General features: G+C 71.6%; 49 protein-coding genes (1 of these 49 running past the window's edge). 11 read left to right on the forward strand and 38 right to left on the reverse strand.

The genetic code is table 11. The features are described from left to right. Positions 1 to 492: 492 nt before the first annotated feature. On the reverse strand, positions 493 to 1,794 hold the full coding sequence (gene tyrS / locus EV187_RS00005) for a tyrosine--tRNA ligase (RefSeq protein WP_242609356.1): 1,302 nt from the start codon (positions 1,792 to 1,794) through the stop codon (positions 493 to 495). 149 nt (positions 1,795 to 1,943) lie between these two features. Between tyrS and EV187_RS00010 the strand changes: the two genes are divergently transcribed. Together EV187_RS00010 and EV187_RS00015 are read left to right on the forward strand one after the other, a co-directional pair. Continuing rightward, positions 1,944 to 2,570, forward strand: coding sequence for a DNA-binding protein (locus tag EV187_RS00010; RefSeq protein WP_130351006.1), 627 nt, complete (start codon positions 1,944 to 1,946; stop codon positions 2,568 to 2,570). A 73-nt stretch (positions 2,571 to 2,643) separates the two neighbouring features. Then, entirely contained in the window at positions 2,644 to 3,246 is a 603-nt protein-coding gene (locus tag EV187_RS00015) for a hypothetical protein (RefSeq protein ID WP_130351007.1), read from the forward strand. Positions 3,247 to 3,256: 10 nt separating this feature from the next. On the opposite strand, the gene EV187_RS00020 is transcribed toward EV187_RS00015, so the two are convergent. Genes EV187_RS00020 through argC form a run of 7 tightly spaced genes read right to left on the reverse strand, consistent with a single transcriptional unit; the run spans position 3,257 to position 10,670 of the window. Next, on the reverse strand, positions 3,257 to 3,877 hold the full coding sequence (locus EV187_RS00020; RefSeq protein WP_130351008.1) for a DNA-3-methyladenine glycosylase: 621 nt from the start codon (positions 3,875 to 3,877) through the stop codon (positions 3,257 to 3,259). A gap of 8 nt (positions 3,878 to 3,885) precedes the next feature. Then, positions 3,886 to 5,364 carry an argininosuccinate lyase gene (gene argH, locus EV187_RS00025; RefSeq protein WP_130351009.1) on the reverse strand — a complete coding sequence of 493 codons (1,479 nt, stop codon included), beginning with the start codon at positions 5,362 to 5,364 and terminating at the stop codon, positions 3,886 to 3,888. Next, positions 5,364 to 6,293: an ornithine carbamoyltransferase gene (gene argF, locus EV187_RS00030; protein WP_130351010.1), complete on the reverse strand. Its 930-nt coding sequence runs from the start codon at positions 6,291 to 6,293 to the stop codon at positions 5,364 to 5,366. Before argF ends, argH begins: the two co-directional genes overlap by 1 nt. A 35-nt stretch (positions 6,294 to 6,328) precedes the next feature. Continuing rightward, positions 6,329 to 7,540: an acetylornithine transaminase gene (locus tag EV187_RS00035; RefSeq protein WP_242609357.1), complete on the reverse strand. Its 1,212-nt coding sequence runs from the start codon at positions 7,538 to 7,540 to the stop codon at positions 6,329 to 6,331. Further along, positions 7,537 to 8,475, reverse strand: a complete 939-nt coding sequence (gene argB, locus EV187_RS00040) for an acetylglutamate kinase (RefSeq protein WP_130351011.1) — start codon at positions 8,473 to 8,475, stop codon at positions 7,537 to 7,539. The genes EV187_RS00035 and argB overlap by 4 nt, the downstream gene beginning before the upstream one ends. 3 nt (positions 8,476 to 8,478) lie before the next feature. Then, a complete protein-coding gene (gene argJ, locus EV187_RS00045; protein ID WP_130351012.1) occupies positions 8,479 to 9,630 on the reverse strand; it encodes a bifunctional glutamate N-acetyltransferase/amino-acid acetyltransferase ArgJ in 1,152 nt (383 codons plus the stop codon). Continuing rightward, positions 9,627 to 10,670, reverse strand: a complete 1,044-nt coding sequence (gene argC, locus EV187_RS00050; RefSeq protein WP_130351013.1) for an N-acetyl-gamma-glutamyl-phosphate reductase — start codon at positions 10,668 to 10,670, stop codon at positions 9,627 to 9,629. The genes argJ and argC overlap by 4 nt, the downstream gene beginning before the upstream one ends. Positions 10,671 to 10,988: 318 nt before the next feature. Here argC and EV187_RS00055 point away from each other — a divergent pair, with 318 nt between their 5' ends. Continuing rightward, on the forward strand, positions 10,989 to 11,975 hold the full coding sequence (locus EV187_RS00055) for an NAD-dependent epimerase/dehydratase family protein (RefSeq protein ID WP_130351014.1): 987 nt from the start codon (positions 10,989 to 10,991) through the stop codon (positions 11,973 to 11,975). A 69-nt stretch (positions 11,976 to 12,044) separates the two neighbouring features. On the opposite strand, the gene pheT is transcribed toward EV187_RS00055, so the two are convergent. The 10 genes from pheT to infC form a co-directional block, all read right to left on the reverse strand. Continuing rightward, a complete protein-coding gene (gene pheT, locus EV187_RS00060) occupies positions 12,045 to 14,570 on the reverse strand; it encodes a phenylalanine--tRNA ligase subunit beta (RefSeq protein WP_130351015.1) in 2,526 nt (841 codons plus the stop codon). A gap of 3 nt (positions 14,571 to 14,573) precedes the next feature. Further along, a complete protein-coding gene (pheS, locus tag EV187_RS00065; protein WP_130351016.1) occupies positions 14,574 to 15,614 on the reverse strand; it encodes a phenylalanine--tRNA ligase subunit alpha in 1,041 nt (346 codons plus the stop codon). Between the two features lie 44 nt (positions 15,615 to 15,658). After that, complete coding sequence (locus EV187_RS00070) at positions 15,659 to 16,606, reverse strand: amino acid ABC transporter permease (RefSeq protein ID WP_130351017.1); 948 nt, start codon at positions 16,604 to 16,606, stop codon at positions 15,659 to 15,661. Continuing rightward, positions 16,603 to 17,250 (reverse strand): amino acid ABC transporter permease, encoded by a 648-nt coding sequence (locus EV187_RS00075; protein WP_130351018.1) that lies wholly within the window; start codon positions 17,248 to 17,250, stop codon positions 16,603 to 16,605. Before EV187_RS00075 ends, EV187_RS00070 begins: the two co-directional genes overlap by 4 nt. A 76-nt stretch (positions 17,251 to 17,326) precedes the next feature. Further along, on the reverse strand, positions 17,327 to 18,193 hold the full coding sequence (locus EV187_RS00080) for a glutamate ABC transporter substrate-binding protein (RefSeq protein WP_130351019.1): 867 nt from the start codon (positions 18,191 to 18,193) through the stop codon (positions 17,327 to 17,329). Between the two features lie 53 nt (positions 18,194 to 18,246). Then, positions 18,247 to 19,035: an amino acid ABC transporter ATP-binding protein gene (locus tag EV187_RS00085; protein ID WP_130351020.1), complete on the reverse strand. Its 789-nt coding sequence runs from the start codon at positions 19,033 to 19,035 to the stop codon at positions 18,247 to 18,249. A gap of 68 nt (positions 19,036 to 19,103) precedes the next feature. Beyond that, positions 19,104 to 19,916 carry a TrmH family RNA methyltransferase gene (locus tag EV187_RS00090; protein ID WP_130351021.1) on the reverse strand — a complete coding sequence of 271 codons (813 nt, stop codon included), beginning with the start codon at positions 19,914 to 19,916 and terminating at the stop codon, positions 19,104 to 19,106. 77 nt (positions 19,917 to 19,993) lie between these two features. Further along, positions 19,994 to 20,380, reverse strand: a complete 387-nt coding sequence (rplT, locus tag EV187_RS00095) for a 50S ribosomal protein L20 (protein WP_130351022.1) — start codon at positions 20,378 to 20,380, stop codon at positions 19,994 to 19,996. Between the two features lie 31 nt (positions 20,381 to 20,411). Continuing rightward, positions 20,412 to 20,606 carry a 50S ribosomal protein L35 gene (gene rpmI / locus EV187_RS00100; protein WP_130351023.1) on the reverse strand — a complete coding sequence of 65 codons (195 nt, stop codon included), beginning with the start codon at positions 20,604 to 20,606 and terminating at the stop codon, positions 20,412 to 20,414. A 53-nt stretch (positions 20,607 to 20,659) separates the two neighbouring features. Beyond that, positions 20,660 to 21,280: a translation initiation factor IF-3 gene (gene infC / locus EV187_RS00105; RefSeq protein ID WP_130351024.1), complete on the reverse strand. Its 621-nt coding sequence runs from the start codon at positions 21,278 to 21,280 to the stop codon at positions 20,660 to 20,662. A 275-nt stretch (positions 21,281 to 21,555) separates the two neighbouring features. On the opposite strand from infC, the gene EV187_RS00110 reads away from it, so the two are divergent. After that, the gene (locus EV187_RS00110; protein ID WP_242609359.1) at positions 21,556 to 21,906 is read left to right on the forward strand and encodes a DUF1844 domain-containing protein; all 351 of its coding nucleotides are present in this window, start codon (positions 21,556 to 21,558) and stop codon (positions 21,904 to 21,906) included. A 15-nt stretch (positions 21,907 to 21,921) separates the two neighbouring features. On the opposite strand, the gene EV187_RS00115 is transcribed toward EV187_RS00110, so the two are convergent. The 4 genes from EV187_RS00115 to EV187_RS00130 all read right to left on the reverse strand — a co-directional run bounded on the left by EV187_RS00115 (position 21,922) and on the right by EV187_RS00130 (position 30,313). Next, entirely contained in the window at positions 21,922 to 22,698 is a 777-nt protein-coding gene (locus EV187_RS00115; RefSeq protein WP_130351026.1) for a DNA-formamidopyrimidine glycosylase family protein, read from the reverse strand. Then, entirely contained in the window at positions 22,685 to 27,241 is a 4,557-nt protein-coding gene (locus EV187_RS00120) for an ATP-dependent helicase (protein ID WP_130351027.1), read from the reverse strand. The genes EV187_RS00115 and EV187_RS00120 overlap by 14 nt, the downstream gene beginning before the upstream one ends. Positions 27,242 to 27,287: 46 nt before the next feature. Beyond that, entirely contained in the window at positions 27,288 to 28,703 is a 1,416-nt protein-coding gene (locus EV187_RS00125; protein ID WP_130351028.1) for a pyridoxal phosphate-dependent decarboxylase family protein, read from the reverse strand. 83 nt (positions 28,704 to 28,786) lie between these two features. Beyond that, positions 28,787 to 30,313 carry an alpha/beta hydrolase gene (locus EV187_RS00130; protein ID WP_130351029.1) on the reverse strand — a complete coding sequence of 509 codons (1,527 nt, stop codon included), beginning with the start codon at positions 30,311 to 30,313 and terminating at the stop codon, positions 28,787 to 28,789. Between the two features lie 266 nt (positions 30,314 to 30,579). On the opposite strand from EV187_RS00130, the gene EV187_RS00135 reads away from it, so the two are divergent. From EV187_RS00135 to EV187_RS00155, 5 genes are all read left to right on the forward strand, one after another. Beyond that, positions 30,580 to 32,409: an Hsp70 family protein gene (locus EV187_RS00135; RefSeq protein ID WP_130351030.1), complete on the forward strand. Its 1,830-nt coding sequence runs from the start codon at positions 30,580 to 30,582 to the stop codon at positions 32,407 to 32,409. Then, complete coding sequence (locus EV187_RS00140) at positions 32,406 to 34,952, forward strand: helix-turn-helix transcriptional regulator (RefSeq protein WP_130351031.1); 2,547 nt, start codon at positions 32,406 to 32,408, stop codon at positions 34,950 to 34,952. The genes EV187_RS00135 and EV187_RS00140 overlap by 4 nt, the downstream gene beginning before the upstream one ends. 202 nt (positions 34,953 to 35,154) lie before the next feature. Beyond that, on the forward strand, positions 35,155 to 36,330 hold the full coding sequence (locus EV187_RS00145; RefSeq protein WP_130351032.1) for an IniB N-terminal domain-containing protein: 1,176 nt from the start codon (positions 35,155 to 35,157) through the stop codon (positions 36,328 to 36,330). A gap of 105 nt (positions 36,331 to 36,435) precedes the next feature. After that, positions 36,436 to 38,349, forward strand: a complete 1,914-nt coding sequence (locus EV187_RS00150) for a dynamin family protein (protein ID WP_130351033.1) — start codon at positions 36,436 to 36,438, stop codon at positions 38,347 to 38,349. Further along, positions 38,346 to 39,932: a dynamin family protein gene (locus tag EV187_RS00155; RefSeq protein ID WP_130351034.1), complete on the forward strand. Its 1,587-nt coding sequence runs from the start codon at positions 38,346 to 38,348 to the stop codon at positions 39,930 to 39,932. The genes EV187_RS00150 and EV187_RS00155 overlap by 4 nt, the downstream gene beginning before the upstream one ends. Here EV187_RS00155 and EV187_RS00160 read toward each other — a convergent pair. From EV187_RS00160 to EV187_RS00190, 7 genes are all read right to left on the reverse strand, one after another. Further along, positions 39,816 to 40,466: a hypothetical protein gene (locus EV187_RS00160; RefSeq protein WP_130351035.1), complete on the reverse strand. Its 651-nt coding sequence runs from the start codon at positions 40,464 to 40,466 to the stop codon at positions 39,816 to 39,818. The two genes, EV187_RS00155 and EV187_RS00160, sit on opposite strands and share 117 nt — an antisense overlap. 88 nt (positions 40,467 to 40,554) lie before the next feature. After that, positions 40,555 to 41,388: an SseB family protein gene (locus EV187_RS00165; RefSeq protein ID WP_130351036.1), complete on the reverse strand. Its 834-nt coding sequence runs from the start codon at positions 41,386 to 41,388 to the stop codon at positions 40,555 to 40,557. After that, positions 41,372 to 42,118: a bifunctional 1-(5-phosphoribosyl)-5-((5-phosphoribosylamino)methylideneamino)imidazole-4-carboxamide isomerase/phosphoribosylanthranilate isomerase PriA gene (priA, locus tag EV187_RS00170; protein WP_130351037.1), complete on the reverse strand. Its 747-nt coding sequence runs from the start codon at positions 42,116 to 42,118 to the stop codon at positions 41,372 to 41,374. The genes EV187_RS00165 and priA overlap by 17 nt, the downstream gene beginning before the upstream one ends. 98 nt (positions 42,119 to 42,216) lie before the next feature. Further along, positions 42,217 to 42,855 (reverse strand): imidazole glycerol phosphate synthase subunit HisH, encoded by a 639-nt coding sequence (gene hisH / locus EV187_RS00175; RefSeq protein ID WP_130351038.1) that lies wholly within the window; start codon positions 42,853 to 42,855, stop codon positions 42,217 to 42,219. Next, a complete protein-coding gene (gene hisB / locus EV187_RS00180) occupies positions 42,852 to 43,466 on the reverse strand; it encodes an imidazoleglycerol-phosphate dehydratase HisB (protein ID WP_130351039.1) in 615 nt (204 codons plus the stop codon). Before hisB ends, hisH begins: the two co-directional genes overlap by 4 nt. A gap of 9 nt (positions 43,467 to 43,475) precedes the next feature. Then, entirely contained in the window at positions 43,476 to 44,621 is a 1,146-nt protein-coding gene (locus EV187_RS00185; protein WP_130351040.1) for a histidinol-phosphate transaminase, read from the reverse strand. Positions 44,622 to 44,667: 46 nt separating this feature from the next. Continuing rightward, positions 44,668 to 45,051, reverse strand: coding sequence for a LysM peptidoglycan-binding domain-containing protein (locus EV187_RS00190; protein WP_130351041.1), 384 nt, complete (start codon positions 45,049 to 45,051; stop codon positions 44,668 to 44,670). 264 nt (positions 45,052 to 45,315) lie between these two features. Between EV187_RS00190 and lexA the strand changes: the two genes are divergently transcribed. Beyond that, positions 45,316 to 45,993: a transcriptional repressor LexA gene (gene lexA, locus EV187_RS00195; RefSeq protein ID WP_242609456.1), complete on the forward strand. Its 678-nt coding sequence runs from the start codon at positions 45,316 to 45,318 to the stop codon at positions 45,991 to 45,993. 28 nt (positions 45,994 to 46,021) lie between these two features. On the opposite strand, the gene EV187_RS00200 is transcribed toward lexA, so the two are convergent. The 4 genes from EV187_RS00200 to hflX form a co-directional block, all read right to left on the reverse strand. Continuing rightward, the gene (locus EV187_RS00200) at positions 46,022 to 46,771 is read right to left on the reverse strand and encodes an alpha/beta fold hydrolase (RefSeq protein ID WP_165391054.1); all 750 of its coding nucleotides are present in this window, start codon (positions 46,769 to 46,771) and stop codon (positions 46,022 to 46,024) included. A 121-nt stretch (positions 46,772 to 46,892) separates the two neighbouring features. Next, a complete protein-coding gene (metE, locus tag EV187_RS00205; RefSeq protein WP_130351043.1) occupies positions 46,893 to 49,238 on the reverse strand; it encodes a 5-methyltetrahydropteroyltriglutamate--homocysteine S-methyltransferase in 2,346 nt (781 codons plus the stop codon). Next, on the reverse strand, positions 49,235 to 50,221 hold the full coding sequence (locus tag EV187_RS00210; RefSeq protein ID WP_130351044.1) for a methylenetetrahydrofolate reductase: 987 nt from the start codon (positions 50,219 to 50,221) through the stop codon (positions 49,235 to 49,237). Before EV187_RS00210 ends, metE begins: the two co-directional genes overlap by 4 nt. A 255-nt stretch (positions 50,222 to 50,476) precedes the next feature. Beyond that, positions 50,477 to 52,006, reverse strand: coding sequence for a GTPase HflX (hflX, locus tag EV187_RS00215; protein ID WP_130351045.1), 1,530 nt, complete (start codon positions 52,004 to 52,006; stop codon positions 50,477 to 50,479). A gap of 42 nt (positions 52,007 to 52,048) precedes the next feature. On the opposite strand from hflX, the gene EV187_RS00220 reads away from it, so the two are divergent. Next, positions 52,049 to 52,672, forward strand: coding sequence for a class I SAM-dependent methyltransferase (locus EV187_RS00220; protein ID WP_130351046.1), 624 nt, complete (start codon positions 52,049 to 52,051; stop codon positions 52,670 to 52,672). Positions 52,673 to 52,681: 9 nt separating this feature from the next. Here EV187_RS00220 and dapF read toward each other — a convergent pair whose 3' ends face one another. The 5 genes in view from dapF to recA are tightly spaced (at most 34 nt apart) and all read right to left on the reverse strand, a layout consistent with a single transcriptional unit that may run on beyond the window. Then, positions 52,682 to 53,563, reverse strand: coding sequence for a diaminopimelate epimerase (gene dapF / locus EV187_RS00225; RefSeq protein WP_130351047.1), 882 nt, complete (start codon positions 53,561 to 53,563; stop codon positions 52,682 to 52,684). 4 nt (positions 53,564 to 53,567) lie between these two features. Then, complete coding sequence (gene miaA / locus EV187_RS00230) at positions 53,568 to 54,488, reverse strand: tRNA (adenosine(37)-N6)-dimethylallyltransferase MiaA (protein WP_242609360.1); 921 nt, start codon at positions 54,486 to 54,488, stop codon at positions 53,568 to 53,570. Position 54,489: 1 nt separating this feature from the next. Then, positions 54,490 to 56,082, reverse strand: a complete 1,593-nt coding sequence (miaB, locus tag EV187_RS00235) for a tRNA (N6-isopentenyl adenosine(37)-C2)-methylthiotransferase MiaB (protein WP_130351049.1) — start codon at positions 56,080 to 56,082, stop codon at positions 54,490 to 54,492. A 12-nt stretch (positions 56,083 to 56,094) separates the two neighbouring features. After that, a complete protein-coding gene (locus EV187_RS00240; protein ID WP_130351050.1) occupies positions 56,095 to 56,832 on the reverse strand; it encodes a regulatory protein RecX in 738 nt (245 codons plus the stop codon). Positions 56,833 to 56,866: 34 nt separating this feature from the next. Next, positions 56,867 to 57,671, reverse strand: the 3' portion of a protein-coding gene (recA, locus tag EV187_RS00245; RefSeq protein WP_130351051.1) for a recombinase RecA. It continues 263 nt past the right edge of the window; 805 of the gene's 1,068 nt are visible here — the last part of the coding sequence; its start codon lies beyond the right edge, outside the window; the stop codon is at positions 56,867 to 56,869.

Genomic DNA, 57,671 nt, shown 5'->3' on the forward strand with positions numbered 1-57,671 from the left:
CCCACCCCAAAAGGGCAGGCCAAGAGTTGAATCTCTGACCGAGAACAATCATTACTGACTGTCCATCAATCCAAAGGAATCCCACCCCCACCAAAAGGCAGAGGACAGGGTTCAAAAATTGGCATTGAACATAGTGCACGCTGTTGAGTTCTCAAGGAACGGACGCACCCGGTTCGGCACCCATCGGGCACCTCATCCGAGGCTGTTTCGTTCGTTACCATCCGGTCATCCCGAGGGACGCATCCGAATGCTTCATGCTCACGAACAGGTTCTGTTCGAGGCTTGGAATCGTTCCGCTTGAGGCCGATGAGCGCTTCTGCTCTTTCGCACCTTTGGGGCAACGAGTGATTACATTACGTGGAATGCGGGAGTCGTGCAACTCAGGACTGCATCCCGGGCGTGTCGCGCTCGCATGCCCGGGATTCCGGGGATGCGGAAGGCCCCCGGCCGACACGTGAGGTCGATCGGGGGCCCGTTGCGCGAGTCGTGCGACTACTCGACGAAGACGCCGGCGAGGGTCTTCTTGCCGCGGCGAAGGACGGCCATGCCGCCGCGCGGGACGCGTCCCTCGAGCGTGGCGGTCTCGTCGTCGACCCGCACGTTGTCGAGCGAGACACCGCCCTGGGCGATGGCGCGCCGGCCCTCGCTCTGGCTGGCGACGAGGCCGGTGTCCGCGAGCAGCTGTGCGATCGGGGCATCCGGCGACGTCGTCGTGTTCGGCAGCTCGCGGAGCGCCGCCTCGAGCGTGTCGGGATCGAGCGTTGCGAGATCGCCCTGCCCGAACAGCGCCTGCGAGGCCGCGATGACCGCCGCCGTGGCATCCGCACCGTGCACGAGGGTCGTGACCTCGTGCGCGAGCACCCGCTGCGCCTCGCGCCGGAAGGGCTCGCGTTCGACGAGCTCCGCGAGCTCGTCGATGCGCGCCCGACTCAGGAAGGTGAAGACCTTGAGGCGGCCGATCACGTCGGCGTCATCCGTGTTGAGCCAGAACTGGTAGAAGCGGTAGGGGCTGCACATCGCGGCGTCGAGCCAGATGGCGTTGCCCTCGCTCTTGCCGAACTTCGTGCCATCGGAGTTCGTGATGAGCGGGGTGCCGATGGCGTGGACTCCCCGGCCCTCGACCTTGTGGATGAGGTCGGTGCCGCTGATGAGGTTGCCCCACTGATCGCTGCCGCCGGTCTGGAGCACGCAGCCGTACTGGCGGTGCAGCTCGAGGTAGTCGAACCCCTGCAGGATCTGGTAGCTGAACTCGGTGTAGCTGATGCCCGCATCGGAGTTGAGCCGCGAGGCCACCGCGTCCTTCTTGAGCATGGTGCCGACACGGTAGTGCTTGCCGATGTCGCGCAGGAAGTCGATGGCGCTGAGGCCCGCGGTCCAGTCGAGGTTGTTGACCATCCGCACGGCGTTGTCGCCCTCGCTCGAGAGGAATCGGCTCACCTGTCCGCGGAGGTACCCGACCCACTCGGCGACCGTCTCCTTCGTGTTCAGCGTGCGCTCGGCGGTCGGGCGCGGATCGCCGATGAGCCCGGTCGAACCGCCCACGAGGCCGAGCGGCTTGTGTCCCGCCAGCTGGAGTCGCCGCATCGTGAGGATCTGCACGAGGTTGCCCAAGTGCAGGCTGGGCGCCGTCGGGTCGAATCCGCAGTAGAACGTGATGGGCTCGCCCGCGAGGAGCTCCTTCAGCGCGGCCCGGTCGGTCGACACGTGCACGAGGCCGCGCCAGACGAGCTCCTCCCAGACATCCTCGAATGAGGGGTCATTCTGCTGGGTTGCGAGGATCACGGGGTCTGACACGCCAGCAAGGCTACCAGCGCGACCCCTCGTGATGGCTTCAGGTCGCAGCATTGATTTCGGCTGCACAAGTCTGTATCATTGATCGAAGAGAGTTCATGCCACACGCTTGAACGACGACGGTCAAGGTTGGATCATCGAACGGGGGACGGATGTTCGTCATCACCGCAGACCAGGTGGCGAGCCGGCGCGAGGGCGACCGGGCAGGCGCCCTCATCGAGGAGCTCGCCGAACGCTATGCCGACGAGCTCGTGCTCCCGGCCGACCAAACGGCGGGCGACGAGATCCAGCTCGTCACCCGGTCGGCGCCGACGGCGCTCGCGATCGTCCTCGACGCCACGCGGTTCGGGCGCTGGAGCGTCGGCGTCGGCGTCGGCGACATCCGGATGCCCCTCCCCGATGCGGCGCGGAAGGCCACCGGCTCCGCGTTCATCGCGGCACGCGAGGCGGTCGGCGCCGCGAAGCGGGCCGACGGACGGTTCGCGCTCCGTGCCGCGGGCTCGGCCGAGCTCGCCTCCCGCGCAGCCGACGTCGAGGCGCTCGTGCGCCTGGTGGTGCTCCTGCGCGAGCGCCGAACCGATCATGGCTGGGAGGTCGTGGAGCTCATGCGCGCCGGGCACCAGCAGAAGGAGGCCGCCGCGGTGCTCGACGTCAGCGCCGCCGCCGTCAGCGCGCGCCTCAAGGCCGCGATGTGGCGCGCGGAGGAGGACGCTCGGCCGGCCCTCGAGCGCCTGCTCGCCGAGCTCGAAGCCGAATCCGAACGCACCGCGCCGGAGTGACCGCGCCCCGTGCCGGTGTCTCGTTACACTGCTCGAAGCCACGACCACCCGGACGCGGCACGGAAGGAGCCTCGTGAACCTCGTCGCCGTCGCCGATGCCGTCGCCTGGACGGCCCTCCTGCTCTCGCTCACGGCGGCGACCGCGCTCTCGGTGATCGCCTTCCTCAAGCCGCGCACGTCGTTCCTCTGGTACGCGGCGGTGACACTCGGGATCGCCCTCATGGCCGCGGCCTCGATCTCGGCGCCAGCCGAGTTCGGGTTCGCTCCGCTCGTCACCGTGCTCGGCTTCACGGTCGCCGTCTTCGGCGGCAGCCCCGCCGCGGCGACCGCGCTGAACGTCGCCATGGGCCCCAGCGTGTCACCCGGCCTGCACGGCGGCATCCTCGTGACCGAGCGGCCCACCGCCGAGGAGCAACGCCAGGGCGTCGTCACCGGGGCGCGCCGCGAGGTGCTCCGCGGCGGGCTGACGATCGGCGTGCTCGAGCGCGTCGCCACCGCCGGCACGATCATCGCCGGGTTCCCCGAAGGCCTCGCCATCGTCGTCGCGGTCAAGGGCGTCGGTCGCTTCACCGAGCTCGAGGCGCCCGAGGCGAGGGAGCGGTTCATCATCGGCACGTTCGCGAGCCTGATCTGGGCGTGCGCCGCCGCGCTGGTCGTGCACCTCGCGCTGCGCTGACGCACCGACGCTAGGCGTGCGAGCGCGCGTGGCGGCGGTACGGCGAGACGCCGGGCTCGCCCGGGACCCAGAACCGCCACGGGAAGGCCGCTCCCCCGCCGGCACCGCTGACGCCGGTGCGCGGTCCGCGCTCGAACGCGAGCGGCACGGCCGGCACCTCGAGCGAGAACGGCGGCGCGAGCAGGTCGGCGCCGCTCGCGGCGAGCGGCACCCCCAGCGCGACGGCCAGCCTGGCCGGCCCCCGGGCGAGGTCGCGATCGGATGCCCCGGCCCGCCGGAGCCGGGCGAGCTCGAGCCCCTCGACCACCGTGCCGCCGCGGAGCAGCACCGCCGACGAGGCGCCCGGATGCCCGGCCACCACGTTGAGGCACGTGTGCATGCCGTACGTGAAGTACGCGTAGAGGTGCGCGGCCTCGCCGAACATGACCGCGTTCCGCCGGGTCATGCCCCGGAACGCGTGCGAACCCGGATCCTCGCCGACCCCGCGGTACGCCTCCACCTCCGACAGCCGGATCGCCACGCGTCCCTCGTCCGTGTCGTGCGACAGCACGGCGCCGAGCAGCAGCGGCGCGAGCTCGACGGAGTCTCGCGCGAAGTACTCGCGGGCGACGGCGACGAGCTGCTCCGACATCCGCCGACTCAGCGACCCGCCACCGGAAGCCCTGCGACGAGGTGCCGCACGCGGTCGGTGAGCCGTGCGAACTGCTCGTCGACCCGCACCGGCGCGGTTCCGCCGATGCCGTCGCGGCTCGCCACCGAGCCCGCGACCGAGAGGACCTCGCGCACCTCGGGGGTGAGGTGCGGCGAGATCGCCGCCAGGGCGGCGTCGTCGACCGCGTCGAGCTCGAGCGAGTGCTCCTCGGCGTAGCGCACCAGGGCGCCGGTGATCTCGTGGGCGTCGCGGAACGGCACGTGGCGCTTGACGAGCCACTCCGCGACATCCGTGGCCAGCGAGAAGCCGGCCGGCGCCAGTTCGGCCATCCGCTCCGTGTGGAAGGTGAGGGTCGCGATCATGCCGGTGAACGCCGGCAGCAGCACCTCGAGCGTCTCGACCGAGTCGAAGACCGGCTCCTTGTCCTCCTGCAGGTCGCGGTTGTACGCGAGCGGCAGCGCCTTGAGGGTCGCGAGCAGGCCCGCGAGGTTGCCGATGAGCCGGCCCGACTTGCCCCGCGCGAGCTCGGCGATGTCGGGGTTCTTCTTCTGCGGCATGATCGACGACCCGGTCGAGTAGCCGTCGTCGAGCGTGACGAAGCCGAACTCGCGCGTGTTCCAGAGGATGACCTCCTCGGCGATGCGCGAGAGATCGATGCCGATCATCGCCGCGACGAACGCGAACTCGGCGACGACGTCGCGGCTCGCGGTGCCGTCGATCGAGTTCTCGGCCGGCGAGGCGAGCCCGAGGTCGCGGGCGACGGATGCCGCGTCGAGGCCGAGCGTCGACCCGGCGAGCGCTCCCCCGCCGTAGGGCGAGACATCCGCGCGCTTCGTCCAGTCGACGAGTCGCTCGAGGTCGCGGGACAGCGCCCAGCCGTGCGCGAGCAGGTGGTGCGCGAGGAGCACGGGCTGCGCGTGCTGCAGGTGCGTGCGCCCCGGCATGATCGCGGTGCGATGCGCGTCGGCCTGCGCACCGAGCGCGTCGATGAGGTGCACGAGCTGCTGCCCGATGGTCGCGGCGTGGTCCTTGAGGTAGAGGCGCACGAGGGTGGCGATCTGGTCGTTGCGGCTGCGCCCGGCGCGGAGCTTGCCTCCGAGCTCGGGGCCGACGATGCCGATGAGCGCCGCCTCGAGCGCGCCGTGCACGTCCTCGTCGCTTTCGCCGGCGACGACCTCGCCCGACGCGACGCGTGCCTCGAGCGTCTCGAGGCCCGCGAGCATGTCGGCGAGCTCGTCGTCGCCGAGGTATCCGGCCGCAGCGAGGGCGCGGGCGTGCGCCCTCGACCCGGCGAGGTCGTACGACGCGAGCTGCCAGTCGAAGTGCGTCGACTTCGACAGCCGCGCGAGCTCGGGCGACGGCCCCGAGGCGAAGCGCGCGCCCCAGAGCGCACCCTCGTTCGTACCGTGCTCGCCGCTCGCCGCCCCGCTCGCCTGGCCGTTCACGCCGTCCCGCTCCTGCGCCATCATGCGTCCTTCCGCTCGAGGAGCCAGACGAGCAGCGCCTTCTGGGCGTGCAGCCGGTTCTCCGCCTCGTCCCAGATGATCGACTGCTCGCCGTCGATCACGTCGGCGGTGACCTCGTACCCGCGGTCGGCGGGCAGGCAGTGCATGAACACGGCGTCGGATGCCGCGAGCGACATGAGCTCGCGATCGACCCGGTACGCGCCGAAGGTGGCGACGCGGTGCGCCTTCTCGTCCTCCTTGCCCATGGAGACCCAGGTGTCGGTGACCACGACGTCGGCCCCGGCGGCGGCCTCCGCGGCATCCGTGTACAGCGTCACCGAACCGCCGGTGGCGGCCGCGATGCGGTCGGCGTCGGCGATCACGGATGCCGCGGGCGCGAACTCGTCGGGCGATGCGACCCGCACGTGCATGCCCGCGGTCACGCCCGCGAGCACGTACGACTGCGCCATGTTCGAGGCGCCGTCGCCCAGGAAGGTGACCGTGAGGCCGGCGGGGTCGCCCTTGTGCTCACGGATGGTGAGCAGGTCGGCGAGGAGCTGGCACGGGTGGAAGTCGTCGGAGAGCGCGTTCACGACCGGCACGGTGGTGCCCGCCGCCATCTCCTCGAGCCCCGCCTGGCCGTACGTGCGCCAGACGATGGCCGACACCATGCGCTCGAGCACGCGCGCCGTGTCGGACGGCGTCTCCTTGCCGCCGAGCTGGCTGTTCGCCGTCGAGATGATGAGCGGCGAGCCGCCGAGGTCGGCGATGCCGACGGCGAACGACACTCTCGTGCGGGTCGACGACTTGTCGAATATCACGGCGACCGTCTGCGGGCCGGCGAGCGGCTTCACCGCCCAGCGATCCTGCTTGAGGCGCACGGCGAGGTCGAGGATCTCGGCCTGCTCGGCCGGGGTGATGTCGTCGTCGCGGAGGAAGTGGCGGGTCATGCGGGTCCGTTCGGTGTGGATCGGGTCGTTCGGGGTCAGTGGTGCGTGGCGGCCACGGCGTCGAGCGCGCGGCCGAAGCGATCGGCGAACTCGTCGATCTCGGCGTCGCCGATGATCAGCGGCGGGGCCATGCGGATCGTGGAGTCGTTGGCCGCGTTGACGATGAGTCCGGCGCGCATCGACGCTGCGGCGACGGCGGTGGCGACGGGCTCGGTGAGCGCGATGCCGATGAGGAGTCCCCGGCCGCGGGTGCCGGCGACGAGCCGATTCCCGAGGCCCTCGACGCGATCGCGGATCTGGCATCCGCGCAGGGCCGCGTTCTCGACGAGCCCGGCGCGCTCGATCTCGCCGAGGACGGCGTTCGAGACCGCGGTCGCGAGCGGGTTGCCGCCGAAGGTGGATCCGTGCTGGCCCTTCGAGTAGAGCGAGGAGGCGCGGCCGAACGTGACGAGGCCACCGATCGGGAAACCCCCGCCGATGCCCTTCGCGACGGTGATCGCGTCGGGGGTGATGCCGTCGTGCTGGAACGCGAACCATTCGCCCGTGCGCCCGGCGCCGGTCTGGATCTCGTCGACGATGAGCAGGGCGCCATGCCGGTGCGTGAGCTCGCGAGCGGCCGCGAGGAAGCCGTCTGGGAGCTCCACGACCCCCGCCTCGCCCTGGATCGGCTCGACGAAGAGGGCCGCGACGGCGTCGTCGAGGGAACGCTCGAGCGCCTCGATCGTTGCGGGGATGTGCTCCACGCCGCCGGGGAGCGGCTCGAAGGCCTCGCGCATGTGCGGCTTGCCCGTGAGCGCGAGCGATCCCATCGTGCGCCCGTGGAATCCGTCGACGAGCGCGAGCACGCGGGTTCGCGCACCGCCCGAGTTGTTGAGCCTCGCGAGCTTGAACGCGGCCTCGTTCGCCTCGGCGCCGGAGTTGCCGAACCAGGCGCGTCCGTGCTCCGCGGCCCCGGCGAGCCGGATGATCCGTTCGGCGAGCTCGAGCGCCGGCTCGGTCGTGAAGTAGTTGGACACGTGCGCGAGGCGCGCGGCCTGCGTCGTGACGGCCTCGACGAACACCGGGTGCGCGTGGCCGAGCGAGTTCACGGCGATGCCGGCGAGGAAGTCGAGGTACTCGTGGCCGGCGTCGTCCCACACACGGGCGCCTCGGCCGTGATCGAGCTTCGCGAGCGGCATCCCGATGGAACGCATGATGCGCCGGTCGAAGCGCCCCTGCCATTCGTTCAGGTCGTCCATGTCGCTCATGCGGGCACGACCTCCGTTCCGATGCCGGACTGCGTGAACACCTCGAGCAGGATCGAGTGGGGGATCCGGCCGTCGATGATCGCCGCCTTCGCGACGCCGCCCTCGACGGCCTCGAGGCACGCGGTCATCTTGGGGATCATGCCCGACTCGAGGTGGGGCAGCAGCGCGATGAGCTCCCGTACGTCGATCACGGAGACCAGCGAGTCGCGGTTCGGCCAGTCCCGGTAGAGGCCCGCGACATCCGTGAGGATCACGAGCTTGGCCGCGCCGAGCGCCACGGCGAGCGAGGCCGCGGCCGAGTCGGCGTTCACGTTCAGGGATTGCCCGGGCGACGTGCCGTCGGGGGCGATGGACGACACCACGGGGATGCGGCCGGCGTCGAGCTGCGCGTGCACCGCGGCCGGGTCGACCGAGACGACGTCGCCGACGAGGCCGAGGTCGACCTCCTCGCCGTCGACGAGGGCACCACGGCGACGCCCCGTGAACAGCCCGGCATCCTCGCCCGAGAGGCCGGCGGCGAGCGGGCCGTGCTCGTTGATGAGCGACACGAGCTCCCGGTTCACCTGGCCCGAGAGCACCATGCGCACGACGTCCATCGTCTCGGGGGTGGTGACGCGGTAACCGCCGCGGAACTCGCTCTCGATGCCCAGGCGGGCGAGCATCGACGAGATCTGCGGACCACCGCCGTGCACCACGACCGGCCTGATGCCCGCGTAGCGGAGGTACACCATGTCCTCGGCGAACGCGCGCTGCAGCTCAGGGCTCACCATCGCGTTGCCGCCGAACTTGACGACGATCGTCTCGCCGTGGAACCGCTTCAGCCACGGCAGCGAGTCGATGAGCACCTGCGCCTTGGCCTGCGCGGCGGCCGCGTCGACCGCGGCGGCATCCGGGTCGTTTCCGGTCTGGTTCTCGAGCTGGTTCGCGTCGGTCATCCGTCAGCTCGCGTAGGCGCTGTTCTCGTGCACGTAGTCGTGCGTGAGGTCGTTGGTGAGGATGGTGGCGGATGCGTCGCCGGCGTGCAGCTCGATGAGCACGTGCGTGGCCCGCGGCGTGAGGTCGACCTGCTCGCGGGGCGCGTCGGGGCGTCCGGCGTGGCAGACGCGCACGCCGTTCATCGAGACGTCGACGAGGTACGGATCGAACGGCGCGTTCGTCGTGCCGATGGCCGCCAGCACTCGGCCCCAGTTGGGGTCGTTGCCGAAGATGGCCGCCTTGAACAGGTTGTTGCGGGCGACGGAACGGCCGACCTCGACCGCGTCGTCCTCGGTCACCGCGCCGCGCACCTCGATCGCGATGTCGTGACTCGCCCCCTCGGCGTCCTCCTGCAACTGCACGGCGAGCGACGCGCAGGCCTCGGTCACGGCGGCGGCGAAGTCGGCCGGCGCCGGCGCGACGCCCGAGGCGCCCGAGGCCATCAGGGTGACCTGGTCGTTGGTCGACATGCAGCCGTCGGAGTCGAGGCGATCGAAGGTGATCCGGGTCGCGGCGCGAAGGGCCTCGTCGAGCACGTCGGATGCCACGTGGGCATCGGTCGTGAGCACCACGAGCATCGTGGCAAGGCCGGGCGCGAGCATTCCCGCGCCCTTCGCCATGCCGCCGATACGCCAGCGGTCGCGCTCGACCACGACGGTCTTGGGACGCGTGTCGGTGGTCATGATCGCCCGTGCGGCGTCGCCGCCGCCGTCGGCGGAGAGGCGGTTGACGGCCGAGAGCACGCCCTCCTCCACGACCTCGCCGTCGAGCTGCTCGCCGATGAGGCCCGTCGAGCAGACCAACACGTCGCTTGCGGCGACGCCGAGCGCGCCGGCCGCCGCCTCGGCGGTGCGATGCGTGACCTGGAACCCCTCCGGCCCGGTGAAGCAGTTCGCGCCGCCGGAGTTCAGCACGATGGCGGCGACCCGCCCGTCGGCGGCGACCTGCTCCGACCAGAGGATCGGGTTCGCCTTCGCGCGGTTCGAGGTGAAGACCGCCGCCGCCGCGTTCGAGGGACCGCGGTTCACGATCACGGCGAGATCCATGGCGCCGGAGCGCTTGATGCCCGCGGCGATGCCGGCGGCGTCGAAGCCGGCGGGAGCGGTGACGGTCACGGTGCGACTCCGTTCACGGGCAGGCCGGTCGACTCGGCGAGGCCGAGCGCGATGTTCGCGGACTGGACGGCGGCACCGGCGGTGCCCTTCACGAGGTTGTCGACGGCGGTCACCACGACCACCCGGCCCGCCGCCTCGTCGACCGCGACCCCCATGAGCGCGGTGTTCGCGCCCAGCACGTCGGCGGTGCGCGGGAACTGGCCGGCGGGCAGCACCTGCACGAACCGCTCCCCCGCGTACGCGTCGTCCCAGGCGGCGCGGACGGTGGCGGCATCCGTGCCGGGCACGATCCGGGCCGTGGAGGTGGCGAGGATCCCGCGCGACATCGGCACGATGACCGGCGTGAACGAGATCGTCGGACGGGCGGCGCCCGCCCACCGCAGCGCCTGCGTGATCTCGGGGATGTGCCGGTGCACGCCGCCGACCGAGTACGGGTTCGCCGACCCGAGGATCTCGCCGGCCAGCAGGTGCGCCTTGAGGCTCTTGCCGGCGCCCGACGGACCGACCGCGAGCACCGAGACGAGGTCGCGGTCCTCGATGACGCCGGCGCGGATGCCGGGGGCGAGCGACAGCGCCACGGTCGACGCGTTGCAGCCGGGGGCGGCGATGCGGCGCGAACCGGTGAGCCGATCGCGCTGGGTTCCCGACAGTCGCGGCAGCTCGGGAACGCCGTAGCTCCATGCGCCGTGGTGCTCCCCGCCGTAGAACGCTGCCCACTCGTCAGGCCGTTCGAGGCGGTGGTCGGCCCCGCAGTCGATCACCAGGGTCTCGGGATCGAGCTGGGCGGCGATGGCTCCGGATGCCCCGTGCGGCAGCGCGAGGAAGACGACGTCGTGTCCGGCGAGCGTCTCGGCCGTGGTCTCCTGCAGCGTGAGGTGCGTGAAGGTGCGCAGGTGCGGCTGCACGGCGACGAGCGGCTGGCCGGCGTTGGAGTGCGCCGTCACGGTCCGCACCTCGAAGTCGGGATGGTCGGCGAGGAGGCGCAGGATCTCCCCTCCGGCATAGCCGGACGCGCCGGAAACGGCGACGGAGTACGTCATGGATCCACCTTAGGGTCTGAGCGGTCGGGGCGAGTTTCCGGCGACGCCCACGGCAGACCGTCTAGGCCGCAGCAGGGGTCGCCGGGATTCGGCGCGCGCCACGACGTCGGGTGCCGAGCTCGACGACACGCGAGAGGCGTGCGGAGCTGGGGAACCGGGCGGCGGACATGCACCGACCCTATCGACCGACCTCGACCGGATGCAATTCGTGTGACGAACGCTCGCACCGGCCCGCTGCGTGCCGGACGGAGGGCGGGCGTAGGCTCGGCGTGCGGCACCGGGCGCTCGTCCCGGGTGCGTCCACCCGAGGAGGAGACCATGGCCCTGCGCGTGCTGTTCATCGGCGGCAACGGCATCATCAGCTCGGCGTCGAGCGCCCGCATCGTTGAGCGCGGCGACGACCTCACGCTGCTCAACCGTGGCCGCAGCACCGACCGGCCGCCGATCGCGGGGGCGCGACACCTCACGGGAGACGCCGACGATGCGGCATCCGTCGCCGCCGCCATCGGCGACGAGACGTTCGACGTCGTCGCGAACTTCCGTTCCTTCTCGCCCGCCCAGGTCGAACGCGACCTCGACCTCTTCGAGGGACGCTGCCGCCAGTACGTCTACATCTCGTCGGCATCCGCGTACCAGAAGCCGGTCTCGCACCTGCCGATCACCGAGTCGACGCCGCTGCGGAACCCCTACTGGCAGTACTCGCGCGACAAGATCGCAAGCGAGGACCTGCTGGTCGCCGCATATCGCGAGCGCGGCTTCCCCGCCACGATCATCCGCCCGTCGCACACGTACGACGGCACCAGCGTGCCGCTCCTCGGCGGATGGACCGCCATCGACCGGATGCGCCGTGGCGCACCCGTGGTCGTGCAGGGCGACGGCACCAGCCTCTGGACCCTCACCCACACGCGCGACTTCGCGGTGGCGTTCACGGGGCTCCTCGGCAACGACCGCGCCGTCGGCGAGGCCTTCCACATCACGTCCGACGAGGTGCTCACCTGGGACCAGGTCGGCGAGGCGCTCGCCCGCGCCGCCGGGGCGGAGTTCCGTCCCGTGCACGTCGCGAGCGAGGCGATCGCGCGCGAACTCCCCGAGGACGGACCCGGCCTTCTCGGTGACAAGGCGCACTCCGTGGTCTTCGACAACACGAAGGTGAAGTCGCTCGTGCCCGAGTACCGGGCGATCATCCCGTTCTGGCGGGGCGCGCAGGAGATCGTCGACTGGCACGACGCCGACGCGGCACGGCGCGAGGTCGACCCGGCACTGGATGCCGCATTCGACCGCCTCATCGAGCGCCACGGCGCCTGACCGCCGCACGGGCGCCGCCCGGGCGCCACGGCGCGCCTGACCGCTGCATGGGCGCCGCTCGGGCGGACGCTAGTCCCGGATCGCCGCGCCGGCGCACTCGGCGGCCACCGCGGCGCCGGCGAGCTTGGCCTCGCTCGCCTCTGCCGCAGTCAGCGTGCGGTCCTCGGCGCGGAAGCGCAGGGCGAACGTGAGGCTCTTGGCGCCCACGGGGACCCCCTGGCCGCGGTAGTCGTCGACGAGCTCGAGGTGCTCGAGGAGCTCCCCCGCGCCGTCGCGGACGGCAGCGGCCACGGCAGCGGCCGGCACGTCGATCGCGACCATCAGCGAGAGATCCTGCGTGGCGGCCGGGTACGTGCCGATCCGGCCCGCCTCGAGGCCCGGGTCGGTCAGCCCGATCACGGCGTCGAGGTCGAGTTCGGCCACCGCGACCACCCGGGGCAGGTCGGACTCCTCGGCGAGCGTCGGCAGCAGCTCGCCCGCGTAGCCGACCGGCCGGCCGGCCACTCGAAGCTCCGCGGTGCGGCCCGGGTGCAGCGCCTGATGCGCGCCCTGCACGACCTCGATCTCGGCGCCGACGGCCAGGGCGATCCGGCGAACCGCGTCGAGCGCGTCGACGATGCCGGCGGTGACGGCCGCCTGACCGGGCTGCTTCGTCACGACGTCGCCGACGATGAGCACGCCGACGTGCCGCGGCTGCGGCGGGATGCCCGCCTGCAGCGTCTCGAGCACGGCGTCGCTGGGGCGCGCATCGCCGACCGGGAGCTCCGTCGTGCCGTACGTGCGGTCGACCTCCGGCAGGAACACGCTGCCCAGCTCGAAGATCGACACGTCCACGAGCCCGCGCGAGCGGTTGCGCTTCGCCGCAGCGACGAGCCCGGGCAGCAGCGACCGCCGCAGGAGCGCGGTGTTCGCGTCCAGGGCGTTCGCCAGGCGCACGGATGCCACGGGCGCGCCGTCGGCGCTGCCGTACGTGGCGTTCTCCGCCTCCGTGACGAACGGGAACGACAGCACCTCGGTCGAACCGGCGGCGGCCAGCGTGTCGGCGACCCGGCGCCGGATCCGCTGCGAGCGGGTCAGGCCGCGACCGGGAGGAGCCACTGGGAGCACGGACGGGATGCGGTGGTAGCCGGCGAGCCGTGCGACCTCCTCGGCGAGTTCGGCCCTGCCCGTGAGGTCGGGACGCCACGATGGCGGCACCACCTCGAACCCGCCGTCGACGCGGGTGACGACGCCACCGATCTCGGCGAGGGCATCGTGCACCTCCTCGTCGCGGTACTCGATGCCGATCAGGCCGGAGACGTAGCCGTCGGGCAGGAGGATCGCGGTGCGTGCCGGCGCCTCGTGGATGAGCGATCCGCCGACGTCGGCGGTGCCGCCTGCGAGGTCGACCATGAGCTGGGCGACGCGGGAGACCGCCGTGGCGGCGATCTCGGGGTCGACGCCGCGCTCATAGCGCTTCGCTGCCTCGCTCGGGAGCTTGTGCCGGCGGGCCGTACGCGCGATGGAGACGGGATCCCAGTTCGCGGCCTCGATGAGCACGTTCCGCGTCGAATCGCCGATCTCGGTCTCTGAACCGCCCATGACGCCGCCGAGGCCGATGGGACCGCGGTCGTCGGTGACCACCAGGTCTTCGACGTCGAGCGTGCGCTCCTTGCCGTCGAGCGTGACGAGCTTCTCGCCAGGCGTCGCCCGCCGCACGACGATGCCGCCGCGGAGGAGGTCGAGGTCGTAGCCGTGGATCGGCTGCCCGAGCTCGAGCATCACGTAGTTCGTGATGTCGACGAGCAGCGAGAGCGAGCGGATGCCGGCGAGCTTCAGCCGCGCGACCATCCACGCCGGGGTGGGGCGCGCCGGGTCCACGTCGCGCACGATCCGCGTGGCGAACACCGCCGAGCCGACGCGGCCGCGGATGGGCGCGTCGTCGCGGATCTCGACGGAGAAGCCATCGCCCGAGGCATCCACGGGCGCGGTCTGCTCGACCGGGTCGCGGAACCGGGCGCCGGTGGCGTGCGCGTACTCTCGCGCCACGCCGCGGATCGAGAATGCATAGCCGCGATCGGGCGTGACGTTGATCTCGACGGCGGCGTCGTTCAGGCCCAGCAGGGCGATCGCGTCGCTGCCGACGGGTGCGTCGATGCCGAGCGTGGAGAGGCGGAGGATGCCCTCGTGGTCGTCGCCCAATCCGAGCTCGCGCGCCGATGCGATCATGCCGTCGGATACGTGGCCGTACGTCTTGCGCGCGGCGATCGGGAACGGGCCGGGGAGGACCGCACCGGGCAGCGTCACCACGACCTTGTCGCCGACGTAGAAGTTGCGGGCGCCGCAGACGATGCCGTGCACGGCATCGCCGCCGTCGGCGGCCGTCTCACCGTCGGGCGCGACACGCACCTGGCACCACCGGATGGTCTTGCCGTTGGACTGCGGCTCCTCGACGAACTCGAGCACCTCGCCGACGACGATCGGCCCGGAGAGCTCGAACGTGTGCACGTCCTCCTCCTCGAGCCCGACCCGCACGAGGGCGGCGTGCACGTCTTCGGGAGTCGTGCCCGGCACGAGCTCCACGTACTCGGCGAGCCAGCTGAGCGGCACTCGCATGGGTCAGACCACCATTCCGAACTGCTGGGAGAACCGGATGTCTCCCTCGACCATCTCGCGCATGTCCTGCACGCCGTTGCGCAGCATGAGCCCGCGCTCGATGCCCATGCCGAAGGCGAACCCCGTGTAGACCTCGGGGTCGATGCCCGCGGCCTTGAGCACGTTGGGGTGCACCATGCCGCAGCCGCCCCACTCGATCCAGCGTGCGCCGCCCGCGAAGGTGGGATGCCAGAAGTCGAGCTCGGCGCTCGGCTCGGTGAACGGGAAGAAGCTGGGCCGCAGGCGCACCTTCGCCTCCTCGCCGAAGATCGACTTCACGAAGTGGTCGAGGGTGCCCTTGAGGTGCGCCATCGTCAGGCCCTTGTCGACGGCCAGTCCCTCGAACTGCATGAACACGGGCAGGTGCGTCGCGTCGAACTCGTCGGTGCGGTAGACCCGACCCGGCGCCAGCACGTAGATCGGCACCTCGCGGTCGAGCATCGAGCGCACCTGCACGGGGCTGGTGTGCGTGCGCAGGACGAGGTGCGCCTCGGGCGGGTCGACGAAGAAGGTGTCCTGCATCGCGCGTGCCGGGTGGTCGGCGTCGAAGTTCAGCGCGTCGAAGTTGAACCACTCGCTCTCGACCTCGGGCCCCTCGGAGATCTCCCAGCCCATGCCGGTGAACACGTCGCACACCCGGTCCTGCAGCAGGGCGAGCGGATGCCGCGCGCCTCGCGTGAAACGCGACGGCAGCGCCGTGACATCCACCGCCTCCGCCTCGAGCTGCGCGGCCGCCTCGGCCTCGACGATCTCGGCCTCGCGGGCGGCGAACGCCTGGTTCACCCGGCCGCGGGCGCCGCCCACGAGCTTGCCGAGGGCGGCCTTCTGGTCGTTCGGCACGTTGCGGAGCTCGGCGTTCAGTCGCGCGAGGGTCGACTTCTCCCCCGTGTGCTCGGCGCGGACGGCCTTCAGCGCGGCGGAGTCATCGGCCGCGGCGATCGCCGCGAGCGCGGCGTCGACCGCCGACTGCACGGCCTGCTCGGTGATTTCACGGGGCTCGGACACAAGGAACGAGTCTAGCGGGCGGGCGCGGTGCTGTACTCGACGCCTCAGGGTCTGGAGCCCGGTGCCACGTCACCCGTCGACGAACCCGACCGGTTGGCGTCCGCCATCGCCTCGGCGACCAGCATCCCCTGAGTCGGGTCCACCGGCGGCCCGCCCTTGCCGCTGGGCCGGTATCGGCTCGCGGTGCGGCGTGAGAGCCAGCGGGCGAACCACGACAGGCTCAGGTTCATCGCGAGGTAGATGAGGAACGTGACCACCCACAGCGGGAAGAGATATCGGTTGCCGTAGAAGCTCGAGAGGTTGTTCATCGTGGTGCGCAGCAGCTCGGGGTAGCCCACGATGAAGCCGAGCGAGGTGTCCTTCAGGAGCACGACGAGCTGGGCGACGATGATCGGCAGCATCTGCCGGAACGCCTGCGGGAACTCCACGAGCATCTTCGACTGCAGCTGCCGCATGCCGAGGCTCAGCGCCGCCTCCCGCTGGCCGCGGGGCAGCGCGGCCAGGCCGGCTCGCAGGGCCTCGCCGATGAGCGCGCCATTGTAGATGGCCAGCGCCCCCACGACCGCCCAGTAGTCGCCCGTGGAGAAGACCAGGAGGATGAACAGCATCATCAGCAGCACCGGCATGCCGCGGAAGAACTCGATGACGACGGCCGTCGGGATCCGGATCCAGGGGTTCCGGGCGCTGCGCAGGAGCGAGAGCACGACGCCGAGCGCGACCGCGAGCACCGATGCCACGAGCGCCGCTCGCAGCGTGTTCCAGACGCCCTGGCCGATGAAGGTCCAGACCTCGGGGTTGGCGAAGATGTCCCAGCGCGACTCGTCGAACATACCGGGCAGGGTGATGTCGCCCGATTCCTTCGGGGAGTTCAGCACGAGGAACATCCACAGCAGCCCGCCGATGACGAGCACCGCCGTGATGACCGAGAGGGTGCGGGAGAGTGCGCGGGCCCTGGGGCCCGGTGCGTCGAACAGCACACTGGCGTTGCTCATCGCTGCACCACCCACTTCCGCTCGAGTTGGACCGCGAGCAAGCCGAGCGGAACCGTGATGATGAGGTAGAAGGTCGCCACCCCGAGCAGGATCGGGATGACCGCGTCGCCATTGTCGTTCGCGAGCTGCTTGCCGACGGCGAAGAGCTCGATGACGAAGAAACCGCCGGCGACGGACGTGTTCTTGGTGAGGGCGATGAAGACGTTGATGAGGGGCGGGATCGTCATCCGGAAGGCCTGCGGGAGGATGACGAGCGAGACGGTCTGGCGGAAGCCCAAGCCGACGCTCCTCGCCGCCTCGGCCTGGCCGACGGGAACGCCGTTGATGCCCGACCGCAGCGCCTCGGCGACGAACGGCGACGTGTAGACGGACAACGCGATGATCGCAGCGACGAAGTAGGGCATGCGCGAGCCGAGGTAGGGCAGCACGAACGCGCAGAAGATCAGCACGAGCGTCAGGGGCGTGTTGCGGACGACCTCCGTGTAGACCGTCGCCACGGTACGGAGCGTCGCGACCGGCGAGATGCGCATGGCCGCCACGATCGTGCCGATGACGAGTGCGGCGAGCCCGCTCACGATCAACAGCAGGATCGTCGTGCCGAACCCGCTCAGGTAGGTCGGCAGGTTCTCGATGATGACGTCCACGGTTCCCTTCGCCCGCCTGGTGGTGGGGTGACCGGGCCGGCCGATCAGCCGGCCCGGGTCATCCGTCGGTCAGTTCTCAGTAGCGGTCGACTGCGGGCGGCTCGACGAACGGCAGCACCGTGCCGGCCGTCGCGTCCCACGCCTCCTCGTAGCGGCCGTCCTCGTAGGCGGCCTCGAGCACGTCGTTGATCCACATGCGGAACTCCGTGTCGTCCTTGGCGAGGCCGATGCCGTACGGCTCCTCGGTGAAGGGCTCGCCCACGACCTTGAACTCGCCCTCGTTCTGGGCGGCGAGGCCCGCGAGGATGACGTTGTCGGTGGAAACCGCGACCACCTGGCCGCTGCGGAGCGGTTCGAGGCAGTTGGTGTAGGTGTCGGTGAGCACCGGCTGGGCGCCGATCTCGGCGAGCTTCGCGGCGGGCGTCGAGCCCGTCACCGAGCAGACCGGCTGTCCGACCAGGTCCTCTTCGCTCTCGATGTCGTCGTTGTCGGCGAGCACCAGGATCGACTGTCCGGCCATGTAGTACGGACCCGCGAAGGAGACGACCTCCTTGCGCTTGTCGTTGATCGTGTACGTCGCCACGACGATGTCGACCTGACCGTTCTCGATGAACGGCTCGCGGTTGGCCGACACGGTCTCGGTCCACTCGATGTTGTCCTCCGAGATGCCGAGCTCGCTCGCGATGATCTTGGCGATCTCGACGTCGAAGCCCTCGGGAACGCCCGAGGGGCCGACGAGCCCGAACAGGGGCTGGTCGAACTTCGTGCCGACGGTGATCGTGCCCGCCTCCGAGAGCTCGGCCATGGTCGTGCCGGCCTCGAACGTGGGAGCCGGTTCCTCGGTGGCCTCCTCGGTTGCGGTGCCGCCGCCGCCGGCGCAGCCGGCCAGCGCGAGCGACGCCGCCGCCGCGGCTGCGACGAGTGCGATTCTCATGCGTGTCATGTCTCTGCCTCTTCTCGTGTGGGTGTTTCCTCGCCGCTCGTGGCAGCGCAGGCCTAGTGCTCGAGGATCTTCGAGAGGAAGTCCTTCGCGCGATCGGACTCGGGGTGGTCGAAGAACTGGGCGGGCGTCGCCTCCTCGACGATGCGACCGTCGGCCATGAACAGCACGCGGTCGGCCGCCTTGCGGGCGAAGCCCATCTCGTGGGTCACGACGATCATCGTCATGCCGTCCTTCGCGAGCCCGATCATGACGTCGAGCACCTCGTTGATCATCTCGGGGTCGAGCGCGCTCGTCGGCTCGTCCATGAGGATGAGCTTCGGGTTCATCGCGAGCGACCGGGCGATCGCGACGCGCTGCTGCTGGCCGCCGGAGAGCTGGGCGGGCATCTTCTTCGCCTGGTTGGCGACGCCCACGCGGTCGAGGATCTCCATCGCCTTCGCGTCGGCCTCCTTGCGGGACCGCCGTTTGACGCGGATGGGGGCGAGGGTCACGTTCTCGAGCACGGTCTTGTGCGCGAAGAGGTTGAACGACTGGAACACCATGCCCACGTCGGCACGCAGCTTGGCGAGCGCCGCCCCCTCTTCGGGGAGCTTCTCGCCGTCGATCATGATGGTGCCCGAGTCGATGGTCTCGAGGCGGTTGATGGCCCGGCAGAGCGTGGACTTGCCCGAGCCGCTCGGCCCGATCACGACCACGACCTCACCGCGATTCACGACGGTGTCGATGTCGTTCAGCACGTGCAGGTCGCCGAAGTGCTTGTCGACATGCTCGACCACGACGAGGGGCTCGCCGCGACGGACCGAGATGTTCGAGGTCGCCGGCGCGGGCTGGGTTGGCTCCATACCCCCAAAACTAGGGCGCATCGCGGCTGCGCGACAAGGAACGACGCGGCGGTTGGTGCGGAGGTTACCTATTCGTGATGCGCGCTGCGCTGTGCGAACGCGCTTTCGTACAGGCAGACGGATGCCGCGGTCGCGAGATTCATCGACTCGGCGTGCCCGTAGATCGGCACGGTCACGACCCGATCGGCGAGGGCGAGGTGCTCGTCGGGCAGCCCGTGGGCCTCGTTGCCGAACAACCACGCCGTGGGCCGGGCGAGCACGCCGTCGTTGCGTGCGGTGAGGAGGTCCTCGCCCTTCACGTCCGCGGCGAGCACCGTGAGGCCGGCCTCCCGGGCGCGTTCGAGCACGTCATGGAGCTCCGCCCCGACGGCGACCGGCAGGTGGAAGATCGAGCCGGTCGAGCTGCGCACGACCTTGGGGTTGTAGAGGTCGACCGCGCGGCCGGTGAAGACCACGGCGTCGGCGCCTGCGGCATCCGCAGCCCTGACGATGGTTCCCGCGTTGCCCGGGTCGCGCACCTCCTCGAGGATCGCGACGAGCGCGGGCTTCGCCGCGAAGACCTCCTTCACGGCGGTCGGGAACTGGTGGCAGACCGCGACGAATCCCTGCGGGGTGACCGTGTCGGCCATCGCGTGGAGGACCTCCTCGGTCACGAACTCGACGTCGACCCCGGCGTCGACGGCCGTCTGGGCGATGTCGGGGTAGCGCTCGAGCGCCGTGGGGGTGGCGTACAGCTCGACCACGAGCTGGGGTCGGAAGGTGAGCGCCTCGGCCACGGCCTGCGGGCCCTCGAGGAGGAAGAGTCCGCTCTCGGCACGGGCTGCCTTCTTCGCGAGCTTGGCGACCGCGCGAACGCGCGGAGACCGGGGGTTCTCGAGCATGCGGCCAGTCTATGGGGCGCATGCGGAACGGCCCGGCACCACGAGGGTGCCGGGCCGTTCGCGACGGAGGACGCGCCTTACGCGGCGGTCTTCGGGGCCGAGGTGTCGGCCGGGAGCGCCTGCTTGGCGGTCTCGACGAGGGCCGCGAAGGTCGCGGGCTCGTTCACGGCGAGCTCGGCGAGGATGCGACGGTCGACCTCGATGCCCGCGAGGCCGAGACCCTGGATGAAGCGGTTGTACGTGATGCCGTTCTGGCGGGAGGCGGCGTTGATGCGCTGGATCCAGAGACGACGGAAGTCGCCCTTGCGCTTGCGACGGTCGTTGTACGAATAGACGAGGGAGTGGGTGACCTGCTCCTTCGCCTTGCGGTAGAGACGCGAACGCTGGCCGCGGTAGCCCTCGGCGCGCTCGAGGATGACCCGGCGCTTCTTGTGGGCGTTGACCGCCCTCTTCACTCTTGCCATGACTCTGTTTCTTCCTTACGGGTCTCGCGGCTCAGTGGCCGAGAAGCTTCTTGATGACCTTGGCGTCGGGGGCCGACACGACCTGGTCCTGGTTCAGGCGGGCCTTGCGCTTCGAGGACTTGACCTCGAGGTTGTGGCGCATCCCGGCCTGCTGCTTCATGATCTTGCCGCTGCCGGTGACCTTGAAGCGCTTCTTGGACCCGGAGTGGGTCTTCTGCTTCGGCATCTCGTGTTTCTCCTTGGTTCTGCCGCCAACTCGTGGCGGACGGGGGTGCTGGCCTAGGCCTCGGTGGCCTCGGCCGACTGCGCCTCGGACTCGCCCGCGGCATCCGCCGTCGGTCGCGCCTTCGCCGCAGCACGCTGTGCATTCGCCTCGGCCTTGGCCTCGGACTTATTCTTGAGCGGAGCGATGACCATGACCATGTTGCGGCCGTCGATCGTGGGGTTGTGCTCGACCGTGCCGAACTCCGCCACGTCCTCCGCGAAGCGCTGCAGGAGGCGCACGCCCATCTCGGGGCGCGACTGCTCGCGTCCGCGGAAGAGGATCATCGCCTTGACCTTGTCGCCGGACTTCAGGAAGCCGACGGCGCGCTTCATCTTGGTCTCATAGTCGTGCTTGTCGATCTTGAGGCGGAACCGAACCTCCTTGAGGATCGTGTTCGCCTGGTTGCGCCGGGCCTCTTTCGCCTTCTGCGCAGCCTCGTACTTGTACTTGCCGTAGTCCATGATCTTGGCGACCGGCGGCTTGGAGTTCGGTGCGACCTCGACGAGGTCGAGGTCGGCTTCCTGCGCGAGCCGCAGGGCCACCTCGATCTTCACGACGCCGACCTGCTCTCCGCCAGGCCCCACGAGGCGGACCTCGGGAACGCGGATACGGTCGTTTGTACGGGGATCGCTGATGCGTGTACTCCTCTACTCAAGCTGTTTCGCTCGACGGGAGGCGGATGCCGCCCGTCGACGAGAGCGGAAGATCCACGCAGGACCACACGGAATCACACCGGTGAACACTGCGGCACCCTGTCTACTTCCTCGCCGTGCGCTGGTCGCCCAGCAGCGTGGAAGCGGAGTGCAATCGACCCGGTAACCTTGATGAAGCGGTATGCGCGGGTGGGAGAATCTCCACTTTCGTACCGGGGACTGGCCCCGGGCCCGCAGTAGTCTAACAGAGGATGTCTGTGAGCAACAGTTCAGACGAGTCCACCGTCGAGGGCGCCACCCGCGACATCGCCGAGGTCCCCGCGGTCGAGATCATCACGACCGCCGCCGTGCACCTCATGAGCGCCGCCGCCGTGAAGGTCGGGCTCGCCGACGACCCCGGCCAGCAGGTCGACCTCGACGAGGCCCGCAAGCTCATCAACGCCCTCGCCGGCCTCATCACCGCCGGCGCGCCCGAGATCAGCGACATGCACGCCCGCTCCCTGCGCGACGGCCTGCGGTCGCTGCAGCTCGCGTTCCGCGAGGCATCCGTCGTCCCCGACCCGATCGGCCACGGACCCGGCGAGAAGTGGACCGGCCCTGTCACCTAGTCGCGGGCGCGGCGCTCAGCGCTGGCAGTTCGGGCACCACCAGGTGTCGCGCAGCTCGAGCTCGTTGCGGCCGAGTCGGCCGTGCTCGATGCGCGTGCCGCAGCGGCGGCACGGCTGGCCCCCGCGCGAGTAGACCCAGAGGCGCTCGCCACGGCGGTCGTTGCCGGTCGTCACGCGGGAGATGCGGTCGCGATTGGTGCGGATGACGCGGCTCGCGAGGTCGACGAGGGGCGGCAGCTCCACCTCGCCCGCCGGCCGGGTGGGGCGGATGCCGCGGAGGAAGCACAGCTCGTTGACGTAGACGTTCCCGAGCCCCGCGAGGTTGCGCTGCTCGCCGAGGGCCACGGCGATCGGGGCCCCGGGCGCCGCGGCGAGGCGCCGGACGGCCTCGTCGGCATCCCAGTCGGGACCGAGCAGGTCGGGACCGAGGTACCCGAGGCGATCGGCCTCCTCCACGGCGGGGAACACCTCCAGCAGCCCGAGGTCGAAGCCGACCGCGACAGCGGCCGGCGTCTCGATGACGACGCGCGCCTGCCAACCCGGGCGGTGCCATCGCTCCCCCGGGCGGTGCACCCGCCACTCGCCCTCCATCTTCAGGTGCGAGTGCACGACCTCGTCGCCGATGCGCATGAGCAGGTGCTTCCCGCGGCTGGCGACCGATCGGATCACCTCGCCCGACAGGTCGACGGTCGCGTAGGTTGGCACCCGGAAGTCGCTCGTCGTCACCACCTGCCCGGCCAGTGCCGCATCGAGTCGGCGCGCGGACTGGTAGACGGTGTCACCTTCGGGCATCGAACCGGAGCCCTCTCGGCGTCTCGCGGAACCCGGCGGCGCGCAGCGGCGGATCGAGCACCGAGCCGTACACGCCCTGGCCGTTCACGGTCTCGATGCGCAGCTTGGGCGATCCGGCACGCACGAGCGCGTCGGCGAGCGCGGCCGCCGCGGCGATGAGCGTGTCGGCGTCGTCGGTGAAGACCAGGGTGGTGCGGCCGCCGCGCTCGAGGTAGAACACCGCCTCGCCGTCGACGATGGCGACGAACGCACCCGCCTTGCGCGCCGGCCGATGACCGCCGTCGGACGTCTCGGGCCACTCGAGCGCGGCACCGAACGGATTCGCGGGATCCGTCGCAGCCAGCGCGATCGCGTGGTCGTGCGTGGCGCTCCGCAGTCGGTCGACGGCCGCGGTGGAGGCGAACTGGGCGCCGCCCTGTCCGTCGATGAAGTAGCCGCGCCGCACCCGACCCGTCTCCTCGAAACCCGAGAGCGCCCGGTACGCGAGGGCGAAGCCGCCGAGCACGCCCTCGGCCACGACCGAGCCGCGCGTGACCACGCCATAGCGCTCGAGCAGCGTCTCGCCGAGCGCGTGCGCGCGCGGGGTCGCCGCGGAGCTCGCGAGCGGCAGCACGGCCCAGCGGCCCGCCACCTTCGGCGGGTTCGCCCGCGCCGTCGCCGCCCGGCCGGACTGCACGCTCGCGGCGAGCACCCGCCGCGACAGCGACCCGCCGCGGAGCCGGGCGCGCGGCGTGGCCGGTGCGGTCTTGTGCGCCCCGCGGCCGGCGACGAGCCCTCGCACGGGCGCGAAGGTGTCGTTGGTCACGAGCCCCGCCCAGGCGAGGCGCCACAGCGCCTCGATGACGGGCTGCTCGTCGGTCGCGCCAACCGCCTCGACGAGCTGCCGGAAGAAGTAGCCGCCTCCGCCGCCGAGCGTGGCGAGCAGCTCGGTCTCGAGCGGGTCGAGCGGTGCAGCGGCGGGGGCGGGAAGGGTGAGCTCGGCCGTGTCGGCCAGGTGCAGGCTCACCCAGCCGTCGTCGCCCGCGAGCGATCCCTGCCCGGCCCACACCACCTCGCCCGAGGCGGTGAGCTCGTCGAGCATTGCGGGCCGGTAGTCGGCCACCCGCGCGGGCAGCACGAACGACTCCCATGCCGAGGCCGGGATGCGGGCACCCTCGAGCTGCTCGATCACCGCGGCGACGCCGTCGACGCCCCGCAGGCGACCCCCGACGTGCTGCCACTCGGGCAGGAACCGGGCGTACTCGCGCGGCGCCACGGGCTCGACCTCGTTGCGCAGGGCGGCGAGCGACCGCCGCCGGATGCGCCGGAGCACCTCGCTGTCGCACCACTCCGCACCCGCGCCGTGAGGGAGGAACTCCCCCTCGACGACCCGGCGCTCGCCCGCGAGCCGGCCGAGTGCCGAGGCGGCGATGACCTGGCCGATGCCGAACCTCGCGGCCACGGCGTGCGCGGTGAACGGGCCGTGGGTGCGGGCGTAGCGGCTCACGAGGTCGCCGAGCGGATCGCGCACAGGCTCGCCGAACACCTCGGGCAGGCCCGGCGGGATCGGCACGCCGAGCGCATCGCGCAGCCGGCTCAGGTCTTCGACGGCCGCTAACCACGCCGTGCCGGCGAATCGCACCTGCGCGATGCGTCGTGCGTCGGCGAGCGCGGCGAGCGTCGACGCGGCGTCGGTGGTGTCGTCGGTGCGCTCGGCGACCTCATCGGCCGTGAGGGGCCCGAGCTCGCGGAGCAGGTCGGCGACTCCCTCCTCGCCGCGAGCGGCGCGCTCGGGAACGAGTCGCTGCAGCATCCGCTCGGTCTCGGCCACGACCTCGGGGTCGAGCAGCTCCCGCAGCTCGACCGTGCCGAGCAGCTCCGCCAGCAGCGCCGGGTCGAGCGACAGCGCCGCCGCGCGGCGCTCGGCGAGCGGCGCGTCGCCCTCGTACATGAAGGCGCCGACGTAGCCGAACAGCAGGCTCGAGGCGAAGGGGCTCGCGGTCTCGGTGGTGACCTCGACGAACCGCACCTCGCGGGCGCCGATGCGCTCGGTGAGACGGGTGAGCGCCGGCAGGTCGTAGACGTCCTGCAGGCACTCGCGAACCGCTTCGAGCACGATCGGGAAGTCGGGGAAGTCGCGCGCGACCTCGAGGAGCTGCGACGCGCGCTGCCGCTGCTGCCAGAGCGGTGAGCGCCGGCCGGGGTTGAGCCGCGGCAGCAGCAGCGCCCGCGCCGCGCACTCGCGGAACCTCGACGCGAACAGCGCGGAGTCGCCGACGCGCAGCGTGACGAGCTCGGCGAGCTCGGCCGGCTCGAACGTGAACAGCTCGGCGCCGGGCGGGTCGTCGGACGTGTCGGGCATGCGCAGCACGATGCCGTCGTCGCTCGCGACCGCGTTGGCGTCGACGCCGAACCGCTCCTGCACCCGCGCCCCCGCGGCGAGCGCCCACGGCGCGTGGACGCGCATGCCGTACGGCGAGTGCAGCACGATGCGCCAGTCGCCGAGCTCGTCGCGGAACCGCTCGACGACGAGGCTGGTGGCGTCGGGCACCACCCGCGTCGCCGCCCGCTGGTCGTCGACGAAGGCCACGAGGTTGGATGCCGCGCGCTCGTCGAGGCCCGCCGCGCGCGCTCTGGCGCGGCCCGCCTCGGGCGAGGAGTTGGCGATCTCGGTGATGAAGCCGCCGATCGCCTCGCCGAGCTCCGCCGGACGGCCGATGCCGTCGCCCTTCCAGAAGGGGAGCCGACCCGGCTCGCCGAACGCCGGCGCCACGAGCACGCGATCGTGCGTGATCTCCTGGATGCGCCAGCTCGTCGCGCCGAGCGCGAAGACGTCGCCGACGCGCGACTCGTAGACCATCTCCTCGTCGAGCTCGCCGACGCGCCGGCCCGGCCCGGCCTCGCCGATCATGAAGACGCCGAACAGGCCGCGGTCGGGAATCGTTCCGCCGCTCGTCACCGCCAGGCGCTGCGCACCGCGACGGCCGACGATGGTGCCGGCGTCGCGATCCCAGACGATGCGCGGGCGGAGGTCGCCGAACCGGTCGGAGGGGTAGCGCCCGGCGAGCAGGTCGAGGGTCGCGTCGAAGACCGAGCGCGGCAGCGTGGCGAAGGATGCCGCCCGGCGGACGAGCTCGAACCACTCCTCGACGTCCCACTCGTCGACCGCGGCGGCCGCGATGGTCTGCTGCGCGAGCACGTCGAGCGGGTTCGTCGGCACGCGCATCGCCTCGATCGCGCCCGCGACCATGCGCTCGGCCACCACCGTGGAGTGGAGCAGGTCGGCGCGGTGCTTGGGGAACACGACGCCCTTCGAGACCTGGCCCACCTGGTGGCCGGCTCGGCCGATGCGCTGGAGCCCGCTGGCGACGGACGGCGGCGACTCGACCTGCATGACGAGGTCGACCGCGCCCATGTCGATGCCGAGCTCGAGGCTCGACGTCGCCACCACGCAGCGCAGCCTGCCGGCCTTGAGGTCGGCCTCGACGAGGGCGCGCTCCTCCTTGCTGACGGAACCGTGGTGGGAACGGGCCAGCACCGGCTCGGCGCCCCCGGTGATCCCGGATGCACCGACGGCCTCGGCCGGAGGTCGCCGCGCCGGCAGGACGCCGTCGCCCGGATCGGCCGGCGGAAGGAACCCGTCGCCCGCCGGGACCGCCACCGGTTCGGCCTGCCGCTCGGCCCAGAGCTCGTTGAGGCGTGCGGTGAGCCGCTCGGCGAGGCGCCGCGAGTTCGCGAACACGATCGTGGAGCGGTGCGCCAGCACCTCGTCGAGGATGGCGGCCTCGACGTGCGGCCACACCGATCCCGACCCCGACTCGGTGGCGAGGTCGGACAGGTCGTCGACCGGCACCGTGACGCGGATGTCGAACCGCTTGCCGCTCGGCGGCGCGACGATGCTCACCGGCCTCGTGCCGGCGAGGAAGCGCGCCACCTCCTCGCGGGGTCGCACCGTGGCGGACAGCCCGATGCGCTGCACCGGCGCTGCGGTGAGCTCGTCGAGACGCTCGAGCGACAGGGCGAGGTGCGCGCCCCGCTTGGTGCCGGCGAGTGCGTGGATCTCGTCGACGATCACGGTCTCGACGCCGCGCAGGGTCTCGCGGGCGGCGGAGGTGAGCATGAGGAACAGCGACTCGGGCGTCGTGATGAGGATCTCGGGCGGATGCGCCACGAGCGAGCGGCGCTCGGCCGGCAGCGTGTCGCCCGACCGGACGCCGACGCTCACCTCGGGTACCTCGAGGCCGTGGGCCGCCGCCGTGCGGGCGATGCCGACGAGCGGTGCGCGCAGGTTGCGCTCGACGTCGACGCCGAGCGCCTTCAGCGGCGAGAGGTACACCACCTTCGTGCCCGACGTCTCGGCATCCGCCCCGGATGCGTGCAGCCGGTCGATGGCCCAGAGGAACGCCGCCAGCGTCTTGCCCGAGCCCGTCGGCGCGACCACCAGCGCGTGCTCGCCGCGGGCGATGGCCTGCCAGGCCTCGCGCTGCACGCTCGTGGGCTCGGTGAAGGACTCGGTGAACCACGCCCGGGTCGCGGGCGAGAACGCGTCCAACGCCTCGGCCATGCCTCCATTCAATCGGATGCCTCCGACGCTCGCGCCGGCTCCGCGTTCAGCGAACGCCCGCGCGCACGTCGGCGAGCGCCCGCGCGACGGCGTCGACCGTGCGGCGCGCCTGCGCGGCATCCGTCTGCCAGTTGCTCACCGAGAACCGCACGACCGCTCGGTCGTGCCATCGCGACGTCATGGCGAGCACCTCGCCCTCGTGCCACAGTCGCTCGCTGAGCGCCTCCGTCGCGGCGTCGTCCTCGAGGGCGATGCACACCTGGGTGAACACGACGTCGTTGAGCACCTCGACGCCGGACAGCTCGGCGACGCCGTCGGCGATCCTGCTCGCGGCATCCGCCAGCCGTTCGATGAGCGCCGCCACCCCGGTGCGGCCGAGCGAGCGCAGCACCGCCCAGGTCGGCAGGCCGCGCGCGCGGCGCGAGAGCTCCGGGACCTTCTCCTGCGGGTCCGCGCCCACCTCGGTGGCCTGCAGGTAGCTCGCCTGCACCCCGAGCGCGGTGTGCATCGGGCGGCCGTCGGCGACGATCGCGAGCCCGCAGTCGTACGGCACGCTGAGCGTCTTGTGCGCGTCGGTCGACCAGGAGTCGGCGGCGTCGATCCCGGCGGTGAGGTGCCGGAGTCGGGGCGACGCCGCGGCCCACAGGCCGAACGCGCCGTCGACGTGCACCCACGCCCCTGCCTCGTGGGCCGCCGCGATCGCGGCGCCGAAGTCGTCGAACGCGCCCGAGTGGATGTTCCCCGCCTGCAGCAGCACGATCGCCGGCCCGCTGCCCGCCGCCAGCGTCTCGCGCAGCGCATCGACCCGGATCCGGCCCTGTTCGTCGCTCGGCACCGCGATCGGGGTGCCCAGCCCGAGGAAGCGACCCGCCAGGTCCACGGTGCCGTGCCGTTCCTCGCCCACGATGAAGCGGATGGCGGGACCACCCGCCAGGCCCGCGGTCTCGACGTCCCAGCCGGCGCGACGCATGACCTCGTCTCGTGCCGCGGCCATGCACGTGAACTGGGCCATGGTCGCGCCGGTCGCGAAGCCGACCTCGCTGCCGACCGGGAGGCCGAGCACGTCGACCACCCACTCGCCGGCGAGCTCCTCGGCCGCCACGACGCCGGGCGCGACGGTGCCGAGCGTCGCGTTCTGGTCCCACACGGACACGAGCCAGTCCGCCGCGAGCGCGACGGGTTGCGTGCCGCCGATCACCCAGCCGAAGAAGCGCGGCGAGCCCATCGCCATCAGACCCGGCTCCACGCCGTCCGCGAGTCGTTCGATCACCGAAGCAGCGGGCTCGCCGTGGTCGGGGAGGGACCGGCCGAGCCGGTCCTTCACCTCGTCGACGCCGAGCCGCGGGGGAATGGGGCGTTCGCGGATGCCCGACAGCCACGCACGGGCGTGCCGATCGGCGACGGCGAGCACCTCGTCGTAGGAGGACTCGGGGGCGGTTCGCCGGTCATTCGGCTCGACCATGGGACACCTGGCTTCCGCGCGACGGGCGCGCCTTCTCGATTCTGCTCCGGCCGCTGCACACGGTCAACGCTGCGCCGACCCGGTCAGCACATCACGTCGGCGGCGGGCACGACGCCGTCCACCAGGTACTGCTCGACGGTGGCGTCCACGCACGCGTTGCCCTGGTTGAACGCGGTGTGGCCGTCGCCCTGCCGGGTGACGAGGATGCCGCTCTCGAGCTGCGATGCGACCGAGACCGCCCACTGGTACGGCGTCGACGGGTCGTTCGTGGTGCCGAGGACGAGGATGGGCGCCGCTCCGGGTGCGCTGACGGGGGCGGGCACCCGCTCCGAGGGGAACGGCCACGACAGGCAGGAGAGGTCGCTGTAGGCGAGGTAGGGCCCGAGGTGGGGCGCGGCATCCGCCAGCGCCCTGCCCTGCTCCTTCATCACGGCCACGTTGTTCTGCGCCGGGTAGTCGAGGCACCTGACCGCGCGCAGCGCCTCGAACAGGTTGCCCGTGTAGGAGCCGTCGGGCGAGCGGCCGTAGTACGCGTCGACGAGGGTCAGCGCGAACTCCGCCTGCCCGGCCAGGATCGTGGTGAAGAGCGTGTCGAGCGCGGGCCAGGTCTCGGCGTCGTAGAGGGGCGCCGCGATCGCGATCAGGAGGGTGTCCGCACCGACCGAGCGACCGTCGGTCGACGGGATCGGATTCTTCGAGACCGCATCGAGGAGGGCGCGCACCGTCGCCAGCGCCTCGTCGGGCGACCCCTGGAACGGGCACGTCGCCGCCGGGATGCACGCCCCGAGGTACGAACGGAGCGCCGTCTCGAGTCCCTGCGCCTGGGCGAGGGTGATCTGGGGCTCGCTGAGGCTCGGGTCGATCGCCCCGTCGAGCACCAGCCGCCCCACCTTGTCGGGAAAGGTTCCGGCATACACGGTTCCGAGGTACGCCCCGTACGAGTACCCGAGGTAGTCGAGCTGCTCCTCGCCGAGGACGGCGCGCAGCATGTCGAGGTCGCGGGCGGCGCTCACGGTGTCGACATTGGCGAGCAGTGCGCCCGTGTTCGCGAGGCACGCCTGCCCGAGCGAGTGCGTGAGCTCGTTCTGCCCCGTGATCCACGAGTTGCTCCCGCGCGAGCCCGGCGGGATCCCGTACAGGATGCTGTCGAGCTCCGCCGGCTCGAGGCATTCGACGGCGGTCGAGCGCCCCACGCCGCGGGGATCGAAGCCGACGATGTCGTAGCGGTCCTGCACGGCCCCGGTCACCGCGACGTCGACGGACTCGGCCACGACGTCGTACCCGGATACCCCGGGGCCACCCGGGTTCACGAGCAGCGAGCCGACCTTGTCCTCCTTCGCAGGCTGGCGGATGAGCGCAAGCTCGATCTCGTCCGCCGACGGGTCGTCCCAGTCGAGGGGCGCTCGCGCCGTGGTGCAGAGGAAGTCGCCGCACTGGTCCCAGCGCAGGACCTGCGAGTAGTACGGCCGGAGTGCGGCGTCGACGTCCTCGGGGATCGGCGTCGATTCCTCGACGACGGGGAAGAACAACGAGAGTCCGCATCCGCTCGCCGTCGCGGCCAGCACGAGCGCCATCGCGGTCGCCAGCATCGACTTCGGTGCGCGTTCCATGATGTCCCCCAGTATGTGCGCGACGCCGCTCGGTCGCTCGGCCCTCGTTTTGGGGGTGCGCCCCGGTTCGGTCCGCGCACGGGCGCGCCGCCCAGAGATGGCGCGGAAACATGCTCGAAACATGCCTCGATGTACCCCGAAAGCGGGGTTCGGTGCACGGGGCAACCCGGTTGCCGCCACCCGGGGTACGCGGGATACTCGCCCCATTGGCGCATCTCCGACGCGTTGGAGGGCCGGGGAGCCATGCGTGAGGGGGCAAACTCATCGTGACGTCATTCGTGCTGGGGATCGACATCGGCACGAGCTACACCGCTGCGGCCATCGGTCGGCGGCGCGCCGACGGCTCCGTGGACGTCGAACCGCTCGAGCTCGGTTCGCGCAAGGCCGCGGTGCCCACCGTGGTGTACCTCGGCGATGACGGCGGCGTCGTCGTCGGCGAGGCGGCCGAGCGGCGGGCGATCGATCAACCGGATCGGGTCGTGCGCGAGTTCAAGCGCCGCATCGGCGACGAGACGCCGATCATCGTGGGCGACCTCAGGGTCGCGGCCGAGGACATCTACGCGGTGCTCGCGCAGTGGGTCGTCGAGCGCGCCGAGGAGCACGAGGGCGAAGCGCCCGCGGTCATCGCGGTGTCCCATCCCGCGTCATGGGGTGAGCACCGCCTCGGACTGGTCCGAGGGGCCCTGGCCGGCGTCGGGCTCGGCGAGGTCGAACTGGTGAGCGAACCCGAGGCGGCCGGCCTGCACTACCTGGAGCAGGAGAAGGTCGGGACCGGTGAGGCGATCGCCGTCTACGACCTCGGCGGCGGCACGTTCGACGTCGCACTGCTCAGGAAGCAGGACGACGCGTTCCGCGTGATCGGCACCCCGTCGGGCATCGAGCACCTCGGCGGCGCGGACTTCGACCAGCGGATCTTCGAACACGTGCGCTCGCTCGCGGGTGGCGCTCTCGCCGACCTGGACGAGCGCACCCCCGACGAGGCGCTGGCCCTCGCACGCGTGCGGCGCGACTGCGTCGACGCGAAGGAGGCCCTGTCGTTCGACGGCGAGACGGTCGTTCCCGTGCTGCTGCTCGGCGCGCAGACGCGCGTGCGGCTCGTCCGCTCGGAGTTCGAGCAGATGATCGGCGACGACCTGCGACGCACGGTCGAGACCCTTCGGCAGGCGGTGACCGCGGCGGGACTCGAGCTCGACGACCTCACGACCGTCCTGCTCATCGGCGGCTCGTCCCGCATCCCCGCCGTCGCCCAACTCATCTCCGTCGAGCTCGAGCTGCCGGTCGCCATCGACGCGGACCCCAAGGCCTCCATCAGCCTCGGCGCCGCCGCAGCGGCATCACGTCGACTCGAGCCGCTCGTGCCCGCACCGGAGCCGGACGACGGGCGGGGCGACACCGTGCCCGTCGCGGGCGCCGCAGCGGCCGCATTCGCCGGCGCCCCGGTCGGTGCCGGCGCAGCGGGCGCGGCCTCGCAGCGCATGTCCATCGGATTGCGCGCGACCGTGCTCGCGGGGGTCGCCGCCGCGCTCCTCGCCGTCCTCATCCCCATCACGCCGCTGGGCGCCGGCACCCCCGAGGACTCGAACGAGGATCCGGCCGACACCACCGGCGAACCGAACGGGGCGCCGGACGGCGCCTACGTGACCGGTGCCGCACCGCTCGCCGCACCGCTGGCCGACCCGGTCTTCTACATCGACGAGCAGGCGGGGGCCGGAACGACGCCGGAGGACGACGCACCGCCGACCGGCGCGTACCGTCCGCTGTCGCCCGCCAACGGCGGCAGCGGCGGCACGTCCACCGCTCCCGCGACGAGCGGGTCATCTGCTGCGGCGCAGGATCCACCGTCGGACACCACGACGTCGACCGACCCGGTGGTCGACACCGAGCCGGCGCCGGATCCGGCACCCGACCCGGTCCCCGATCCGTCGCCCGAGCCCGAGCCCGTGCCGGATCCCACTCCGGACCCGGTCCCCGACCCGACACCTGAGCCCGAGCCCGTGCCCGATCCCGCTCCCGACCCCGCTCCCGACCCGTCGCCCGAGCCGGAACCGGTTCCCGACCCGAGCCCGGACCCGACCGAGCCGCCGTCGGTGCCATGAGCCGGCCGCTCTCGTCGACGGGAGGGCGGAATCCGGGCACGGTCGGTTGGGAGGACGCCGCAGGGCTCGTGCGGCAGATGCTCGACGGGCGAGCGCCGGTGCACGCCGGGGTCACGGGGCCGGGAGGGTCGGGCAAGTCCACGCTGCTCGACGAGCTCGCGGTGGCGCTCCGCTCCGAGGGGATGGACGTCGTCCGCGGTCTCGACGAATACGGACGAGCGGACGTCGACCCCGAGCGCGTCGCGCTCCTCGTCGACGATGCCGAGCACCTCGGCGACGACGACGTCGCCGCGCTCACGAGCCTCATGCGCACGGACGGACCGCACGTCGTCGTCGCCTTCCGTCCGTGGCCGCGCTCGGAAGCCGTGGCCGGACTCGTCGATCGGCTCGGCAGGCAGCGCCCGCACCTCGTGCTGGAGCACCTGTCGACCTCCGACGTCCGCGAACGGGCGGTCGAGCTGCTCGGCGATCCGCTCCCCGACGACGCCGTCGACCGGGTCCTCGACCTCGCGCGCGGCAATGCCCGGTACGTCGACCACGTGCTCCTGGCGGTGCGCGAGGACGCATGGGACCTCCTGGAGACGAGTCCACTGCCCTCGTCGGCACTGGAGCGGCTCCGGCATCGTCTGGATCGCCTCGATCCGGACCTCCTCGACTTCCTGGTCGCCCTGGCGGTCGGGTTCTCGGTGTCGGGACCGGCGCTGGCCACGGCACCCCGGTTCGCCGACGCGGACCTGCGCGCGCTCATGGCCGCGGCGCGGGCGACGGGGATGGTCTCCCCCGAGGGCACCCTGCTCCCGATCGTACGGATCACGATCATGCAGAGCACGCCGGACCACGAGCTGTGGCCGATGCGGAGCGAGCTGGTGGACGCCGTGGAGGCCGCGGGCGTTCCCCTGGGACCGACGGCACTCGAACTCGCCCGGCACGGGTTCCGCGACCCGCGCGTTGCGGAAGCACTCCGCGGACAGGCCGACGAGGCCCTGCCGACCGAGCCCGTCGAGGCATGGGGGCTCTACGCCGCATCCATCGAGGCGGGTGGCGACGTCGCCGCCCTCGCCGGCCGACGCGCGCAGGCCGCGTGGGCGGCCGGCGACATCCGCGCCGCCGAGCGCCTCGTCGACGGACTGCTGACCGGCGCCGAGCACCCCGACCTTCCCCGGGTGATGAATGTCGCAGCTGCGATCTGGTCGCGGAAGGGGATGCTCCGGCGCGGCGCAGACGCGTACGTCGGCCTCACGGAGGCGGCGGGGTGCGCGGCAGCACCGCTCGCGGCCGTCTGCCTTGCCGTCCTGGGAGAGGTCGGGCAGGCCCGGGCCATCCTCGCCACCGCTCCCGACGTCGAGTATCCGACCTCGTCCCAGGTGGCGATCTCGATGACCGCCGACGGGATCCTCGCCGCACTCGACGGCGCACCCGACCGCGCGCTGTCGGCGCTGCTCCAGGCCTCGAGCGTCATGGGCGAGTCCGGTGAGGCCCTTCCCCTGCCCGAGGTGCCGGCCGTCCTCGCCGCCCACGTGGCGCTCAACGCCGGCGAGCTCGGCATCGCCGCCGAGGTGCTCCAGTCCGCCGTCGACACCGTGCAGGGCGGACCCGCGTTCCGGAACCGGCTTCGTCTAACGCAGGCGCTCGTCGCGTTGCGGGCGGATCGTCCCGCTCGCGCCCGCGCGCTGCTGGGGGCGGTCGACTCCTCGCAGCGCCCGCTCGGGCTCCGCGACGAGGTGCTCGCGCACGCCGTTCGGATCGGGCTCGCACGGCGCACCGACGACCTCACCACGCTCGTGCGGGCATGGGATTCGGCGCGCCAGACGGTCGCGCGCATGCCGATCGACCTCACCGCCCTGCCCGCCCTCGCGGAGTTCGCGATCGCGGCGGCGCGCCTGCACGAGTCGCATTTCATCGAGGAGCCCCTCGCCTCCGCCTGGGAACTGCTCGAGCGCGTCGGCCGGCCCGCATCGTGGTGCACCAACCTGCACTGGGCCGAACTCCAGGCCGCCATCCTCCGCCGCGACCAGGCGAGCCTCGCGGCGCACGCCGCCGCGCTGTCCGATGCGGCGGCGGCGAATCGCGTGGCCAGCCGGCTCGCGGAGGCCGGTCGGGTCTGGAGCGCCGCCCTCGCGGGCGAGGTCGACGTCGATGCGGTGGAACGAGCCGTGCGCGACCTCGCCGCAGCCGGGTACCCGTGGGACGCGGGCCGGCTGGCCGGGCACGCCGCCGGGCGGGCGGCCGAGCATCGGGACACGCTCCAGCTCCTCGCGCTGGCCCGTGGCCTGCACCCGGAGGAGCAGCGCGCCGAGGACCGGCGAGAACCCGTCGATGAGCCCTCCAACCGTGCCCGTGACGACGGCGGGCTGAGCGCCAGGGAGCGGGAGGTGGCCCGACTCGTGCTCGAGGGCAAGACGTACGCGGAGATCGGATCCGCGATCTTCATCTCCCCCCGCACCGCCGAGCACCACATCGCGCGCATCCGCCGGCGCCTCGGCGTGACCACCCGGTCGGAGCTGCTCGCCAGGCTGCGCCTCGTGCTCGACGAGGACGAGTGACCGTCGACGGATGTCCCCCATCCCCCCATCGCCGTCCCCCCACCCCCCTATCGGCCCCCACCCACGACCCCCCTCCGCGGCACCGAAGGTACGGGGTTTCGCACCGATGCCGCACGCGCCAGGACACGACAGTCTTCTTCGTGGGGGCCGGCGTCGATGTCGGTCATCGAAACTCACACCTCGATGAGGAGGGGATCAGATCATGGCGAACATCACAACGGCACTGCTCGACTTCCTGATGGGCTTGCTCAAGAGCCCGCAGGCCGGAGCCGACTTCGCAGCCGACCCGGACACGGCGCTGCAGAACGCCGGACTCCAGGGCATCTGCGCCGCAGACGTCGACGCGGTCCTGCCGGTCGCGCTCGACTTCTCGCCGGTCGGCAACCGCGAGTACGACACCGGCGGCAACGAGATCAACAGCGGCGCCTGGGGCGGCGGCGGCGGCGGTGGCGGCAGCCACGGCGGTGGCGGCGGCGACTGGGGCGGCGGCGGCGGTGGCGGCGGCCACCACGGCGGCGGCGGCGGTGGCGGTGGCCACCACGGCGGCGGCGGAGGCGACTACGCAGCAGCGAAGGCGAAGCTGCTCAGCGTCGTGAACAACTACTCGTACATCGATGACCGCGACGTCGTCAACGACCAGTCGACGAACACCGCGATCTGGGCCGAGGACAGCATCGTCGGCGTCAACAACGAGGTCGATAACACGGCGACGAACGTCGGCGACGGCAGCATCGTCGCCACGACCGGTGGCACGATCATCGCCGGCAACACCGAGTACGACCTCGAGGTCGACATCGAGGACTCCTTCAACGAGGAGAACGACGTCGACATCGAGGACTCGTTCAACGACAACTCCGACAACTCGACCGACAACTCGACGAACGTCCTGGTGAACGACTCGTTCAACACGGACAACTCGGTCGAGGTCGACATCGAGGACTCCTTCCAGGACAACTCGGTCGAGATCGAGGACTCCTTCCAGGACAACTCGACCGAGGTCGACATCGAGGACTCGTTCAACGAGACCGAGACCGACGTCGACGTCGACATCGAGGACTCGTTCAACGAGGACAACTCGGTCGACAACTCGACGAACACCGACGTGGACGTCGACATCGAGGACTCGTTCCAGGCGAACGACAACGTCGTGGACTCGTTCGACGACAACGTCGTCGTGGAGGACTCGTTCCAGGTCAACGACAACACCGTGGTCGAGGACAACGTCGTCGTCAACGACTCCCTCAACGACAACAACGTCGCCGTCGACTCGTTCGACGACAACGTCGAGATCGAGGACTCGCTCAACGACAACACCGTCGAGACCGGCCCTGGCGACCAGGTCGAGGTCGAGGTCGAGGTCGAGGACGTCACCCTGTAGTCACCGCACGAGACCGGTTCGGCCCGGCACGGAACACTCCGTGTCGGGCCGAACCCACGTCTGTTCTGATTGAATTGAGTCCAGCTGCGAAGGGGGAGCGCATCGATGCGACAACTCATCGAACTCGTCGACCAGGGAATCGCTCTCGCGGGCAGCGGAGACCGTGCCGACCTCCGCAGGAGGCTCGAGCAGACGAAGGACCGCCTGCTCGATCCGAGCATCCGGGTCATCGTCGTCGGTGAGTTCAAGCAGGGCAAGAGCCAGCTGGTGAACGCCCTGGTCAACGCCCCGGTGTGCCCGGTCGACGACGACATCGCCACCGCCGTGCCGACGAGCGTGCGCTACGGCGAGCACCCGGCGGCGTTCGTGCTCTCCCAGCGATCGAGCTCCGGCACGATCGAGTCCGGCGGCAGGGTCGAACGCACCGAGGTGGCCGTGCGGGAGCTCGCGCAGTTCGTGTCCGAGCGCGCGAAGCCCGAGCGCAACGGCGACCAGGAGGTCACCGGCGCCGAGGTGCTCCTCCCCCGCAAGCTCCTGCAGAGCGGGCTCACGCTCATCGACTCGCCCGGCGTCGGGGGCCTCACCTCCGCCCACGCCCTCACGACGCTCGCCGCGCTGCCGTCGGCCCACGCCATGCTGTTCGTGTCGGATGCCTCGCAGGAGTACACGGAGCCCGAGATCCAGTTCCTCCGCCACGCCATGCGGATCTCCCCGAACGTGGCGTGCGTGCTGACCAAGACCGACCTGTACCCGCGGTGGCGCCAGGTCGAGGAGCTGAACCGAGCCCACCTCGCCGCCATCGATCCGGCGATCCGGCAGTTCCCCCTCTCGTCCCAACTACGGCTCACCGCGGTCGGATCCTCGGACTCGGAGCTCAACGCGGAGTCCGGGTTCCCCGAGCTCATCGCCTACCTGCGCCGCGACATCGTGGGCAAGGCGGAGCTCCTGCAGCGGCGATCCACCGCGAGCGACCTCCTGTCCACGACCGAGCACGTGCGGCTCGCCATCGACTCCGAGCTGAGCGCCCTGCAGAATCCCGAGAAGACGCCCGAGATCGTCGCCCAGCTGGAGGCGACGAAGGGCCGCGCCGACGAGCTTCGGCGGATCTCCTCGCGGTGGCAGATCACGCTGAACGACGGCGTCACCGATCTCATCGCCGACATGGAGCACGACCTGCGCGACCGCATGCGATCGATCCAGCGGGAGGCGGAGGACTCGATCGACGAGGGCGACCCGGGCCCCGTCTGGGACCAGTTCGTCGAGTGGTTCGAACAGCGCGTCTCGGCGGCCGTCACGGACACGTTCGTGTGGACGCAGGAACGCGCGACGTGGCTCGCCGAGAAGGTGGCACGGCACTTCACCGAGGACGAGGTGGCCCTTCCCGTCATCAACGTGGATGACACGCGCGACGTGCTCGACACCGTCGGCGAGGTCGCCACGCTGGACTCGGGCCGGCTCGGCGCGATGCAGAAGTTCTACATCGGCCTCAAGGGGTCCTACGGCGGCGTCCTGATGGTCGGCATCATCACCGGCATCGTCGGGATGTCGCTCATCAACCCGCTCTCGCTGGCCGCCGGTGCCGTGATCGGACGCAAGGCGTACAAGGACGACACCGAGGCGCGCCTCCTGCGGCGACGCAACGAGGCCAAGATGCTCATCCGGCGCCAGGTCGACGAGATCATCTTCCAGGTCGGCAAGCAACTGCGGGACCGCCTCCGCATCGTGCAGCGCACCACTCGCGACCACTTCACCGCGATCGCCGACGAGCACCACCGCTCGCTCGCCGACTCGGTGCTCGCCGCGCAGAAGGCGGCGACGATGTACGCCACCGAACGCGACAAGCGCGTCACCACGCTGCGTCGGGACCTTGAACGGGTCGACGCGCTCACGAAGCGCGCCCGCGCCATCGAGACCGGACGCGGGCCCGCCGACGCCGCCGGGAAGGCCACCGCGGCGAAGGAGCCCCCGGCCTCCCGAGTCGCGGCGGCCGAGCCGGCAGTCGGGACGGCTCCGGCGTGACCGTCCGCGTGCTCGACGAGGCGCACGCACTCCTCGACGCCGCCGCCGCGGAGTACCACGACGACGCCGAAGCGCTGCGACAGCTCCACGAGCACTCCGCCCGCCTCGGCGAACCGCTGCGCGTGGCCATCGCCGGAATGGTGAAGGCCGGCAAGTCGACCCTCCTGAACGCGATCATCGGCGAGGAGATCGCCCCGACCGACGCCGGCGAGTGCACGAAGGTCATCACCTGGTACCGCCATGGGGCGACCCCGCGCATCACCATGCACCTCCGGGCGGGCGGCGCCCGATCCCTGCCCGTCCGTCGCGACGACGGCCAGCTGGTCATCGACCTCGGTGCCACCCCCGCCGACGACGTCGAGCGGATCGACGTGGAGTGGCCGTCGAAGCGCCTCGAGGACGTGACGCTGATCGACACGCCGGGCATCGCATCGCTGTCCGCGGACGTCTCGGCGCGGTCGGCGGCCTTCCTGACGCCGGTGGAGTCGCCGTCGGAGGCGGACGCGATCATCTACCTGATGCGCCACCTGCATTCGACGGACCTCGGATTCCTCTCGGCCTTCCACGACACGTCGGTGGGCCGGTCCGCCACCGTCAACGCCATGGCCGTGCTCTCGCGCGCCGACGAGATCGGCGCCGGACGCATCGACGCCCTCCTCTCCGCACGCACCATCGCCGAGCGCTACCGCACCGACGGCGCGCTCCGGTCGCTCGCGCTCGATGTCGTGCCCATCGCCGGCCTCGTGGCGCAGTCGGCGCGCACACTGCGCCAGCACGAGTTCGACGCCCTCCGGCAGGTCGCGCGACTGGGGCGCGACGCCCGCGAACGGCTGCTGGTCTCCGTCGACCGGTTCGTGCGGGCGGACGCCGGCATCGACGTGTCCGCCGAGGATCGCATGGGCCTGCTCGACCGCTTCGGGATGTTCGGCATCCGCATGTCCGCCGTCGCGATCCGGTCCGGATACGACGACTCGACCGACCTCGCCGATGAGCTGTACCGCCGGAGCGGCATGGAGGACCTGCTGCGCCTCGTCTCCGATCAGTTCAGGTCGCGAGCGGACGCGTTGAAGGCCCGAACGGCCCTCACCGCGCTCAGCACCCTCGTCGAGCGCCGTCCCACGACGAACTCCCGGGAACTCGCGGGCGCGGTCGAGCGGCTGGAGGCGAACGCGCACGAGCTGCGGGAACTCAGCCTCCTCGCGGCGGCGCGCACCACGGGCCTCGGCCTGCCGCCCGAGGAATCCGCCGAGGCGGAGCGCCTCATCGGGGGTGCCGGGACGTCGGCGCCCCGACGCCTCGGCCTTCCCGACGACGCCCCGCCCGACGAGGTGCGGCACGAGGCATCCGTGGCCTTGCAGCGATGGCGCTCGATGGCGGGGAGCCCGCTGCTCGACCGCGGCGCCGTCGAAGCCTGCCAGGCGGTGATCCGCTCGTGCGAGGCCCTCGTGGTGGGCGTCGCGCCGGCCTCAGTCGAACGCCGCCAGCTGCGCCTCGTCCTTCATCCGGAACCACCGGTGGGCGGGCGCGACCAGGCACAGGACCCATCCGACCACGGCGAGCGCGAGGCCGGCCAGGAGCAGTAGCTCCACGAGCGCGCCCCAGTCGCCGACCGTGATGAACGCCGACGCCACGAGCACCACGCCCGTCTGGAGCACCAGCACGGGCAGTTGCACCCATCGGGCACCGCCACGCCGATTCATCACGAAGGCGAGCAGGACCGCCTCGATCGTGATGACGAGCCCGAGCCCGGCGATGCTCACCCAGTACACGAGATCGACGAGCGCGGACACGTCGTCCTCGGAGTACCCGGGCGCGAGGCGCCCGATCGTCTCGGTGAGCTCGGTGATCAGCGTGTCCCGCGAGATGAAGGCGATGAACACGGCCGCGCCGCCGAGCACGAAGCTGAGGATCCAGAGCGTGCGCGCGACCGTGACCACCCTGGGCACCGGAATCCTGCGGAGCACGGGAGGCCTGGTGTCGTCGGACATGACCGGGCGAGGCGGCGGCGGCGGACCGTCGTCGTCGTCGCGGGGCGGCGCGAGCGGCATCCGCTCGGCCCGTGCCGACCCCCGCTCATCGGCGTCGTCGACCGGCGGCTGCGTCTCACGATCCCCCATACCCAGCAATATACGACAGGGGTCGATCGGGGCATGGTCGCAGCGGATGCCGCGTCCGGGCGAGTCGGCGACGCGGCCACGCGCCCGCTCAGGTCGAGACGAGCCGCACCGTCAGCGAATCGACGAGCGTCGCGATCGCGTCATCCGCCGCCCATCGAGCGGCCAGCCGCTGGAGCACCGCGTCGAGCTCCGTGCGCGTGAGGCCGGCCACCAGCCTGAGCCGCACCACGAGCTCGGGCCCGGCGAGTCGGGCGTCGGGATCGCCGGCCTCGAGGTCGACGCCGAGCACGGCGAGCTCGGTGCCGATCGAGCGTTCGAACGCCTCGCGCACGTCGGGCGAATCGAACGGCGGATGCCACAGCAGCGATTGCGCCACCGCCCACACCGCCGGCCGACGCAGCACGAACTCGCCGTCTGAGCCGGGGTCGAGCACGACGAGGTCGGTGCCGTCGTCGGCGGCCGCGAGGGCGACCCGCACGCCGTCGGCCGGCACCGGCCGGGCAGCCGGATTCCACTGCGCCATGGCGTCGACGGACGCGAACACGGGCAGCACCCGCCGCCCGTCGGGCCCCTCGACCGTGACGATCGAGAGTTCCTGGCTCTTGTCCACGGACAGGCCGTGCGCGCCGACCTCGGCCCCCCCGTCGCCGAGCTCCGCGAGGAGCGGGATCAGCACGCGCGAGCGACCGAACTCGGCGACCACGTCGCCCTGCCCGCCGTCGCCCGCGCGGAACCGTCGGATGGCGGCGGCGAGCGCCTCCGGCGCACGCCCGTCGTCGGCGGCGTGCGGGTTCGCGTCGAACGAGCGGCCCGCCCACGGGACGCCTGCCGAGTCCGCCCCGGCGTGCGCGCGAGCCGCGTCGGCCGGGTCGGCGACCTCGGGGTCGCCCGCTGCGCCGACCGGGTCAGTAGCCGGCGACATCCAGGGCCTCGGCCAGCGTGAAGGCGCCGGCGTAGAGCGCCTTGCCGACGATCGTGCCCTCGAGGCCCAGCGGTACGAGCTCGCGGAGTGCGGCGATGTCGTCGAGGCTCGAGATGCCGCCCGATGCCACGACCGGGCGGTGCGTGCGATCCATGACCTGGCGGAGCAGGTCGACGTTCGGGCCCTGGAGCGTGCCGTCCTTGGTGACGTCGGTGACCACGTAGCGCGCCGCGCCGGCCTCCTCGAGGCGGTCCATGACCTGCCAGAGGTCGCCACCGTCCTTCGTCCAGCCACGGGCCGCGAGGGTCGTGCCGCGCACGTCGAGTCCGACGGCGATGGCCTCCCCGTACTGCGCGATGACGGATGCCGCCCACTCGGGATTCTCGAGGGCAGCCGTACCGAGGTTGATGCGCTTCGCACCGATCTCGAGCGCGTGCTCCAGCGACGCGTCGTCGCGGATGCCCCCGGAGAGCTCGACGTTGACGCCGCGCACCTGCCGGATGACCTTCTTCAGGATGCCCGCGTTGGAACCGCGACCGAACGCCGCGTCGAGGTCGACGAGGTGGATCCACTCGGCGCCCTGGTCGGCCCAGTCGGCGGCGGCATCGACCGGGTCGCCGTAGTTCGTCTCCGTGCCGGCCTCGCCCTTCGTCAGGCGGACGGCCTTGCCGCCCGCGACGTCGACTGCGGGAAGCAGCACGAGACGGGGGGTCTTGTTGAACTCACTCATCACTGTCCTCGTATCGGTGGCTGTGAGACACCACAGCGGCACAGTCACAGCATCCTAGTCGCGCGCGCCGACCACGCACTGCGCATGACGCCGTTCGTTCAGTCGAGCGAGCCCAGCCAGTTGGCGAGCAGGCGGATGCCGGCGTCCGACGACTTCTCGGGATGGAACTGCGTCGCCGACAGCGGTCCGTTCTCGACGGCGGCCAGGAACGGGGCGCCGTGCTCCGCCCAGGTCAGCTTCGGCCGCGGGAACGGAGGCATCACGTCGAGGAGCCACTCCTGCGCCGCGAACGAGTGCACGAAGTAGAAGCGCTCGTCCTCGATGCCGTCGAACAGCACCGAGCCCTCGTCGGGGCGCACGGTGTTCCAGCCCATGTGGGGCAGCACCTCGGCCGGCAGCTCCGTGACCACGCCCGGCCACTCGCCGAGGCCCTCGGTGTCATCGCCGCGCTCCACACCGCGCTCGAACAGCACCTGCATGCCCACGCAGATACCGAGCACCGGACGACCGCCGGCGAGCCGGCGATCGATGATCTCGTCGCCGCGGACCGCGCGGAGCTGGTCCATGACGGCCCGGAACGCGCCGACGCCGGGCACGACGAGCCCGTCGGCCTCCAGGGCCGCCACGCGGTCGGCCGTGACCCGCACGTCGGCGCCCGCGCGTTCCAGCGCCTTCGCCGCGGAGTGCACGTTGCCCGAGCCGTAGTCGAGCAGCACGACGCGGCGGCGGGCGGTCACAGCGCTCCCTTGGTGGAGGGGACGCCGGTGACGAGCGGGTCGTGCGCCTTCGCCTGGCGGAACGCGCGGGCGAACGCCTTGAACTCGGCCTCGGCGATGTGGTGCGGGTCGCGCCCGCCGAGCACCGTGACGTGCACGGTGAGGCCGGCGTTGAAGGTGATCGCCTCGAAGACGTGCCGCACCATCGATCCGGTGAAGTGGCCGCCGATGAGGTGGTACTCGAACCCGGCGGGCTCGCCGGAGTGCACGAGGTAGGGCCGCCCCGAGATGTCGACAACGGCCTGCACGAGCGCCTCGTCGAGCGGCACGAGCGCGTCGCCGTAGCGCGAGATGCCGCGCTTGTCGCCGAGGGCCTCGCGGATGGCCAGGCCGAGCACGATGCCGACGTCCTCGACCGTGTGGTGCACGTCGATCTCGAGGTCGCCGCGCGCACGCACCGTGAGGTCGGTGAGCGAGTGCTTCGCGAACGCGGTGAGGAGGTGGTCGTAGAACGGCACCGAGGTCTCGATGTCGCTCACGCCCGACCCGTCGAGGTCCAGCGACAGGTCGATGCTCGATTCGCTCGTCTCGCGCTGCACGCGAGCGGTGCGGGATGCGCCCGGAGAGGTCATGCCGCCATCCTATTCGGGGGTCGCGGGCTCGCTCGTCGCGTCCACCCGGCCCGGAGCGGTCGCCGGGGACGCCATCGATGCCGGCGCGAACACGGCGATCGCCTCGAGGAACGCGCTCGTCTCGGCCTCGGTGCCGGCGGTCACCCTGAGGCATCCGGGAAGGCCGATCTCGCGGATCAGGATGCCGCGGTCGAGCAGCGCCTCGAACACCGCATGGGGGTCGTCGACGCCGCCGAACAGCACGAAGTTCGCGCCGCTGCGGTACGGACGGAAGCCGAGCCGGGCGAGCTCGGACGCGATCCGGTCGCGCTGGGCGCGGATCTCGTCGACCATCGCGAGCATCTCGTCGGAGTGGGCGAGCGCCCCGAGCGCCGCCGCCTGGGTCAGCGCCGACAGGTGGTACGGCAGTCGCACGAGCCGCAGGGCGTCGATGGCGGCGGGATCGGCCGCCAGGTAGCCGACGCGCGCGCCCGCGAACGCGAATGCCTTGCTCATGGTGCGCGACACGAGCAGTCGGGGCCGGCCGTCGAGGAGTGTGAGCGCACTGGGCGTGCCCGGGTCGGCGAACTCGACGTACGCCTCGTCGACCACCACGATGCCCCGAGCCGCATCAGACACGGCGGTGATGGTCTCGAGCGACAGCGGGGTGCCGGTGGGGTTGTTCGGTGCGCAGAGCAGGACGATGTCGGGATCGTGCTCCCGCACCGCGGCGGCGGCGGTCTCCGGAGTCAGTTCGAAGTCGCGATCGCGCCCGGCGGTGATCCACTGGGTGCCGGTGCCCGAGGCGAGCAGCCCGTACATCGAGTACGTCGGCGCGAAGCCGAGCACGCTGCGACCCGGTCCGCCGAACGCCTGCAGGACGTGCTGCAGCACCTCGTTCGACCCGTTCGCCGCCCAGATCCGGTCGGCGTCCAGCCCGTGGCCCAGGTATGCGGCGAGGGCGCGGCGCAGCTGGGTGAACTCGCGGTCGGGGTATCGGTTCAGGCTGAGGATCGCGGCGGCGACCCGGGCCACGATGTCGTGCGCCACGTCCTCGGGGATCGGATGCGTGTTCTCGTTGACGTTGAGGGCGACCGGGACGGACTTCTGCGGTGCCCCGTATGGCGTGCGGCCGCGCAGGTCGTCGCGGATGGGCAGGTCGTCGAGGCTCGTCACCCGTCCATGCTAGCCACGCAGTGGTGCCGAACCTCGTGGCCGGATGTCACGGAACGACCGGAAGCGCGAGGCGCTGCCCGGGCTCGACGACCGCGTCGGCGAGGCCGTTCAGGCGGATGATCTCGTCGACGAGCACGCGCGGGTCGCCATCGGGGGCGATGGACTCCGCGATCGCCCAGAGGGAGTCGCCCTGCCCGATCGTGACGTACTCGAATGAGGTGGCGGGCAGCACGGATCCGCCGTCGGCGGCGGCACCGCCCGAGCCGAGCACGGCGACGAGCGCCCACACGACGAGCGGGAGCGCGGCGAGCGACGTGAACACGACTCGGCCGCGGCGGGTCAGCCTGAGCCGCGTGGCCGGCTCGGGCACCTCGCTCGATCGCGGGCGCACCGGAGTGCTGAATCGGGTCGATACGATTGCTGCGCTCATCTCACACCTCCTGGATGAGTCGCATCCGGCCCTCGGCCGGGAGGGCCGGATGCGAAGCTCTGTTCCGAATATATCTTCGAATGTTCGAACCTGCAAGCAACCTAGCACCCGTTTCGTGCCGCGAATTCCGCGACACACTCGAACGAATGTTTGCCGCCCCGACATCTGCCGGATACAGTTTCGAATGTCCGACGACAGTCGATCAGACACCACCGACATCCGGTCGCGAGGCCGCAACGAGGGGCGGAGACGTTGAGCACCGACATCGGAGGCGTGCGCGAGACCGGCAGGGAACGCCGTCGCAAGAGCCTGAGCGCGAAGCAGGTCGCGATCCTCGAGGTCATCCAGCACTCGGTGTCCAGCCGCGGATACCCGCCGAGCATGCGCGAGATCGGCGACGCGGTCGGGCTGTCGTCGCTGTCGAGCGTCACCCACCAGCTGAACCAGCTCGAGCTCGCGGGCTACCTGCGCCGCGACCCCAACCGCCCGCGCGCCCTCGAGGTGCTCATCGAGCTCCCCGGGAGCGGCGACCGGGCGCCGTCGGCCGGCGAGCCGATCCCGGTGGGCGACGCCGCCATGGTGCCGCTCGTCGGCCGCATCGCCGCCGGCATCCCGATCACCGCCGAGCAGCAGATCGACGAGGTCTTCCCGCTCCCCCGTCAGCTCGTCGGCAAGGGCGAGCTCTTCATCCTCAAGGTCGTCGGCGACTCGATGATCGACGCGGCGATCTGCGACGGCGACTGGGTCGTCGTGCGCTCGCAGCGCACGGCCGAGAACGGCGAGATCGTCGCGGCGATGCTCGACGGCGAGGCAACGGTGAAGGTCTTCCGTCAGCGCGACGGGCACACCTGGCTGCTGCCCCGCAACACCGCATTCGAGCCGATCCTCGGCGACCATGCCGAGGTGCTCGGCAAGGTCGTCGCCGTGCTCCGGGCGGTCTGAGGCCGAGCTCCCCGAGCACGTCGCGAGCTCAGGCGGCGGCGAGTGCCGGCGCCGGCGGCGCCACGGCGCGGAGCCACCCCACCACCGTGTCCATGAAGCCGACGTGGTCGTCGCGGAACACCGTGTGACCGGTGCCCTCGACCGTCGCGACGGTCATGCCCTGATGGCGCATCTGCGCGGCCACGCGCTCGGTGATCAGCAGGCTCTTCTCGGCCAGCACCACGAGGCTCGGGGCGACGAGCCGCATCGGCGGCACCAGCGGCGTCGTGTCGAGGAAGCCGAGGATCGTGCGCTTGTCCCAGTCGCGGAGCGTCGCGAGCTCGATGTCCACGTCCACGGCGCTCCACTTGGGGTTCATCCGCACGAGCGCCGAACGCCGGGGTCGCGGCGCGATCGCGAAGAAGGCCTTGTAGGCCCAGCCCTTGATCCCCGACGGGAACGAGAAGGCCGGGTCGATGTAGATCGCCGCGCGCGGGGCGAGCCGGTCGGCGACGAGGCTCGCCACGAGGCCGCCGAGCGAGTGGCCCATCACGACGTCGAGCGGCCCATCGAGGAGCGGCTCGAGCGTCTCCACCACGTCGTTCGCCCAGGCCTTCGGCGAATAGCTCCGGGCACGGGGGCTGCGCCCGTGCCCCGCGAGGTCGACCGCCAGCACCCGGTAGTCGTGCTGCTCGAGCTCCGCCGTGACCCGGTGCCACGCGCGTGAATCCGACATGATGCCGTGGATGAGCACCGCGGTCTTCGTGCCGCTGCCGGATTCGTGAACCGCGAGTCGCATGGGGTCGACCGTATCCGGTTCGCCTGAGCACCGACCCGGCGGTACATGGCAATCCGCCGTGGATTCCCGGGCACGGCACGGGCGGATGCCGCGAGGACGCGACATCCGCCCGTACGTCCGCCTACTCGGCGAGCACCGGCTCCGCGAGCTCGGCGCGCACCGCCCGGGTCGCCTCGATGATGTGCTCGAGCGACGCGACGGTCTCGTCGTACCCACGCGTCTTCAGGCCGCAGTCGGGATTGACCCACAGCTTCGATGCGGGGATCTCCGCGACGGCCCGCTCGAGCAGCGCCTGCACCTCGGCGGCGCTCGGCACGCGCGGCGAGTGGATGTCGTAGACACCCGGCCCGATGCCGTGGTCGAACCCGCTCGTCGAGATGTCGTCGACGACCTCCATGCGGCTGCGCGCCGCCTCGATCGAGGTGACGTCCGCGTCGAGGTTGCGGATCGCGTCGATCACCACGCCGAACTCCGAGTAGCAGAGATGGGTGTGCACCTGCGTCGCGGCGGCCGCGCCGCCAGTGGCGAGCCGGAAGGAGCCCACCGACCAGTCGAGGTACGCGGGCTGGTCGGCGAGCTTGAGCGGCAGCAGCTCCCGCAGCGCCGGCTCGTCGACCTGGATGACGCGGATGCCGGCGGACTCCAGGTCGCCGATCTCGTCGCGCAGGGCGAGGGCCACCTGCCGGGCGGTGTCGCCGAGCGGCTGGTCGTCGCGCACGAACGACCACGCGAGGATCGTCACGGGCCCGGTGAGCATGCCCTTCACGGGCTTCCCGGTGAGCGACTGGGCGTACGTCGACCACTCCACCGTCATCGGCGCGGGGCGCGAAACGTCGCCCCAGAGGATGGACGGGCGCGTGCAGCGCGAGCCGTACGACTGCACCCAGCCGTGCTGCGTGACCGCGAAGCCGTCGAGCAGCTCGGCGAAGTACTGCACCATGTCGTTGCGCTCGGGCTCGCCGTGCACGAGCACGTCGAGGCCGAGCTCCTCCTGCAGCCGGATGACGCGCTCGATCTCCTCGCGCATGAGGCCCCGGTACTCGCCGTCGGAGAGCTCGCCCTTCACGAGGCGCGCACGTGCCCGGCGGATGTCGCCGGTCTGCGGGAACGAGCCGATGGTCGTGGTCGGCAGCTCGGGGAGGTCGAGCGACTCCTGCGCCGCGACGCGCTCGTCGTAGGCGGCGCGGCTGAAGTCGCGGTCGGCGAGGGCTGCGAGCCGATCGCGCACCGCGGGCACGCGCACGCCGGGAGCGCCGGCGCGGTCGGCCAGCGCAGCGGATGCCGCGTCGAGGTCGCCCTCGATCGACTCGCGTCCCTCGGCGAGGCCTCGCGCGAGCGTCGCGACCTGGGCGACCTTCTGGTCGGCGAAGGCGAGCCAGCTCACGAGGCGTGCGTCGAGGTCGCTCTCGTCGTCGACGTCGTGCGGCACGTGCAGGAGCGAGGTCGACGTCGAGACGGCGACCTCGGACGAGAGCGAGCGGAGCGCGTCGGCCCGCTCGAAGGCGTGGGCGAGGTCGCCGCGCCAGATGTTGTGTCCGTCGATCACGCCGGCGACGAGGGTCTTCGACGCGAGCGACTCCTCGGTCGCGGGGTCGGGGCGCTCGGGCGCCGTGCCGCGCACGAGGTCGAGGCCGATCGCCTCGATGGGTGCCGCGGCGAGCGGGGGCAGCGCGTCGCCGAGTGCGCCGTACGGCGCGGCGACGAAGATCGCCGGGCGATCCTCGGCCGAGCCGAGCACGTCGTACGCGACGCCGATCGCGTCGAGCACCCGGTCTCGGGGCTCGTCGATGCTCTCGCTCACGAGCGCGGGCTCGTCGAGCTGGACCCACGCGGCACCCGCAGCACGGAGCTCGGCCAGGAGTTCGGCGTACACGGGCACGAGGTCGTCGAGCCGGTCGATCGGTCGGAAGCCGTCGGGGGCACCCTCGGCGGCCTTCGCCAGGAGCAGGAAGGTGACCGGTCCGACGAGGACCGGGCGGGTCAGGAAGCCGGCCGCCCTCGCCTCGGCGAACTCCGCGAGGATCCGGTCGGCGTGCAGCGCGAACGCGGTGTCGGGACCGATCTCGGGCACGAGGTAGTGGTAGTTGGAGTCGAACCACTTCGTCATCTCGAGGGGCGCGTCGTCGCCCTCGCCGCGGGCGATCGTGAAGTACCCGGCGAGGTCGATGCGACCCGCGTCGTCCTGCAGGCGCTGGAATCGCTCGGGCACGGCGCCGACGGCGATCGCGGCATCGAGCACCTGGTCGTAGTACGAGAACGACTCGGGGATGGACGAGTCGTCGCGGCCGAGGCCGAGCGCCGCGAGGCGCTCCCGCGTCGCCGCGCGGAGCTCTGCGGCGCGAGCCTCGAGCTCGGCGGCATCGATGGTCCCGGCCCAGAAGGCCTCGACGGCGCGCTTGAGCTCGCGGCGCCGCCCGATTCGCGGGTAGCCGAGGATCGTCCCGGTGGGGAAGGCGTGTGCGGTCATCGTTCTGTGGTGTTCCTCTCATTGACGAGTCGGTCGTTGGCGCCGATTCCGAGCCGGTCGAGCACGTCGAGCACGGCCTCGTGGCGGTTGAAGGTGTACAGGTGGAGTCCGGGAGCATCGCCGTCGAGCACGTCGGCCGCGAGGCGCGCCGCGTACGCGATGCCGAGCTCGGCCTGGGCCTCGGGGTCGGGCTCGATCTCGAGGTCGATCTCGAGTTCGGCGGGCGGCTCGACCCCGGTGAGCTCGGTGAGTCGCCTGAGCCGCGCGGGCGTGGTCACCGGCATGATGCCGGGCAGGATGGGGATGGTCACACCGGCAGCGCGGGCGCGCGCGACGAATCCCAGGTAGTCGTCGGCGTGCCAGAACAGCTGCGTGATCGCCAGGTTCGCGCCCGCGATCTCCTTGGCGAGCAGGGTGTCGACATCCTGCGCGGGGCCACGGGAGCGCGGATGCCCCGTCGGGAAGGCGGCGACGGCGACCCGCTCGGGCCGCGGCCGCTCTCCGATCTGGCTGACCCCGGGCAGGCCGGGAATGCCCACCTGCGCGAACGGCTCGCGTTCCTCCTGCACGCGGTGGATGAGCTGCACCAGCTCGGCCGCGCTGTCGAGGTCGCGGATGCCCGCGTCGGGGTCGGCGCCCTCGGGCGGATCGCCCCGCAGGGCGAGGAAGCTCGTGATGCCCGCATCGAGGAACTCCCGCACGAGGCGGTTGGCCTCGGCGTGCGACGAGCCCACGCAGGTGAGGTGCGCCATCGGCTCGACGTCGGTGTGCTCGAGCATGTAGCGGAGCACCGTGAGCGATCGATCCCGCGAGGAGCCGCCCGCGCCGAACGTCACCGAGATGAACGCCGGATCCGCCTCCGCGAGGCGGTCGATCGTGCGCCCCAGCGCGAGCGCCGCGGCATCCGTTCGCGGCGGGAACAGCTCGAACGAGACCGACGGCCGACAGTCGGCGCCCCCGGCATCCTGTCCGGTCTCTGCCATGGTGCTCCTGCGTGGCGTGCCGGTTCGGCGGAAGCACGGCAGGCCGCGTCCCCCGGCCGTTCGGCGGGTGGGTGTCGCGGGCGGGTGCCGGGCTCGGCGGTCGCTCCTGGTGCCCGGCATCCGGCCGTGCACCGACGATCACCAGCGACGATACGCCTTCACCCGGCCGATGTGGACACTGTGACGCGGCGTGACGGCACGAATGGGACGATCGGCACCCCGGCGATCACCGAGGCCAGGACGCCTCGGGGGCCGTCAGGCGGTCGCGGATGCCGCGGCGAACTCGGCGAGCTGGGCGGCCTGCTCGGGCGACGCCAGCGCGCGGATGCGCGTGCCGTCCTCGACGTATCCGACCGAGAGCACGCGACCCGTCTCATGCAGCGTGGACACGACGTCGCCCCGGTCGTACGGCACGAGCAGGTCGACCTCGACGGCGGGGTCGGGCAGCATCCGCGCGACCGCCTCGAGCACGTCGGCGATGCCCTCGCCGGTGCGCGCGGAGGCGAAGACCGCACCCGGCTCGAGGCCGCGGAGCACCAGGCGATCCTCGGGCGTGATCAGGTCGGCCTTGTTGAAGACGACGAGCTCGGGGATGGCGCGGGCGCCGACCTCGCCGATGACGTCGCGCACGGTGGCGATCTGCCCGGCGGGGTCGGGGTGGGCCGCGTCGACGACGTGCACGATGAGATCGGCGTCGCCGACCTCCTCGAGCGTCGACCGGAAGGCCTCGACGAGCTGGTGCGGGAGGTTGCGCACGAAGCCGACGGTGTCGGCGATGGTGTACACGCGCCCGTCGGCGGTGGTGTTGCGGCGCACCGTGGCGTCGAGCGTGGCGAACAGCGCGTTCTCGACGAGCACGCCCGCGCCCGTGATGCGGTTGAGGAGGCTCGACTTGCCCGCGTTGGTGTAGCCCGCGATCGCGACCGAGGGGACGGCGTTGCGACGGCGGTTGGCGCGCTTGGCCTCGCGCGCGGGCTTCATGCCGGCGATCTGCTTGCGGAGCTTCGCCATGCGCGAGTGGATGCGACGGCGATCGAGTTCGATCTTCGTCTCACCCGGACCACGCGAACCCATGCCGGCGCCCGCCCCGCCCACCTGGCCACCGGCCTGGCGGGACATGGACTCGCCCCAACCGCGAAGTCGCGGGAGCAGGTACTCGAGTTGCGCGAGTTCGACCTGCGCCTTGCCCTCGCGGCTCTTCGCGTGCTGGCTGAAGATGTCGAGGATGACGGCCGTGCGGTCGATGACCTTGACCTTCACGACGTCCTCCAGCGCACGGCGCTGGCTGGGGGCGAGCTCGGTGTCGGCGATCACGGTGTCGGCGCCGAGCGCGGCGACGACGTGCCGCAGCTCCTCGGCCTTGCCGCTGCCGAGGTACGTGCTGGGGTCGGGATTCGGGCGGCGCTGCAGGAGCCCGTCGAGGACGCGCGCGCCCGCCGTCTCGGCGAGGGCCGCGAGCTCGCGCATCGAGTTCTCCGCGTCGTCCTGCGACCCCTGCGCGTACACGCCGATGAGCACGACGTTCTCCAGTCGGAGCTGCCGGTACTCGACCTCGGTGACGTCCTCGAGCTCGGTGGAGAGCCCGCCGACGCGGCGGAGCGCCGCACGCTCCTCACGGTCGTACTGCTCGCCGTCGGTCGTGTCGCCTGCCGCGGCATCCGACCAGTCCCGCTGGATCGCCGAGGCGTCACCGGCACCGAACCGGGCCATGCCCGCCTTCGACTCCGCGCTGCGCAACACCCGCTCGACGGCGTCGTCTGCGGTGGTGTGTTCGCCTTCGTTCATCCTGTCAACCCTACTTCTCTTCGTGTGCGATAGCTTGCTTGCATGAGCTCCGACCACTACTTCTCCCCCTCGCCTCGGAGCGACTCCAGCACCCGCACCATCCGTGCCCGGCTGGCCGGCCGCGACCTCGACGTGCTCACGTCGGCCGGTGTCTTCAGCCCCGAGCACCTCGACCAGGGCACTCGCGTGCTCCTCGACGAGGTTCCCGCGCCGCCCCCCTCCGGGCACCTGCTCGACCTCGGCGCCGGATGGGGCCCGATCGCGATCAGCCTCGCGCTGCGGTCACCGGATGCCACGGTGTGGGCCGTCGACGTCAACGAGCGCGCGCTCGGCCTCGTGCGACGCAACTGCGCCCGGCTCGGCATCTCCAATGTCAACGCCGTGCTGCCCTCCGATGTTCCCGGCGAGCTGCGGTTCGCCACGATCTGGTCGAATCCGCCGATCCGCGTCGGGAAGCAGGAGCTGCACGCGATGCTCGAGCAGTGGCTTCCCCGACTCGACGACGACGCGACGGCCTGGCTCGTGGTGGCCAAGCACCTCGGCGCCGAGTCGCTGCAGCGCTGGATCGCCGATTCACTGGGCCTCGAGGTCGAGCGAGCGGCGAACTCCAAGGGCTTCCGGGTGCTGGCGGCGCGGAGTGCGGGGGACTCGGCCGGCGGAATCTGACGTCGCGGATCAGGCGAGGCTGAGCACCCCGTCGAAGACGAGCTCGGCCGGACCGGCCAGCGCCACGTGCTCGCCGTCGTCGGCCTGGAACATCCGCACGCCGAGCACGCCGCCGGGCACCTGCACGCGCCAGTCGTTCGGCGCGGACTCGCCCGCCCAGTACCGCACGGCGAGCGCCGAGGCGACCGCGCCGGTGCCGCACGAGAGCGTCTCGCCCGACCCGCGCTCGTGCACCCGCATGCGGATCCGACCGACGCCGTCTTCGACGAGCGGCTCGGCCGGAACGACGAACTCGATGTTCGCGCCCGCCTCGGGGGCCGGATCGAGGATCGGCTGGTAGGCGAGGTCGAGCCCGTCGAGCTCGCCGTCGTCGGCCAGCGCGACCACGACATGTGGGTTGCCGACGTCGATGCCGAGGCCGGGCCGTGCCACCGGGAGGCTCTTGGCACGCACGAGCGGCTCGCCGCCGTCGAGGCGCCACGTGCCGAGGTCGGCCTGGAAGCCGGTGGCGGTGCGTCGCACGCTGCGCACGCCCGCCCGCGTGCCGATCGCGATCGAACCGCCGGGCGGCAGCTCGGCGAGACCCTGGTCGAGGAGGTAGCTCGTGAAGACGCGGATGCCGTTCCCGCACATCTCCGACACCGTGCCGTCGGCGTTCCAGTAGTCCATGAACCAGACCGCCGACGGGTCCTCGGCGAGGGCGGATGCCCCGTCGTCGAGGTTGCGGGAGCGCACGGCGCGGATGACGCCGTCGGCGCCGACGCCGAACCGGCGGTCGCAGACGGCCGCGATCTGCGTGGGCGTGAGCTCGGTGTCGCCCTCGGGGTCGCTGAAGAGCACGAAGTCGTTGCCGGTGCCCTGCCCCTTGGTGAATCGCAGATCGAAGGACATTCGATCAGTCTAGGGCCGCCTGGCGGGCGAGTTCCGCGCCCCGGGCGGCGACGTCGTCGGCGTCGATCGTCGTCGCCTCCCGGTAGCGGCCGAACCAGCTCACCTGGCGCCTGGCGTAGGTGCGCGTGAGCTGCTGCGTCTCGGCGATCGCGTCGGCCCGGGACATCCGGCCCTGCAGCTCGGCGAGGGCCTGAGCGTACCCGATCGCGCGGCGCGCGGTCACACCGCGTTCGATGCCGAGTGGCACGAGACCGCGGACCTCGTCGACGAGCCCGTCGCGCCACATACCGGCGGCGCGTGCGTCGAGTCGCTCCACGAGTCTCGCCCGGTCGCTGCGGAGGTGCACGATCCGATGCGGGCGCCACGCCACCGGCTCCTCGGGCAGGCGCGCCGCCTTCGGCTCCCCCGTGACCTCGATCACCTCGAGCGCCCGAACGATCCGACGTCCGTTCTGGGCGTCGACGCTCGCGGCCGTCTCGGGGTCGATCGAGCGCAGCCGCGCGTGCAGGAGCCCCGGGCCGAGCTCGGCGAGCTCCTGCTCGAGCCTGGCGCGGACCGCGGCATCCGTGCCCGGGAACCGGAAGTCGTGGATGACCGACGAGACGTACAGGCCCGACCCCCCGACGAGCAGGGCGACGCCGTCGCGGGCGAGGATGTCGTCGATCGCCACGCGGGCGGCCGGCTGGTATGCGGCGGCCGACGCCTCCTCGGTGACCTCGAGCACGTCGAGGAGGTGGTGGGGCACACCGCGACGCGCGCCGATCGGGAGCTTGGCGGTGCCGATGTCCATTCCGCGGTAGAGCTGCATGGCGTCGGCGTTCACGACCTCGGCGACGCGTCCGACGCGGTCGAATGCCGCGGCGAGGTCGAGCGCGAAGTCGGACTTGCCCGTGCCGGTCGCCCCGACGATCGCGATGAGCGTCACGTCAGCGCTGTGCGTCGCTGGGATCGTAGATGGGCATGGTGCCCACGCCGGGCGCGACGAGGGGCTCCGTGCCACGGGCACGCAGCGTGGGGAGGCCCAGCGACACGCGACCGGCATCGGATGCCCCGGTGGCCGGCACGGCGCAGCTCTCGGCCTGCATCCGGTCCCACGCGTCGCCCGCTCGCGTACGGCGGATCCGCAGGGGCGCATCGTCGACGGAGTCGGCCAGGAGGTGGAACGGGGCGGCCTGCGTGATGGTCACCGACACCACGTCGCCGGGGCGCGGCAGTTCGGAGCCGGCGGGCACCTCGAAGTGGACGAGGCGGCTGTCTTCGGCTCGGCCGCTGAGTCGGTGCGTCTCGGCGTCCTTCTTGCCCTCGCCGGTCGCGACGAGCACCTCGACCGCTCGGCCCACGAGACGCTGGTTCTCCTCCCACGAGATGCGCTCCTGCAGCGCGATGAGGCGCTCGTAGCGGTCCTGCACCACCGCCTTGGGCACCTGCTCGTCCATCGTGGCCGCGGGCGTGCCGGGGCGGATCGAGTATTGGAAGGTGAACGCCGAGGCGAAGCGCGCCGCCTCGACCACGCGGAGCGTCTCCTGGAAGTCCTCCTCGGTCTCACCCGGGAAGCCCACGATGATGTCGGTGGAGATGGCCGCATTCGGGATGCGGGCTCGGACCCGGTCGAGGATGCCGAGGAACTTCTCGGAGCGGTACGACCGACGCATCGCCTTCAGGATGCGGTCGGACCCGGACTGGAGCGGCATGTGCAACTGGGGCATGACGGCGGGCGTCTCGGCCATGGCGTCGATGACGTCGTCGGTGAAGGCGGCCGGGTGGGGGCTGGTGAAGCGGATGCGCTCGAGGCCCTCGATCTGTCCGGCCGCGCGGAGCAACTTGCCGAAGGCCTGCCGGTCGCCGAACTCGACGCCGTACGAGTTGACGTTCTGGCCGAGCAGGGTGACCTCGACGGCACCGTCGTCGACGAGCGCCTGGATCTCGGCGAGGACGTCGCCCGGGCGGCGGTCTTTCTCCTTGCCGCGGAGCGCGGGCACGATGCAGAACGTGCACGTGTTGTTGCAGCCGACGGAGATGGAGACCCAGCCGCTGTAGCTCGAGTCGCGCTTGGTCGGCAGGGTCGACGGGAACACCTCGAGGGCGTCGAGGATCTCCAGTTGCGCCTCGTCGTTGTGCCGCGCCCGCTCGAGCAGCCTCGGCAGCGAACCCATGTTGTGCGTGCCGAACACGACGTCGACCCAGGGTGCCTTCTCGAGGATGACGTTCTTGTCCTTCTGCGCGAGGCAGCCGCCCACGGCGATCTGCATGCCCACGTGCCGGCGCTTCACCCCGGCGAGGTGTCCGAGGTTGCCGTAGAGCTTGTTGTCGGCGTTCTCGCGGACGGCGCACGTGTTGATCACGACGATGTCGGGCTCCGCGCCATCGGCCGGCACGTATCCTGCCGCCTCGAGCGATCCGCTCAGCCGCTCGGAGTCGTGCACGTTCATCTGGCAGCCGAACGTGCGCACCTCGTAGGTGCGGGGCGCGGGCGCCGAGTCAGTGGCCTCGACTGCCGAGGCCTCGCGAAGGGTGCTCATGATCGCACCAGTTTACGAGCCATCGGCGGACAACGCCGCCGTCACCGCCTCGCGCACCACGTCGCCCGGGTAGCCGCGCCGCTGGAGGAACGCGGAGAGGCGACGCTCGGCGGTCTGCCGGTCGAGTCCCGACAGCTGTCGCACCCGCCGCTCGGCGACCTCGAGCGCGTTGCGACGCTCGACCTCGGGATCGAGTTCATCGACGGCGGCGCGGGCCGCGCTGGCGTCGACACCTCGGCGGGAGAGCTCCTGCAGGATCGCACCGCTGCCGCGCCCGCGGCGCGCGCCGTTCACGTGCACCAGCTGTTCGGCCAGTCGCGCGTCGTCGAGGTAGCCGAAGCGCTCGTAGCGCTCGATCCACTCCTCGATCTCGCTTTCGTCGAGGCCGTGCTCTGCGAGCACCGAACGGACCTCGGCGACCGACAGCGCGGAACGACGGAGCCGCGACACGACCAGCCGGTCGATGCGCGCATCGCGCTCCGCTCCGGTCTCATCGGGGTCATCGGCGACGATCGCGAATCGCGAACGCCGACGCTCCGCACGTCGCGCGGCGCCGCTCGGATCCCCGAAGCGGGATCGGCCGGCCGGCGTGGCCTCCGCCCGCCGCGGCTCCGCATCGGGTTCGGCTCCCTCGGCCGCCTCGGTTGCCCGAGCGGGATCGGCCGGTGCCGATTGCTCGGGCGCGGGTTCGGCGGGCGTCGCCCACGGCAGGTACGAGACCGGGGCGAGGTGCTCGGATGCGTCGCTCATCTCACTCCTCTCCCCGATCTGGTTGATGCGACGCTCAGGCGCCCTTGCGCCCGAGCTTGCTCTCGATGGACTCGACGTTCGACGGCACTGCGGGCGCCGTGCCCACCTGCCCGATGCCGAGCTTCACGAGGATCTTCTTCTCGATGTCGGCGGCGATGTCGGGGTTCTGCAGGAGGAAGTTGCGGGCGTTCTCCTTGCCCTGCCCGAGTTGGTCGCCGTCGTACGTGTACCAGGCGCCCGACTTCTTCACGATGCCCTGGTCGACGCCGTAGTCGATGAGGGAGCCCTCACGCGAGATGCCGACGCCGTACAGGATGTCGAACTCGGCCTGCTTGAAGGGCGGAGCCATCTTGTTCTTGACGACCTTCACCCGAGTGCGGTTGCCGACCGCCTCGGTGCCGTCCTTCAGGGTCTCGATGCGACGGATGTCGAGCCGCACCGAGGCGTAGAACTTCAGCGCCTTGCCGCCGGCGGTGGTCTCGGGGCTTCCGAAGAAGACGCCGATCTTCTCGCGCAGCTGGTTGATGAAGATCATCGTGGTGTTCGTCTGGTTGAGGCCACCGGTGAGCTTGCGGAGCGCCTGCGACATGAGTCGCGCCTGGAGGCCGACGTGCGAGTCGCCCATCTCGCCCTCGATCTCGGCGCGCGGCACCAGCGCCGCGACCGAGTCGATGACGATGAGGTCGATCGAGCCGGACCGCACGAGCATGTCGGCGATCTCGAGCGCCTGCTCACCGGTGTCGGGCTGGGAGACGAGGAGGGAGTCGATGTCGACGCCGAGCTTCTTCGCGTAGTCGGGGTCGAGCGCGTGCTCGGCGTCGACGAACGCCGCGATTCCG

Source organism: Agromyces ramosus, from assembly GCF_004216665.1.
GTDB classification, from domain to species: Bacteria; Actinomycetota; Actinomycetes; order Actinomycetales; family Microbacteriaceae; genus Agromyces; species Agromyces ramosus.

Coding starts and splice junctions, on each gene's coding strand:
- EV187_RS00210 (WP_130351044.1), bottom strand. CDS start 50,221: ATGGCAGAGACCGGACAGGATGCCGGGGGCGCCGACTGTCGGCCGTCG.
- EV187_RS00020 (WP_130351008.1), bottom strand. CDS start 3,877: ATGTCGGAGCAGCTCGTCGCCGTCGCCCGCGAGTACTTCGCGCGAGAC.
- argF (WP_130351010.1), bottom strand. CDS start 6,293: ATGACCCGCCACTTCCTCCGCGACGACGACATCACCCCGGCCGAGCAG.
- argB (WP_130351011.1), bottom strand. CDS start 8,475: ATGACCGACGCGAACCAGCTCGAGAACCAGACCGGAAACGACCCGGAT.
- EV187_RS00070 (WP_130351017.1), bottom strand. CDS start 16,606: ATGAGCAACGCCAGTGTGCTGTTCGACGCACCGGGCCCCAGGGCCCGC.
- EV187_RS00190 (WP_130351041.1), bottom strand. CDS start 45,051: ATGAGCGCAGCAATCGTATCGACCCGATTCAGCACTCCGGTGCGCCCG.
- EV187_RS00160 (WP_130351035.1), bottom strand. CDS start 40,466: ATGGGGGATCGTGAGACGCAGCCGCCGGTCGACGACGCCGATGAGCGG.
- EV187_RS00055 (WP_130351014.1), top strand. CDS start 10,989: ATGGCCCTGCGCGTGCTGTTCATCGGCGGCAACGGCATCATCAGCTCG.
- EV187_RS00145 (WP_130351032.1), top strand. CDS start 35,155: ATGGCGAACATCACAACGGCACTGCTCGACTTCCTGATGGGCTTGCTC.
- argC (WP_130351013.1), bottom strand. CDS start 10,670: ATGACGTACTCCGTCGCCGTTTCCGGCGCGTCCGGCTATGCCGGAGGG.
- EV187_RS00010 (WP_130351006.1), top strand. CDS start 1,944: ATGTTCGTCATCACCGCAGACCAGGTGGCGAGCCGGCGCGAGGGCGAC.
- EV187_RS00165 (WP_130351036.1), bottom strand. CDS start 41,388: ATGTCGCCGGCTACTGACCCGGTCGGCGCAGCGGGCGACCCCGAGGTC.
- EV187_RS00035 (WP_242609357.1), bottom strand. CDS start 7,540: ATGAGCGACATGGACGACCTGAACGAATGGCAGGGGCGCTTCGACCGG.
- EV187_RS00080 (WP_130351019.1), bottom strand. CDS start 18,193: ATGACACGCATGAGAATCGCACTCGTCGCAGCCGCGGCGGCGGCGTCG.
- priA (WP_130351037.1), bottom strand. CDS start 42,118: ATGAGTGAGTTCAACAAGACCCCCCGTCTCGTGCTGCTTCCCGCAGTC.
- rplT (WP_130351022.1), bottom strand. CDS start 20,380: ATGGCAAGAGTGAAGAGGGCGGTCAACGCCCACAAGAAGCGCCGGGTC.
- EV187_RS00220 (WP_130351046.1), top strand. CDS start 52,049: ATGAGCTCCGACCACTACTTCTCCCCCTCGCCTCGGAGCGACTCCAGC.
- EV187_RS00090 (WP_130351021.1), bottom strand. CDS start 19,916: ATGCTCGAGAACCCCCGGTCTCCGCGCGTTCGCGCGGTCGCCAAGCTC.
- argH (WP_130351009.1), bottom strand. CDS start 5,364: ATGGCGCAGGAGCGGGACGGCGTGAACGGCCAGGCGAGCGGGGCGGCG.
- EV187_RS00240 (WP_130351050.1), bottom strand. CDS start 56,832: ATGAGCGACGCATCCGAGCACCTCGCCCCGGTCTCGTACCTGCCGTGG.
- metE (WP_130351043.1), bottom strand. CDS start 49,238: ATGACCGCACACGCCTTCCCCACCGGGACGATCCTCGGCTACCCGCGA.
- rpmI (WP_130351023.1), bottom strand. CDS start 20,606: ATGCCGAAGCAGAAGACCCACTCCGGGTCCAAGAAGCGCTTCAAGGTC.
- EV187_RS00115 (WP_130351026.1), bottom strand. CDS start 22,698: ATGCCCGAAGGTGACACCGTCTACCAGTCCGCGCGCCGACTCGATGCG.
- EV187_RS00150 (WP_130351033.1), top strand. CDS start 36,436: ATGCGACAACTCATCGAACTCGTCGACCAGGGAATCGCTCTCGCGGGC.
- EV187_RS00125 (WP_130351028.1), bottom strand. CDS start 28,703: ATGGTCGAGCCGAATGACCGGCGAACCGCCCCCGAGTCCTCCTACGAC.
- EV187_RS00130 (WP_130351029.1), bottom strand. CDS start 30,313: ATGGAACGCGCACCGAAGTCGATGCTGGCGACCGCGATGGCGCTCGTG.
- dapF (WP_130351047.1), bottom strand. CDS start 53,563: ATGTCCTTCGATCTGCGATTCACCAAGGGGCAGGGCACCGGCAACGAC.
- EV187_RS00140 (WP_130351031.1), top strand. CDS start 32,406: ATGAGCCGGCCGCTCTCGTCGACGGGAGGGCGGAATCCGGGCACGGTC.
- miaB (WP_130351049.1), bottom strand. CDS start 56,082: ATGAGCACCCTTCGCGAGGCCTCGGCAGTCGAGGCCACTGACTCGGCG.
- EV187_RS00200 (WP_165391054.1), bottom strand. CDS start 46,771: ATGCGACTCGCGGTTCACGAATCCGGCAGCGGCACGAAGACCGCGGTG.
- hisB (WP_130351039.1), bottom strand. CDS start 43,466: ATGACCTCTCCGGGCGCATCCCGCACCGCTCGCGTGCAGCGCGAGACG.
- pheT (WP_130351015.1), bottom strand. CDS start 14,570: ATGCGAGTGCCGCTCAGCTGGCTCGCCGAGTACGTGGAGCTCGTGCCG.
- hflX (WP_130351045.1), bottom strand. CDS start 52,006: ATGAACGAAGGCGAACACACCACCGCAGACGACGCCGTCGAGCGGGTG.
- EV187_RS00085 (WP_130351020.1), bottom strand. CDS start 19,035: ATGGAGCCAACCCAGCCCGCGCCGGCGACCTCGAACATCTCGGTCCGT.
- EV187_RS00120 (WP_130351027.1), bottom strand. CDS start 27,241: ATGGCCGAGGCGTTGGACGCGTTCTCGCCCGCGACCCGGGCGTGGTTC.